The 57,671-nt window shown below is 37.2% G+C and carries 44 protein-coding genes (1 of these 44 running past the window's edge); 22 read left to right on the top strand and 22 right to left on the bottom strand.

Annotated features, from left to right (window positions below):
• The 7 genes from D0T84_RS04985 to D0T84_RS04955 all read left to right on the top strand — a co-directional run.
• Positions 1-2,213 carry the 3' portion of a beta-galactosidase gene (locus D0T84_RS04985; protein ID WP_163306615.1) on the top strand. The gene continues 352 nt to the left of window position 1, outside the view, so only the last 2,213 of its 2,565 coding nucleotides appear in the window; the start codon falls outside the window, past its left edge; it ends in the stop codon at positions 2,211-2,213.
• 47 nt (positions 2,214-2,260) lie between these two features.
• Complete coding sequence (locus D0T84_RS04980; RefSeq protein ID WP_163306613.1) at positions 2,261-5,212, top strand: TonB-dependent receptor; 2,952 nt, start codon at positions 2,261-2,263, stop codon at positions 5,210-5,212.
• A 22-nt stretch (positions 5,213-5,234) separates the two neighbouring features.
• On the top strand, positions 5,235-6,818 hold the full coding sequence (locus tag D0T84_RS04975) for a RagB/SusD family nutrient uptake outer membrane protein (RefSeq protein WP_163306642.1): 1,584 nt from the start codon (positions 5,235-5,237) through the stop codon (positions 6,816-6,818).
• Positions 6,819-6,839: 21 nt separating this feature from the next.
• Entirely contained in the window at positions 6,840-8,564 is a 1,725-nt protein-coding gene (locus D0T84_RS04970) for a DUF5114 domain-containing protein (protein ID WP_163306611.1), read from the top strand.
• A 10-nt stretch (positions 8,565-8,574) separates the two neighbouring features.
• Complete coding sequence (locus D0T84_RS04965; protein ID WP_163306609.1) at positions 8,575-9,615, top strand: glycosyl hydrolase 53 family protein; 1,041 nt, start codon at positions 8,575-8,577, stop codon at positions 9,613-9,615.
• A 117-nt stretch (positions 9,616-9,732) separates the two neighbouring features.
• A complete protein-coding gene (locus tag D0T84_RS04960; protein ID WP_163306607.1) occupies positions 9,733-12,180 on the top strand; it encodes a DUF4982 domain-containing protein in 2,448 nt (815 codons plus the stop codon).
• A gap of 12 nt (positions 12,181-12,192) precedes the next feature.
• Positions 12,193-14,523 carry a beta-galactosidase gene (locus D0T84_RS04955; protein ID WP_163306605.1) on the top strand — a complete coding sequence of 777 codons (2,331 nt, stop codon included), beginning with the start codon at positions 12,193-12,195 and terminating at the stop codon, positions 14,521-14,523.
• Positions 14,524-14,715: 192 nt separating this feature from the next.
• Here D0T84_RS04955 and D0T84_RS04950 read toward each other — a convergent pair whose 3' ends face one another.
• Complete coding sequence (locus D0T84_RS04950) at positions 14,716-15,573, bottom strand: AraC family transcriptional regulator (RefSeq protein ID WP_163306603.1); 858 nt, start codon at positions 15,571-15,573, stop codon at positions 14,716-14,718.
• A 151-nt stretch (positions 15,574-15,724) separates the two neighbouring features.
• On the opposite strand from D0T84_RS04950, the gene D0T84_RS04945 reads away from it, so the two are divergent.
• The 6 genes from D0T84_RS04945 to D0T84_RS04920 all read left to right on the top strand — a co-directional run bounded on the left by D0T84_RS04945 (position 15,725) and on the right by D0T84_RS04920 (position 22,315).
• Entirely contained in the window at positions 15,725-17,056 is a 1,332-nt protein-coding gene (locus D0T84_RS04945) for a TolC family protein (protein ID WP_163306601.1), read from the top strand.
• A 5-nt stretch (positions 17,057-17,061) separates the two neighbouring features.
• Positions 17,062-18,123, top strand: coding sequence for an HlyD family secretion protein (locus tag D0T84_RS04940; protein ID WP_163306599.1), 1,062 nt, complete (start codon positions 17,062-17,064; stop codon positions 18,121-18,123).
• A gap of 6 nt (positions 18,124-18,129) precedes the next feature.
• Positions 18,130-19,770, top strand: coding sequence for a hypothetical protein (locus D0T84_RS04935; protein ID WP_163306597.1), 1,641 nt, complete (start codon positions 18,130-18,132; stop codon positions 19,768-19,770).
• A gap of 60 nt (positions 19,771-19,830) precedes the next feature.
• Entirely contained in the window at positions 19,831-20,703 is an 873-nt protein-coding gene (locus D0T84_RS04930) for an AraC family transcriptional regulator (RefSeq protein WP_163306595.1), read from the top strand.
• A 126-nt stretch (positions 20,704-20,829) separates the two neighbouring features.
• Positions 20,830-21,858: an alpha/beta hydrolase gene (locus D0T84_RS04925; RefSeq protein ID WP_255495210.1), complete on the top strand. Its 1,029-nt coding sequence runs from the start codon at positions 20,830-20,832 to the stop codon at positions 21,856-21,858.
• Between the two features lie 22 nt (positions 21,859-21,880).
• Positions 21,881-22,315: a flavodoxin gene (locus D0T84_RS04920; protein WP_163306591.1), complete on the top strand. Its 435-nt coding sequence runs from the start codon at positions 21,881-21,883 to the stop codon at positions 22,313-22,315.
• Between the two features lie 66 nt (positions 22,316-22,381).
• Here the strand turns inward: D0T84_RS04920 and D0T84_RS04915 are convergent, their stop codons facing one another.
• The 10 genes from D0T84_RS04915 to D0T84_RS04865 all read right to left on the bottom strand — a co-directional run bounded on the left by D0T84_RS04915 (position 22,382) and on the right by D0T84_RS04865 (position 33,439).
• Entirely contained in the window at positions 22,382-22,537 is a 156-nt protein-coding gene (locus D0T84_RS04915; RefSeq protein WP_163306565.1) for a hypothetical protein, read from the bottom strand.
• 347 nt (positions 22,538-22,884) lie between these two features.
• Positions 22,885-23,829 (bottom strand): YafY family protein, encoded by a 945-nt coding sequence (locus D0T84_RS04910; protein WP_163265344.1) that lies wholly within the window; start codon positions 23,827-23,829, stop codon positions 22,885-22,887.
• A 1-nt stretch (position 23,830) separates the two neighbouring features.
• Positions 23,831-25,531, bottom strand: coding sequence for an ATP-binding protein (locus tag D0T84_RS04905; RefSeq protein ID WP_163265346.1), 1,701 nt, complete (start codon positions 25,529-25,531; stop codon positions 23,831-23,833).
• Between the two features lie 447 nt (positions 25,532-25,978).
• Entirely contained in the window at positions 25,979-26,194 is a 216-nt protein-coding gene (locus D0T84_RS04895) for a hypothetical protein (protein WP_163306589.1), read from the bottom strand.
• Positions 26,195-26,204: 10 nt separating this feature from the next.
• The gene (locus D0T84_RS04890; RefSeq protein WP_163265352.1) at positions 26,205-26,810 is read right to left on the bottom strand and encodes a metallophosphatase domain-containing protein; all 606 of its coding nucleotides are present in this window, start codon (positions 26,808-26,810) and stop codon (positions 26,205-26,207) included.
• 8 nt (positions 26,811-26,818) lie between these two features.
• Positions 26,819-29,170, bottom strand: coding sequence for a DUF262 domain-containing protein (locus D0T84_RS04885; RefSeq protein ID WP_163306587.1), 2,352 nt, complete (start codon positions 29,168-29,170; stop codon positions 26,819-26,821).
• Positions 29,171-29,173: 3 nt separating this feature from the next.
• Positions 29,174-30,934 carry a DUF262 domain-containing protein gene (locus D0T84_RS04880; RefSeq protein ID WP_163265356.1) on the bottom strand — a complete coding sequence of 587 codons (1,761 nt, stop codon included), beginning with the start codon at positions 30,932-30,934 and terminating at the stop codon, positions 29,174-29,176.
• Positions 30,935-30,940: 6 nt separating this feature from the next.
• Positions 30,941-31,435, bottom strand: coding sequence for a 3'-5' exonuclease (locus tag D0T84_RS04875; RefSeq protein WP_163265358.1), 495 nt, complete (start codon positions 31,433-31,435; stop codon positions 30,941-30,943).
• 359 nt (positions 31,436-31,794) lie between these two features.
• Entirely contained in the window at positions 31,795-33,099 is a 1,305-nt protein-coding gene (locus tag D0T84_RS04870) for a relaxase/mobilization nuclease domain-containing protein (RefSeq protein WP_163265362.1), read from the bottom strand.
• Entirely contained in the window at positions 33,089-33,439 is a 351-nt protein-coding gene (locus tag D0T84_RS04865; protein ID WP_163265364.1) for a MobC family plasmid mobilization relaxosome protein, read from the bottom strand. The genes D0T84_RS04870 and D0T84_RS04865 overlap by 11 nt, the downstream gene beginning before the upstream one ends.
• A gap of 81 nt (positions 33,440-33,520) precedes the next feature.
• Here D0T84_RS04865 and D0T84_RS04860 point away from each other — a divergent pair, with 81 nt between their 5' ends.
• From D0T84_RS04860 to D0T84_RS04835, 6 genes are all read left to right on the top strand, one after another.
• Positions 33,521-33,742: a hypothetical protein gene (locus tag D0T84_RS04860; protein WP_163306585.1), complete on the top strand. Its 222-nt coding sequence runs from the start codon at positions 33,521-33,523 to the stop codon at positions 33,740-33,742.
• Positions 33,743-34,427: 685 nt separating this feature from the next.
• Positions 34,428-35,204 carry a ParA family protein gene (locus D0T84_RS04855; RefSeq protein WP_163265368.1) on the top strand — a complete coding sequence of 259 codons (777 nt, stop codon included), beginning with the start codon at positions 34,428-34,430 and terminating at the stop codon, positions 35,202-35,204.
• Positions 35,204-35,623: a DUF3408 domain-containing protein gene (locus tag D0T84_RS04850; protein ID WP_163265370.1), complete on the top strand. Its 420-nt coding sequence runs from the start codon at positions 35,204-35,206 to the stop codon at positions 35,621-35,623. The genes D0T84_RS04855 and D0T84_RS04850 overlap by 1 nt, the downstream gene beginning before the upstream one ends.
• A complete protein-coding gene (locus tag D0T84_RS04845) occupies positions 35,623-36,213 on the top strand; it encodes a hypothetical protein (protein ID WP_163265372.1) in 591 nt (196 codons plus the stop codon). The genes D0T84_RS04850 and D0T84_RS04845 overlap by 1 nt, the downstream gene beginning before the upstream one ends.
• Positions 36,214-36,427: 214 nt before the next feature.
• A complete protein-coding gene (locus tag D0T84_RS04840; RefSeq protein WP_163265374.1) occupies positions 36,428-36,739 on the top strand; it encodes a helix-turn-helix domain-containing protein in 312 nt (103 codons plus the stop codon).
• Entirely contained in the window at positions 36,736-37,032 is a 297-nt protein-coding gene (locus tag D0T84_RS04835) for a helix-turn-helix domain-containing protein (RefSeq protein ID WP_163265376.1), read from the top strand. The genes D0T84_RS04840 and D0T84_RS04835 overlap by 4 nt, the downstream gene beginning before the upstream one ends.
• A gap of 268 nt (positions 37,033-37,300) precedes the next feature.
• Here D0T84_RS04835 and D0T84_RS04830 read toward each other — a convergent pair whose 3' ends face one another.
• From D0T84_RS04830 to D0T84_RS04795, 8 genes are all read right to left on the bottom strand, one after another.
• A complete protein-coding gene (locus tag D0T84_RS04830; RefSeq protein WP_163265378.1) occupies positions 37,301-38,107 on the bottom strand; it encodes a KilA-N domain-containing protein in 807 nt (268 codons plus the stop codon).
• Between the two features lie 53 nt (positions 38,108-38,160).
• Positions 38,161-38,529 (bottom strand): protein-tyrosine kinase, encoded by a 369-nt coding sequence (locus tag D0T84_RS04825; protein WP_185152970.1) that lies wholly within the window; start codon positions 38,527-38,529, stop codon positions 38,161-38,163.
• Between the two features lie 21 nt (positions 38,530-38,550).
• Complete coding sequence (locus D0T84_RS04820; protein WP_163265380.1) at positions 38,551-39,846, bottom strand: site-specific integrase; 1,296 nt, start codon at positions 39,844-39,846, stop codon at positions 38,551-38,553.
• A gap of 18 nt (positions 39,847-39,864) precedes the next feature.
• Complete coding sequence (locus tag D0T84_RS04815; protein ID WP_163265382.1) at positions 39,865-41,097, bottom strand: site-specific integrase; 1,233 nt, start codon at positions 41,095-41,097, stop codon at positions 39,865-39,867.
• An 864-nt stretch (positions 41,098-41,961) separates the two neighbouring features.
• Complete coding sequence (locus D0T84_RS04810) at positions 41,962-45,651, bottom strand: hypothetical protein (RefSeq protein ID WP_163306583.1); 3,690 nt, start codon at positions 45,649-45,651, stop codon at positions 41,962-41,964.
• Complete coding sequence (locus tag D0T84_RS04805) at positions 45,632-46,039, bottom strand: hypothetical protein (RefSeq protein ID WP_163306581.1); 408 nt, start codon at positions 46,037-46,039, stop codon at positions 45,632-45,634. The genes D0T84_RS04810 and D0T84_RS04805 overlap by 20 nt, the downstream gene beginning before the upstream one ends.
• Positions 46,023-47,336, bottom strand: coding sequence for a hypothetical protein (locus D0T84_RS04800; protein WP_163306579.1), 1,314 nt, complete (start codon positions 47,334-47,336; stop codon positions 46,023-46,025). The genes D0T84_RS04805 and D0T84_RS04800 overlap by 17 nt, the downstream gene beginning before the upstream one ends.
• Before the next feature lie 403 nt (positions 47,337-47,739).
• Complete coding sequence (locus tag D0T84_RS04795; protein ID WP_163306577.1) at positions 47,740-48,132, bottom strand: Mov34/MPN/PAD-1 family protein; 393 nt, start codon at positions 48,130-48,132, stop codon at positions 47,740-47,742.
• A gap of 209 nt (positions 48,133-48,341) precedes the next feature.
• Between D0T84_RS04795 and D0T84_RS04790 the strand changes: the two genes are divergently transcribed.
• From D0T84_RS04790 to D0T84_RS04780, 3 genes are all read left to right on the top strand, one after another.
• Positions 48,342-51,827, top strand: coding sequence for an ATP-binding protein (locus tag D0T84_RS04790; protein WP_163306575.1), 3,486 nt, complete (start codon positions 48,342-48,344; stop codon positions 51,825-51,827).
• Positions 51,824-52,663 carry a glycerophosphodiester phosphodiesterase gene (locus D0T84_RS04785; RefSeq protein ID WP_163306573.1) on the top strand — a complete coding sequence of 280 codons (840 nt, stop codon included), beginning with the start codon at positions 51,824-51,826 and terminating at the stop codon, positions 52,661-52,663. Before D0T84_RS04790 ends, D0T84_RS04785 begins: the two co-directional genes overlap by 4 nt.
• A 615-nt stretch (positions 52,664-53,278) precedes the next feature.
• Entirely contained in the window at positions 53,279-53,947 is a 669-nt protein-coding gene (locus tag D0T84_RS04780) for a transposase (RefSeq protein ID WP_221413116.1), read from the top strand.
• A gap of 358 nt (positions 53,948-54,305) precedes the next feature.
• Here D0T84_RS04780 and D0T84_RS04775 read toward each other — a convergent pair whose 3' ends face one another.
• The 3 genes from D0T84_RS04775 to istA are packed head-to-tail and all read right to left on the bottom strand — an operon-like array spanning position 54,306 to position 57,409.
• A complete protein-coding gene (locus D0T84_RS04775) occupies positions 54,306-55,100 on the bottom strand; it encodes a RelA/SpoT family protein (protein ID WP_163306571.1) in 795 nt (264 codons plus the stop codon).
• 30 nt (positions 55,101-55,130) lie between these two features.
• Positions 55,131-55,850, bottom strand: coding sequence for an IS21-like element helper ATPase IstB (istB, locus tag D0T84_RS04770; protein WP_163306569.1), 720 nt, complete (start codon positions 55,848-55,850; stop codon positions 55,131-55,133).
• Positions 55,826-57,409, bottom strand: coding sequence for an IS21 family transposase (gene istA / locus D0T84_RS04765; RefSeq protein ID WP_221413115.1), 1,584 nt, complete (start codon positions 57,407-57,409; stop codon positions 55,826-55,828). Before istA ends, istB begins: the two co-directional genes overlap by 25 nt.
• Positions 57,410-57,671: the final 262 nt, after the last annotated feature.

The raw sequence follows: 57,671 nt of genomic DNA, 5'->3' as shown, positions 1-57,671 counted from the left end.
TTATGAAGCTCAAAGAGCGCAATATAAGGATACTGATAACCACCATGACAAACTTTGGGAATGGCTATCCCGAGAAAAATCAGAATACGGGAGCATTTTCGTACCTGTATGATAAATGTAAAGTACATAGCGATGAGAATGCAATCGTAGCACAGGAAAATTATATTTCGCAATTTGTGAAACATATTAATCCTTATACCAAACAGCCTTATAAAGAAGACCCGTATATCATCGGTTTTGAGATTAATAATGAACCATGCCATGCCGATACACCTCAGCAAACAGAAGCTTATATTAACCGGATGCTTTCTGCGCTAAAAAAAGCAGGGAATGACAAGCCGGTATTCTACAACGTGAGCCACAACATGGAGCATATACAGGCATATTACAACACGTCTATACAAGGCACAACATATCAGTGGTATCCTATCGGGTTGGTTGCCGGACATACACGCAAAGGAAACTTTTTGCCTTATGTAGACAATTATAATATCTCATTTTCCAATGTGAAAGGTTTCGACAAAAAGGCAAAGGCTGTATATGAATTCGATCCAGCCGATATCACATATTCCTATATGTATCCGGCTATGGCACGTACTTTTCGCTCAAATGGTTTTCAGTGGATTACACAATTTGCTTATGACCCGATAGATATAGCCTGGGCAAATACCGAATACCAGACACACTTTCTCAATCTGGCTTATACACCGAATAAGGCCATCAGTATGAAAATAGCCGCGGAAGTAGCCTACTCCGTTCCGATGAACAAGCAATATCCTGCATATCCGAATGATACTATATTCGATAATTTCCGGGTAAGTTATATTCAGGATTTGAGTGAACTCAATACCCCTGAGAAATTTTATTATTCGAATAATACATCAACCATTCCTGTGAATGCCGAAAAACTACAATCTGTTGCCGGTTGTGGCAGTTCGCCTATTGTCTCATACGAGGGTACAGGCGCTTATTTTATCGACAGGTTAGAATCCGGATTATGGCGGCTCGAAGTAATGCCGGATGCTGTGCAAATAAACGATCCGTTTGCAAAACCCTCATTAAATAAAGAAGTAGTAACTATCGCTTGGAATGAATGGAATATGAAGATTAGCCTTCCCGGTTTAGGTGAAGATTTTATAATTAGAACTATCAATGGAGGAAACAGTCATAATGGGTTATCAAAAGGTATTGGCTTTTCTATAAAACCGGGAGTCTATCTTCTTTGTAATAAAGATTATCAACCGCTCAAAGATTGGAATGCATCTACCAAATGGGGAAATATAACCTTAGGTGAATATGTTGCTCCTGAAGCTCATGCCAAAACATTCTCGGTGGTTCATAATCCTATGAAAATAGCTGAAGATAAGCAACCTCTGCAAATCGAAGCACAGATTGTCGGATCTTCTTTTCCCGACTCTGTAATTATTTATACGGATAAAATATCTTTTTGGTCACAAAGCAATCCATATATAAAAATGGAGAGAGTGCATGGCTACACCTACAAAGCCGGCATTCCTGCCGATATGATAAAGGATAATAACCTGAAATACAACATTATTGTATGCAAGAATGATAAAAACTTTACATATCCAGCAGGGACAGAGGGAAATCCGCTGGATTGGGATTTTTACCAAAATAAATATTATGAAACTAGAATAGTTAATCCCGAAGCTCCTGTTGAACTGGTGAAAATTACTGACGGATATAGCAATATTGAAACCTATGGCATACCCGAAAGCTCTTATATAATAGGGAAACTAACAGGGAATGATTTGACAGAAACTAACAGGATAAAATATACTTTTTCTATTAATGATACAGATTCCCGCTTTTATTGGCGCAAATATATAAAAGATGAAGTTATCGCACGAAAAACGGCTCTACAGAACTCCGAAGCTCTATATTTAAATATCAGCAATGCTAAGGGTATAGACAAACTTAAAATCGGATTTGTGACTTCCGACGGTTTCACCTACACATCTGTTCTGAACCTTGATGCTGGAACCGATTTATATAAAATATCATTAGAAAGTCTTCAGCAAGACAAAACCGTATTGCTCCCCGCACCGTACCCTACATTTCTGGGACGTTACTTTATGCTGGATACTAAGATTTCATTAAATATAGAAAAGATAGAATCTATAATACTCTTCACTATTGATAGTATGGATGAGAAATCATCGGTGGAATTTGGAAATATGTGGCTGGAATAATATTGACATTATATAAAAACAAATACCTTAATTAAATAATTTGAAACATGGAAAAATACAAGAAAATTGTTCGATTCCCATTGTTACTCTTATTGTTTTTGATAGTACCGTTATTAGTAAGCGGACAAACCAAAAATGTAACAGGGGTAGTAACGGATGAAACCAACGAACCGATAATTGGCGCAGTAGTTAAAGTTCCCGATACAACCATAGGTATAACCACCGATTATGATGGGAGGTATACAATAGAAGTGCCGACAGATAAGACTGAGCTTGAATTTTCTTTTCTAGGCTACGAATCTCAACTTATTGCCATCTCCGGTAATGTTATAAATGTGAAATTGTTGCCAAAATCGATGGAACTTACCGATGTAGTTGTTATCGGTTACGGAACTCAACGCAAAAGCGACCTTACAGGTTCGATAAGTAGTGTAAGCAGCAAGGATTTTAACGAGGGGCTTATCAGCTCTCCCGAACAGTTAATCAATGGTAAGGTATCGGGGGTGCAGATTATGTCTAACAGTGGCTCACCTACGGGAGGAAGTACCATCCGCATTCGTGGAGGGGCATCGTTGAATGCCAGTAACGACCCGCTTATTGTATTGGATGGTGTGCCATTAGAAAGTGGCGGTATCAGTGGTAATACTGGTAATTTCTTAAGTCTTATCAACCCTTCGGATATAGAAAGCATGACTATTCTTAAAGATGCTTCATCTACAGCAATTTACGGCTCCCGTGCTTCGAATGGTGTAATAATAATTACTACCAAAAAAGGAACAGGAAGCGGTATAAAAATAACATTCAACACAACCAACTCTGTACAGACACGCACAAAAATGGTTGATATGCTAGACCGAAACGAATTTATAGATGTAATAAACTCGAAAGGTACAAATGCGCAGAAGGCGCTATTGGGAACCGCATCTACAGATTGGAATGATCAGGTATTCCACACCGCTTTTGGTACTGATAACAATCTGAGCGTAGCTGGCCGTGTAGCAGAAAACTGGCCTATTCGTGTAGCTGTTGGCTATTATAATCAGAATGGTTTGGTTCGGACCGATAATGCCGAACGTTTTACTGGTAGTTTATCCCTGACTCCATCATTCTTCAACGAGCATCTGAAAATTAATATTAGTGCAAAAGGTTCACTCAACAATAATCGGTTTGCCAACACAAGTGCCATATGGGCAGCCTCAACGTTTAATCCTACCTTGCCGGTTTATTCAGACAGTAACGAATATGGTGGCTACTGGGAAGCTATCGACAGTAACGGAAAACCCGCAAATGGTGCAGTCATAAATCCACGGGGACTGATAGACCAAAACAAATCGACCAGTAAAGTACAACGTTTTATCGGAAATGCCGATGTAGATTACAAAATGCACTTTTTACCCGAATTGAGATATCATCTGACTTTAGGTTATGATTATGCAGAAGGTAAAGGTTCTGTATATGTACCCGCAGAAGCAGCAGAATATTACAATACAGCGGGTAAAGATTATGACTATGGTCCACAGAAGAATACAAACCGCCTGCTGACAACATACCTAAATTATAATAAAGATTTCAGTAATATAAAGAGTGTTGTGGATGCTACAGTCGGTTACGACCATCAGTTCTGGAAAAGCACAAGCCCTGCTTATGTCGAAACCAATACCAAGGGCGAAATTCAATCGTCTATAGCTGCCACCGATCAGCGGCATGCTTTAATCTCATACTACGCACGCCTGAACTATACATTCGATTCGCGTTATATGCTGACGGCAACTGTCAGAGGAGACGGAACTTCGCGTTTCCATAAAGACAATCGCTGGGGAACATTCCCTTCTGTTGCTCTTGCCTGGAGAATAAACGAAGAGTCTTTTTTGAAAGAGAGCCGCGCCATAAGCAACCTTAAGCTACGGGCAAGTTATGGGGTAACCGGACAACAGGATGGTATCGGTAATTATAACTATATGCCGGTTTATACTTTGAGCCAGAACGGAGCACAGGTGCAATTCGGTGACCAGTGGTATTATTCGTATCGTCCCGAAGCATATGTAGAAGACCTGAAATGGGAAACTACCACATCGTGGAACTTTGGACTCGATTTTGGATTTCTGAAAGACAGAATCAGTGGTTCTGTCGATTTCTATACTCGCCAGACCAAAGATTTGTTAGCAACTGTTCCGTCACCAGCCGGCTCTAACTTTAATAAGAATATTCTTACCAATGTAGGAAATGTAGATAGTCACGGTATCGAGTTTTCGTTAAATGCAACACCTATAGATACCAAAGATTTCACATGGAATTTGAGCTATAATATGACATGGCAAAAGATGAAAGTAAAAAATCTCTCATTGATAGATGGTGGGGCAGCAACCAACACACTGGTAGGGCCGACTATCGATAGTTATCAGTTTCAGGTGTTGTCGGAAGGCTATGCACCATATATGTTCTATGTGTATCATCAGCTTTATGATGAAAAGACAGGAATGCCTGTGGAAGGAGCGTATGCAGATATGAATAATGATGGCGAAATCAATTCTTCCGACCTATATCGCTACCACTCTCCGGCACCCGATTTTATTTTTGGGCTTAGTACTTCGCTTCGCTACAAGCAATGGAGTCTCGGAATGAGTTTCCGTGCCAATCTGGGCAACTACGTATACAATGGCATGGCTATGAATACAGGTGCATGGAGTACTGTGAGTTATAATGATTCTCAGATTAACAACCTCAACCGGAGTTATCTTAAAACAGGATTTCAGAACCGGCAGTATTTATCCGATCATTATGTAGAAAACGCTTCATTCATCAAGATGGACAATCTCTCTCTTGGATATAATTTCGGACGCATCAACAATTGGTTTGGACTTAATGTGAGTGCTATGGTGCAGAATGTATTTTGTATAACTAAATACAGCGGAGTAGACCCGGAAGTACCCAATGGGATGGACATGTCATTCTATCCGCGTCCACGTATTTTCTCCATTAGCTTAGGATTAGACTTTTAATTTTCTTAAAATAGTAATCATGATGAAAAAAACACTATATATAATATTATTTGCAGGTCTTATCGTAATGAATTCCTGCCTGGATGATCTCGACCAAGCTCCTCATGTAGAGGATACTGCTGAAGATGTATATACTACAGCAGCTAATTATAAAGCCGTACTGGCTAAACTCTATGCAGCCTTTTATACTGCCGGACAGGAAAAAGGCGGGAATAATTCTGATCTGGACAGTAATAGCGGACAAGACTATATGCGCTGCTACTTCAACCTACAGGAATGCGGAACAGATGAGGTAGCTTCTACATGGCTCGAAGGAGACAAAGTCTCCGATCTTACTTATTTATCGTGGGATGCAAACGATCCGTGGGTATCAGATATGTATTACCGCATATTTTATAATATCTCATTATGCAACGAATTTCTTCGTAATGCCGGAGATGAACAAATATCAGGATTTACTGAAAGCGAACAGGCAGATATTCGTCATTACCGCGCCGAAGCCCGTTTTCTGCGAGCATTAGCCTATTATCATGCAATGGATTTGTTCCGCAATGTTCCATTTGTAACCGAAAACGATCCAGTGGGTACATTTATTCCGCCACGCTATGAAGCAAAACAAGTATTTGAATTTATAGAAACCGAATTGAAAGAGATAGATAATGATTTGCTGTCTAAAAACGAATGTGAATACGGACGAGCTCCTAAAGCTGCCGCTTATGCTTTATTAGCTAAACTTTATCTGAATGCCGAGGTATATATAAATACAGAGCGTTATACAGATTGTATTACAAATTGCAAAAAAGTTATCGCCGAAGGCTATATCCTAGAGCCTGAGTATCAGAAATTATTTAATGCAGATAATCATAAACGTACCAATGAAATAATCTTTGCCTATGCTGTTGATGCCGAAAAAGCTGTCACATGGGGTGCTACTACTTATATTATTTGCGGTGCTGTCGGCAATAGTTCCGATTACCAGAAACCGGGTGATTATGGTGTAACCAGTGGATGGGGATCATTCCGCGTGCGTGGTAATATACCTAAGCTTTTCAAGGCCGGAGATAAACGAGCTTTATTTTTCTCGGAAGGTCAGACCTTGGAAGTAGAAACGGTGGACAATCAAAGCAACGGTTATTTTGTAACCAAATGGACTAACCTGACCGATACGGGAGAACAAGCTTCTAATACTGCTGATGGAGGCGTTAATACCGATTTCCCAGTCTTCCGCTTAGCAGATATTTACCTGATGCTGGCAGAGTCGGTAACGCGTGGAGGCTCAGGAAGTTCTGCAACCGAAGCCTTGGGGTATGTAAACAAACTGCGTGAACGTGCTTTTGGAGATGCATACGATACAAGCGGCAAAGTGAGTGAAAGCGAAATATTGTTACCTGATTTCTTCCTTAACGAACGGGCTATGGAATTGTATTGGGAGTGCACTCGCCGCACCGACCTCATACGCTTCGGAAGTTTTACGACTTCAGCATACAGGTGGGAATGGAAAGGTGGAGTGAAAGAAGGTAAAGCTGTAGATGATAAATATAATATCTACCCTATTCCTGCAACTGACCTTACAGCAAACCCTAATCTATATAATGAAAATTACTAATTGATGTACAATTATTTACATATGAAAGCAATAAAAAATATATATAAAACTTTCTCATGCTTGTTCATGTTGCTGATGCTAATGACAGCCTGTGAAAATGATGGCGACACCATATATCTTTCCAGCACCGAAAGCAGTGATTTTGTTGTCACCGAGAGTAATGTGAAACTATCAAAGGACAACTCTACAGCTATTGTTCTTTCTCTGGCTTGGACTAAAAACTCATTTTTAGCCGTAAGTGATCCATCAATGTCTACCACGGCTACTGTTTCTTATTACATACAAATTTCAACAACGAATGATTTCAGTTCGAATGTTGTTGAAACTCTTGATAATAATTTCTCAAAGGCGTATACAGGATCGGAACTTAATACAATAGCAAAGATTCTGGGAATAGAACCCGATAATGAAACTCCTGTTTATTTCCGCATTAAGTCCGTTACAGGGGTAAATATGGATGGTCCCTACAGCGATGTGGAAACTGTAAATATAACCCCTTACCTGATAGACATGTCCGCCGGATATGTACTCGATGCAGATAAAGTGGAAACAGGTGCAACCCTGCATTCTCCGGAAGTAAATGGTATATACACCGGTTTTATGGGAGCTTCGGGATGGTCTAACTTCTATCTACTCGAAGGAGATGGTACTATCTGGGGCAATGATGGGGTGAGCGGCACAGCTTTCCTGATGTCGTCCGAAAATGATAATGACAAACGTTGGAATTTCTGGTTCCCTGGTGTTACTGGATGCTATTATACTGTAGTGAATACAAATACGAAACAATGGTCGGCTTTACTGCTTCCTTCTTTAACTGTAAGTGGTGATATAAATGCCGATATGACTTTCGACCGTCCAAATGTAAAATGGACTGCTACTTTTAATGTAACCGCAGCTTCAACATTGAAAGTGAATTTGAATACTGTTGGTAAACAATACGATTATTCTACAAGTACTAATGATGATGCAGCAAAAGATAGTCAGGTTGCCTTTACTCAGGAGGGACAAAATATAGTACTTGCCTCACAGGCCGGAGATATAACAGTGACAGTGCCCGAAGCGGGGACTTATACACTGGTAGTAGACCTGAAACAGCCGGGGGCATGGACATGTACAGCCGTAAGCGGAGCGGAAGAGCCCGAACCTGTGATAGAATACCTGTATCTACCGGGAATAGACGATGGCATAAGCGGAAGTTGGACTTTCGATAATTATATGAAACTCTATGATGAAAATGAACTGAATTATGCAGGTGTATTTAATGTCAACTCGCTATGGGGATATAGTATCAATATAGAAAAAGATAATTGGGACGATAAATATACAATGGTAGAGGGAGGAACTGCATATGCAGGCTCATTAGAACTTAAGGGACAGAATAATATTGCCCCTCCTACAGCGGGATTATATTTGGTAGAAGCGTCTTTGGTTCAGTTTACCTACAACCTGACAGCCATAGAAAATCAAATCTATGTGGCAGGACTACATGATGTGTGGGATTTCAATACACCATTGCCTGCAACAGCTACACCGGGAGTGTATGAAGGACAGATTACAATAAACAGTGCTTCGCCATGGGGATTTGCCATCCATCTGGTAAGTGGAGACTGGGATCATAAATTCGGCGGTTCGGAAGGCAAACTGTACTACAGGGGAAGCAATATTACGGATGATGCTTCGCTAGCTCCGGGAACTTACCTGATGACGGTAGACCTAATCAACGAAACATATAGTATCACTCAATAACAGAATGACCATGAAACTGAAAAACATTATATTATCAATAGCCATAGCCTTATTTGCATTCACATCATGTAGCGATGATGACAAGCCAGTATTTCCCGATCAGCCTGCAAATGAATATGATATGATAGGTTTTGCAAAAGGGGCAGATGTAAGCTGGCTCACCGAAATGGAAAAAGCAGGAAAGAAATTCTATAATTCTAATGGTGAAGAAATGGAATGTATGGCTCTGTTACGCGATCTTGGTTTTAACTCTGTGCGTTTACGGGTATGGGTTGATCCTGCTGATGGTTGGTGTAACACAAGTGATATGCTTGTTAAAGCATGGAGAGCAAAAAATCTGGGTATGCGCATTATGGTTGACTTCCACTACAGCGATAGCTGGGCCGATCCGGCACAACAAACCAAACCTGCGGCATGGGCAGACTTTAGTTTTGAAGACTTGAAAAAAGCGTTGGCTGATCATACGACTGAAACACTTACCGCATTGAAGGAGATGGATATAACTCCGGAATGGGTACAAATTGGTAACGAAACCATGAACGGCATGCTTTGGGAAGATGGTGGCTTACTCGAAAATGTGAAGAATTATGCAGAATTGAATAATGCTGGGTACGATGCTACTAAGGCCATTTTTCCTGATGCTAAAGTTATTATTCACTTCGACCGTGGACACAGGAATGATATGTACCGCCCACGTTTCGATGCACTGAAAAACAACAATGCCAAATGGGATGTGATAGGCATGTCGCTTTACCCTACTAAGGATAATTGGGAGATGCTTGTTGATGATTGCTACTACAATATGCTGGATATGGTAGAGCGTTACGGTTCGGACGTGATGATATGCGAAATAGGAATGGACTGGGATCAGGCCGAAGCCTCTAAATCGATGCTTACTGCATTGATAGAGAAAACCAAAGCTGTGCCGAATGAAAAAGGTTTGGGCGTCTTCTACTGGGAACCTCAATCATATGGCAGCTGGAATGGTTATACCAAAGGAGCTTTCGACGAATCGGGAAAACCTACAGTGGCATTAGATGCTTTTAAATGAATTATATCTATATTTGCTTATCTACTAACATTGTCATTGAAGTTGTCTCCACTTTTTACTCTGTGTTGAAAAAGTCAAGATGGCTTCAATGACAGGTTTAAATAATGAATATACCTAATGAAATATCTAATTTTAACAATAGCCTTATTATACTCCGGTATAAGCTATTCGCAATCGGTAAGAGATGAATTTCTGATAGAAAAGAACTGGAAATTCAGCAAAGGGGATTTTACGGATGCTATGCAGACTGATTTTAACGATTCAGGCTGGCAATTGGTAACCATTCCGCACGATTGGGCGATAGAAGGGCCTTTCGACAGGAAATATGATTTGCAGGAAGTTGCTGTTACCCAGAATGGGGAGACAGTAGCAACTGTTAAAACCGGGCGCACAGGAGGCCTTCCTTACATAGGTACAGGCTGGTATAGGAATACATTTGATGTAAGTAACTTTACGAAGGCAAATAACCGGGTGAATCTTTTGTTCGATGGAGCAATGAGTGAAGCCCAGATATACGTGAATGGAAAGAAAGCTATTTTCTGGCCTTTCGGTTACAACTCATTTCATTGCGACGTTACAGATTTACTTAATATTGATGGTAAAAGCAATACAATAGCTGTACGCCTTGAAAATAAGCCCGAATCTTCACGCTGGTATTCTGGTGCAGGTCTCTACAGAAATGTACACGTAATTGTAACCAAAGCTGTTCATGTTCCGGTTTGGGGAACATATATTACTACCCCTTTTGTTTCCGAAGAATATGCCTCGGTTAATCTGAAGACCGAAGTAGAAAACAGTAATGGCCAGGATGTGAGGATAGTAACCGAGATTCGTGATGCTAACAATAAAGTCGTATCTTCAAAGGACAATATGCAGAAGATTAATCACGGGAAACCTTTCGAACAAAACTTTATCGTGGATAAGCCTCAATTATGGTCGCCTGAGAATCCCTACCTATACAATGCTGTTTCAAAAATATACATTAAAGACCAGTTGGTAGATGAATATACTACCCGTTTTGGCATCAGGGATATAAAGCTGATTGCAGATAAAGGATTCTTTCTGAACGGGGAGCGCCGGAAATTCCAAGGAGTGTGCAACCACCATGATTTAGGTCCTCTGGGTGCTGCCATCAATGTAGCAGCTTTACGCCGTCAACTTACGATGCTTAAAGATATGGGATGCGATGCTATCCGTACGGCGCACAATATGCCTGCACCCGAACTGGTAGAACTATGCGACGAAATGGGCTTTATGATGATGATTGAGCCCTTCGATGAGTGGGATATTGCTAAATGTAAGAACGGCTATCATCGTTTCTTTAACGAATGGGCAGAGAAGGATATGGTAAATATGCTTCGCAACTACCGCAACAATGCCAGTGTAGTAATGTGGAGCATCGGCAACGAAGTACCCACCCAGTGTAGTGATGAGGGATATAAGGTTGCCTCATTCTTACAGGACATTTGCCACAGAGAAGATCCTACCCGCCCTGTGACATGTGGTATGGATCAGGTTAGCTGTGTGCTAAATAATGGCTTTGCTGCAATGATTGATGTGCCGGGCTTAAATTATCGCGCACACCGTTATCAGGAAACATATGAGAAATTACCTCAAAATCTTGTATTGGGCTCCGAAACTTCATCTACGGTCAGTTCACGTGGTGTGTATAAATTCCCTGTAGAGAAGAAAGCCGATGCTGTATATGATGACCATCAATCGTCGTCGTATGACCTCGAATATTGTTCATGGTCTAATATACCTGACGAAGATTTTGCTTTGGCAGACGATCATAACTGGACAATGGGGCAATTCGTGTGGACGGGATTTGATTATTTGGGAGAACCATCCCCTTACGACACCGATGCATGGCCAAATCATAGTTCTATGTTTGGAATCATCGATTTGGCAAGTATTCCAAAAGACCGTTATTACTTGTACAGAAGTATTTGGAATAAAAATGAAAACACATTGCATATCCTTCCTCACTGGAACTGGAAAGGCCGTGAAGGACAAAAGACGCCTGTCTTTGTTTATACCAATTATCCCTCGGCAGAGCTTTTTATCAATGGAAAAAGCTATGGTAAGCAAATTAAGAATAATTCGACATTGCTCAACCGCTATCGCTTAATGTGGATGGATGCAATATATGAGCCGGGTGAAGTAAAGGTTGTAGCATACAACGAACAGGGAGAAGCAGTAATGGAAAAAACAGTTCGTACAGCTGGTAACCCTCATCATATAGAATTAGTGCCGGATCGTACACAGTTGTCGGCTGATGGAAAGGATTTGGCATATATTAATGTACGTGTTGTAGATAAGGATGGAAATCTTTGCCCCGATGATCAACGTATGATTACTTTCTCGGTAAAAGGAAATGGTAAATACAGAGCTTCGGCAAATGGAGACCCTACAAGCCTCGATTTATTTCATCTATCTCAAATGCCAGCTTTTAATGGGCAACTGACATCGATAGTACAAGCGGGAGAGAATGGTGGTAAAATTGTTTTTGAGGCAAAGGCTAAAGGGCTAAAGACAGCAATAATTGAAATAGATGTGAAATAAGAAGATTGTGATATGAAGAGACTAACATGCCTTATTTGCATTATATCTATATTACTTTTTGGCTGTACCCGGAAAGGAACATTTGAAGTAGGTGATAAAACCTTCTTGTTGAATGGAGAGTCTTTTGTTGTAAAAGCTGCCGAACTACATTACCCACGTATCCCAAAAGAATATTGGGAGCATCGGATACAAGCCGCAAAAGCATTGGGTATGAATACCATTTGCTTGTATGTATTCTGGAATTACCACGAACCCGAAGAAGGAAAATTTGATTTCTCGGGACAGAAAGATATAGCCGCCTTTTGCAAACTGGCGCAAAAACATGATATGTATGTGATTGTCCGCCCGGGCCCGTATGTTTGCGCCGAATGGGAAATGGGCGGTCTGCCTTGGTGGCTACTGAAAAAGAAAGATATAAAACTTCGTGAACAAGACCCGTATTATATGGAACGCACCAAGCTGTTTATGAGCGAAGTAGGTAAGCAGCTTTCGGGCTTACAGATAACCAAAGGCGGCAACATCATCATGGTGCAGGTGGAAAATGAATATGGTTCGTTTGGTACAGACAAGCCTTATATTGCAGAAATTCGCGATATAGTAAAAGGCGCGGGATTTACGGAAGTGCCTTTATTCCAATGCGACTGGAACTCCAACTTTGAAAATAATGCACTTGAAGATTTAGTGTGGACAATCAATTTCGGAACAGGAGCCAATATAGACGACCAGTTTCGCCGGTTACAGGAACTTCGCCCGAATACTCCCCTTATGTGTAGCGAGTTCTGGTCGGGGTGGTTCGACCATTGGGGAGCAAAACACGAAACGCGCAGCGCCGAAGCATTGGTACATGGTATGAAAGAAATGCTCGACCGCAATATCTCTTTCAGCCTGTATATGACACACGGAGGAACCAGCTTTGGGCATTGGGGTGGTGCCAACTTCCCTAACTTTTCTCCCACCTGTACATCTTACGATTATGATGCGCCGATAGGTGAATCAGGAAATATTACGCCCAAATATTATGAAGTACGTAATCTTCTGAAGAATTATCTGCCGGAAGGGCAAATCTTGCCGGAAATCCCGGATTCAATACCGACAATAGCAATATCAGCATTTGAACTGACCGAAATAGCTCCATTGTTTGACAATTTGCCTGATGCCAAAACAAGTGAAACAATCCAATCAATGGAGTTTTTCGATCAAGGCTGGGGAAGTATCCTTTACCGTACCAAACTGGAAGCATCTAACGAAGAACAAACCCTGATTATTACCGAAGCCCACGACTGGACACCGGTATTTCTGGATGGGAAAAGAATAACAACTCTTAGCCGTCTGAAAGGTGAAAGTACAGTAAAACTTCCTCCTGTAAAAGAAGGGGCACAGCTCGATATCCTTGTAGAAGCTATGGGGCGTATGAACTTTGGAAAAGGGATATACGACTGGAAAGGGATTACTGAAAAAGTGGAGATACAAACAAGGAACGAGACAAAAGAATTGAAGTACTGGCAGGTATATAATATTCCTGTAGATTATGAATTTGTCAAGAATAAACAATACAAGCGAGAACCAAATATTGCGAAGTCTCCTGCATATTACAGGGGTACGTTTACGCTAGACAAGGTTGGAGATACGTTTTTCAATATGACTAATTGGTCTAAAGGTCTGGTTTGGGTAAATGGCTATCCGATCGGACGTTTCTGGGAGATAGGCCCACAACAAACTCTGTATATGCCAGGTTGTTGGCTTAAGAAAGGAGAAAACGAGATTATCATATTTGATATGGCTTCTCCCGAAAAACCGGAAACAGAAGGATTGAGGAAGCCAATACTCGACGTATTAAGAGGAAACGGAGCATATGCACATCGTAAACTGGGTGAAAACCTTAATCTGACAGGAGAAACACCTGTTTACACAGGGACATTTAAACAGGGAAATGGCTGGCAACATATCAAATTCGGAAAAGCAATCGATGCCCGTTTCTTCTGTATCGAAGCATTGAACTCGCACGGAGGAGATGATTACGCATCGATGGCTGAACTGGAACTGTTAGGAGAAGATGGTAAACCAATATCGCGTCAGCACTGGAAAGTGGTTTATGCCGATAGCGAAGAGTTGGATGACGCTAATAATATAGCAACCAATGTATTCGACTTACAGGAATCTACTTTCTGGCATACCAATTATTCAACAACTAAGGCTATGCATCCGCATCAGTTGGTAATTGATTTGGGCGAAGACAGGAAAATCACAGGCTTTTCATACCTTCCACGGGCAGAAGCAAATAAACCGGGTATGATTAAAGATTTTAGAGTATATGTTAAGATGTCGCCGTTTAAAATTAAATGATATATCTGTTTATATTGCTTTCCAAGTATCTTAAGCCTTAAGGTAATTAACTAGTCATTGCTTTTTTGAGCAAACAAACCGAATGTCATCTTAACATTATCCTCCATAGCAATAAGATAAGGTGTAAGTTGGGACAATCCTCCTGATACAAATGAAATGCCGGCGACGAACAACTATACAAGGAAAATCCCATCATTTCATTTGTCTTCTATATTCTTTAGGGGTTAAACCTGTACGGCTCTTAAAATACTTACATAGAAAAGAAAGGCTAGGAAAGTTTAATTCATTAGAAATTTCCAAAATAGAAAGGGATGAAGATTTAAGCATTAATTTTATTTCGGTAATGGTATAATTATCTATCCACTCTTTTGCTGTACGCTTATGGACATCCAATTCCTTTAAAATCATAGACAAATATTTGGGCGTAATAAACAATTTGTCGGCATAAAAAGCCACTTCCCTACTCGTCTTGAAATTTTTCATCACAAGTTCGCAAAACTGTTCCATAATCAGGTTTTTCCGGCTTCTGGCCAAATGTGACAGTTGCTCATTCCGTTTAATTTTATTGTAAATATCAAGAAAGAAGTTCCTTAGCAGATTTGCAATAATCTCCCTTCTACATAAGTTTGACGTATCGTTATAACGATATTCTAATATCCTGAAAAATTCATTATAAAATAAATCGAACTCATCCTCTGGCATTTGGAAGTAAAAATTTTCTTTTATAAATCCGACAAAAGAAGGCGGGAAACGAAAAAGTATTTCGCTCATAAATTCAGAAGATAACCTTATGAATAGAAAAGAAAAATCATTGCTGATATTATAAAGAGTAACAATCTCATTAGGGAATAAAATGAAGAGCTTATTCTTTATCACAGATTGATAGTTCATATTTAAAACCAACTCAGCCCGGCCTTCCCGACAAATACAAACATAACCGTGCCTGAGTCTTAACGGAGAATCTAACTTATCAGCTTCGAGGAAAAACGGTTTTATAGAAAATTCATCATCACTCAAAACTGCACTTTCAATTATATCATCCAATCCCATATTTTCATTGTTCTGATTTTAACCATAAAACTACCTATAATTTTCAATATTTCTACAATTATTGGAAATAATGGCAACTTTTGGCGAAAAATGGAGCTCAAATTGGCGTGAAAAATTAAAGACCTTTGCAGCAGGAAAATTTATAAATAATATGATTTTAATAAGAAGTTCTATCAAAAAGATTGTTTTGGCGTTATTCCTGTTACTGCCAATTACCAACCTGTCGGCCCAAGAGAAAATGAACAGGGTACTAACCCTCGATGAGATATTTCATCTGGTTACGGAAAACAGTAAACAACTTAAACTTTCGCAAAAAGGAATAGATATTGCGAAGAAGGCTACTGATGTAGCTAAAACATCGCGGTTACCATCTATCGATGCATCTTTATCCTTTTCTTATCTGGGCGATGGCACGATAATGGATCGTGAGTTAACTAATATAACCCGTGCGCCAATGCCCCATTTTGGAAATAATTTTGCGTTGGAAGCCTCACAAGTTGTATTTTCAGGAGGAGCCATATCTAATTCTATAGCAAAGGCAGAATTACAAGAGCAAGTAGCTCAACTTAGTTATGAAAAAGACCTGATGGATATCCGTTTTTTACTTACCGGCTATTATCTGGATTTGTATAAACTGATGAATCAGAGAGAAGTTTATGTGAAAAATATAGAACAGACCAATCTGCTAATCAAACAAATAAAGGCAAAATACAAAGAAGGGATGGCATTAAATAATGATATTACCCGCCATGAACTGACTTTGCAAAACTACGAACTTGCCTTAATCGAAATAGATAATAACTGTGATATACTCAACCATCATCTGATTGTCACATTAGGTTTGCCACATAATACAGTTATAATGCCGGATAGTACGATACTGAGTATAGACCTGAACAATACAACACCTGTAGACTTGCTGCAAATAGCAAGAAACAATTTACCGGAACTAAAATCTGCTGAGAAAGACATACAAATAGCCGAAAAAAATGTAAAACTGGCTAAAGCCGACTATTTACCATCAGTGGCCATTGTTGCTGCCAATCATTTCGACGGACCTATAACCATAGAAGTACCGACAATCAATAAAAACTTTAATTATTGGTATGTAGGCATTGGGGTTAAATATAATTTGTCGTCTTTGTTTAAATCTAAAAAGAACGTAAGTTTAGCCAAAGCCCAACAGCGAATGGCCTCCAATAACAGAGATGTACTTCTCGAACAAACGGAAATCGTGATACATAACGATGCCACCCGATATAAAGAATCGTTCGAAAAACTAAATACTTTCGAGAAGAGCCTGCAATTGGCAGATGAAAACTATCGTATCATCAACAACCGCTATATGAACGACCTTGTATTGATTACCGAAATGTTGGATGCCAGCAATACAAAACTGAATGCCGAATTACAGGTGGTGAATGCGAAGATAAACATTATATACAACTACTATAAATTACAACGTACAATCGGAAAATTATAATAAAAATGGAAAATAAGGAAAATAGAAAAAAAGGAAAGAGTTTACGCTTTAGAATATTCAATTATGTTTTACTCATATTCATCATATTAGGTGTGGGCTGGGTTATATCTCAATTTTTGATAGTCGGAAACTCCGGATACACGAATAATGCACAAGTCAGACGCCATGTTGTTCCTGTTAATTCACGGGTACAAGGATATATCAGGGAAATAAGGTTTGAGGAATACCAATATGTAAATAAGGGAGATACACTGCTTATTATAGATGATAGCGAATATGTTTACCGCCTGGCACAAGCTGAGGCTAATTACGCAAACTCCCTTGCCGGAAAAAGCATTACCGGAAGTACTATAAGCACGACAATGAATAACTTATCGGTTTCGGATGCGAGCATAGAAGAGGTTAAAGTAAGGCTCGAGCATGCAGCCACAAACCTTAGAAGATATGAAAACCTATTGAAAGAAGAATCTGTTACGAAAGACCAATATGATAATATAAAAACGGAATATGAGGCTACAAAAGCCAAATATGATATGCTTGTCCGTCAAAAGAAATCAACAGCATTGATCGGGGAAGAACAAACTAAACGGCTTTCACAGAACGAAGCGAATATAAAAGAAGCAAAAGCGGCACTGGATATGGCTGAACTAAATTTGTCATACACTATAATTGTAGCTCCGTGCAGTGGTATTGCTGGGCGGAAAGACCTACAGGTAGGGCAGCTTATACAGCCCGGACAGTCTGTTGTAAGTATAGTAGACGATTCAGAAGTATGGGTAATAGCTAATTACAAAGAAAAACAAACGAAGAACATAGAAATAGGAGACGAAGTAGAGATAGATGTCGATGCTATTTCCGGTGTAAAATTCAAAGGAAAAATAGCTGCTATATCGCATGCAACAGGTTCGGCATCGTCCCTTGTCCCAACAGACAATTCGACCGGAAACTTTGTAAAGATAGAACAGCGTATTCCTATCCGGATAGAGTTTGCCAATGAGAATAAGCAGGAAGACATGAAAAAACTGAAAACCGGAATGAGCGCCGAGATATATCTCAAATCTAAATAAGAATATATGATACCACAAGGAAAATACCGCATTATGGCTTTTAAGGACTTTGTTCCCGATTGGCTTCGGTTTACGATACTTTTATTATTGACACTTGTTTTTCAGTTTTCAAATAGCATTTATCTCACCAATCTCAATGAGGTTATAGGAGGTAAGGCGCTAACGTCTGAAGATGTAAAACTTATAAGTGCAGCTTCTTTTATCGGGATGACAATGATATTTCCGATACTATTCCGTATCAAGTTCCGTTTCATGTCACGCACTATATTATTATCGGCGGCAGCTGTTATTATTGTTGGCAATATTATCTCTATGTATTCCAACAATGTGTTTATCCTGTTAGTGATATCTTTTATAGTTGGGGCATTCAAGATGATAGGAACTTTCGAGTGTTTATCCTCTATTCAATTGGTAATAACTCCTAAAAGGGACTTTACCGTTTTCTTTTCGGTAGTTTATCTTATAGTTCTCGGTTCTATTCAGATATCAGGGCTTCTTACTGCCGAAATATCATACTTATTCAATTGGCAATATATGCATATTCTGATAGTGGGATTGCAGCTTATATTTATGATACTGATCTATTTTCTGATGCGTCCTATCAGGTTAATGAAGAAATTTCCTCTCTATCAAATCGATTGGCTTGGCATGGGATTGTGGACACTGGTACTAATCCTTTCGAATTTCATTCTCGAATATGGCAAACGCCTCGATTGGTTAGACTCTCCATATATAAGAATAGCGATTGTGGCAACTCTTATATTCCTCATATGTGCTATACAGCGGATGTTTGGGATACGGCGTCCGTTTATTATGCCGGATATATTTAAGTATAAGAATTTGATGAAGGCTTTACTCTTATTAATCGTTTTGCAAATTTTTCTGAGTACATCCAGCACAATATTGAATGTGTATATAGGAGGAATTCTGCACTACGATATTTTGCACAACACTTCCCTCAATTGGATTGTGTTCTTCGGGGTCCTTTTGGGTGCGGCTTTCTCTTTTTACTGGATGTCTGTATACAGGGGCAATTACAAGACGATTTTCTTTATTGGTTTTTCAGCTTTTGTATTGCACCACTTTATCCTGTATTTTATATTCCAACCGGGTATAGCAAAAGAGGATTTGTTCTTGCCGTACTTATTAAGGGGATTTGGATATGTTACTTTATATATCGGTATTGCCCTTTATGCAGCCGAAGGAATACCATTTCCTCACTTCTTCCCAAGTTTAACGCTTCTCGGTTTTGTAAGGACAGCAGTGGGTGGTACAATGGCTAGCAGCCTTTGTGTAAATGTGCTGCAAGCTCTACAGAAAAGAAATCTGATGATACTCTCCCAGAATATGGATTTAGTTGATCCGGCATCCAATCATGTTCTACAAAATACAATTAATCAATCTATTGCAACGGGAATGACAATAGAACAAGCACAGGTAGCTGCAACACACACGCTGTATGGGCTTACCAATATGCAGGCTATGCTCCTAAGTTGGAAAGAGATATTCGGCGGAATCACTTTGTTCGGAATAATTGTTCTTTTGGGTATTCTATTTACTCCTTATATGAAGCCAACATTTCATCAATTGCCAAAACTGAAGAATATCTGGAAATATATGTGGGGAAAAGCATATAATAAATCCTGACCTAAGAAGAATAGCAAATTAAGGACATTAATATTGGTTTGAAATTCTTATATTTACAGAATGAAAACAGAACGTTCAATCTCTGAGTTCAATAACGAACTTAAATTAAAAGGCTTCAAGGCATTTCAGATCGACGATGACTGTAACGAGACACGTACATACAGCCGCAAAGATTTCTATAAGATTTGCCTTACCACCGGCAAAAGTATTATCAACTATGCTAATAGAAGTTTTGAGCAGGAAGGAACAGTTCTGTTTTTCGGCAATCCGCATATCCCTTATTCATGGGAAACCATATCAACTACTTATAAGGGTTATACCTGCCTTTTCTCGGAAGAATTTCTGAAGCACTCCGACCGTTCAGAGAGTTTGTTCCAATCTCCGTTTTTTAAGATTGACGGAACGCCCGTTTTGGAAATATCAGAAGAACAAAGACTGTTTCTAAATTCTCTCTTCCAAAAGATGATTGAAGAACAGGAGAATGACTATACGTTTAAAGATGAGCTTATCCGCAACTATATCAGCCTGATTATCCATGAAGCATTAAAGCTGCAACCCTCAGAACATTACCATCAAACAAAAAAAGCCACCGCCCGGATTACCTCCGTATTCCTTGAATTGTTGGAAAGACAATTCCCGATTGAGACATTCGGCAGCCCATTGCAACTGCGGGCAGCTCAGGATTATGCCAGATACCTGAATGTACACACCAATTATCTGAACCGTGCGGTAAAGGAAATCACAGGCAAGTCAACCACTACACATATCACCGAACGTATTATCGCAGAAGCAAAAGCCTTGTTGCAACATACTGACTGGAATATCTCGGAGGTTGCTTATGCCCTCGGGTTTGACTATCCCACTTACTTCAACAACTTCTTCAAGAAGCAAACGGGAACAAATCCTAAATCGCTTCGGGAAGCGATGGTTTGAAATTCTTAATTATTGGTTTGAATATCGTTAACAGGGAAGCCTGATTAACTTCGATCTTTGCATTATTTAATGCAAAGATGGATAGTTATGAAGAAAGCAGCAGTAATAGCTTTGTTCGTAAGCGGAATGCTCACGGCATGCGTGAACAACAAAGCGACCGATAATAGTCAAACCAATGATAAGAATATGGAAAAGTTAGAGCTAACAACAGCATGGGATAAAGTATTCCCCAAAAGCGATAAAGTCAATCACAGCAAGGTAACCTTCCGCAACCGTTACGGCATCACGCTTGCCGCCGATATGTATGTGCCAAAGAATGCGAACGGAAAAATGGCGGCTATTGCCGTAAGCGGGCCTTTCGGCGCAGTGAAAGAACAGGTTTCCGGTTTATACGCGCAAACAATGGCAGAACGTGGTTTCCTTACCATCGCTTTCGATCCCTCTTATTCGGGAGAAAGCGGAGGTAAGCCTCGTTATGTGGCTTCGCCCGATATTAATACGGAGGATTTCAGTGCAGCCGTGGACTTTCTTACCACATTAGATAATGTAGATCCGGAGCGTATCGGGATTATCGGAGTCTGTGGCTGGGGTGGTTTGGGCATCAACGCCGCCGCTATGGATACCCGCATCAAGGCTACGGTGTCTTCTACTATGTACGATATGAGCCGTGTCAGTGCCAACGGCTATTTTGATTCAATGGATGCGGATGCCCGCTATAAACTTCGTGAGCAACTCAATGCGCAACGCACAGCCGACGCAAAAAACGGCACGTATGCGTTGGCCGGTGGTGTGATTGACCCGCTACCGGAGGATGCGCCACAGTTTGTGAAAGATTACTACAGCTATTATAAAACAGAACGCGGCTATCACGAACGTTCGCTTAACTCGAACAAAGGTTGGAACACAACATCTTCTCTTTCTTTCATCAATATGCCACAGCTTTCCTACGCCGGAGAAATTCGTAATGCGGTATTGATTGTACACGGAGAGAAAGCCCATTCACGCTATTTTAGCGAAGATGCTTTTAAAATGCTCAAAGGCGACAACAAAGAACTGATGATAATCTCGGGTGCCAGTCATGTGGACTTATACGACCGGATAGATATTATACCATTTGATAAGTTGGAGTCATTCTTTAAAGAGTACTTGAAATGAAATATTTATTTTGCATAATAATATGAAGAAGAATATCTTAGTAGCCTACTTTTCTTGTAGCAGAACAACAAGAAAGGCGGCAAATAAATTGGCGGCGGATATGGATGCCGATATTTACGAAATAACGCCCGAAATATCGTATTCGGCCGCAGACCTGAACTGGAACGACCGAGCGAGCCGTAGTTCGGTGGAGATGCGCAATCCATCATCACGTCCGGCCATAGCGGGAAGGCTTGACAATGTAGAGCAATACGATACGATCTACATCGGATTTCCCGTATGGTGGTATATTGCACCGACCATCATCAATACGTTTATTGAAAGCTATGATCTTTCGGGCAAGACTCTTATACCCTTTGCTACTTCCGGAGGCAGCGGAATTGAGAACTGCGAGGAGAATCTTCACAAAGCATATTCCCATCTCGATTGGAAAACAGGCAAACTCCTGAATGGATAGCTGTTGTCATAAAATATAAAAACATCTGACAAAATTGTTTACCAGATAATACCTAAATTTTGCCCTTTAACGCGGATGCAACCTCCAGTGGAGCAATATATATTGCTTTGCTCTGCTCTGAGGATTTCCGTTTACCGTCACCTTAACCATAATAGGTACCGTTTTGTCTTTTCTGGGCTGATTCTTTTTCAGGTAGAAAAGTGTTCTGAATGTTGACTTCATAATCTTCAATTTTTTTAGTTACAAATTTTTGTTCTTTTGTTTTGAAGAATACCGGACAACTCTTTGACAACTGATGGAAAATGAGAGTTATATTTGAATAATCGTTACTATTTCGGAGCCTCGAAAAATAGTAACGGTTTGGTAACAAAACTATGCTTTTGGATTATTTCATTCTGAATCAGCCGTTTGTCTTGGCTGTAAATCAGAATAGGTAACGGATAAGTAACGAGATAACTTCATCAATTTGCCCCGCTTTGAGCAGGTTGATTAGCTTGGCACAAAATTAAGTAAATTTTCTCTATTGACAAATTCCTTTTGGTATAGATGATGCATATCGCCTCCATGAGTTACTTTTTACTACTTTGATATACATCATATTGAGCCGATATAATCTCTGCAATTTCATCCCGAAACCATTTAGGAGATAAAACTTCAACCTCTGATCCATGAGAGAGCAACTCCTGTCGAAAATCAAAGCTTGGTTTTATATGGTAGCTGAATATGGTATAGTCGGATGTACTTTCAACTTCCTTTTGCGAGTGATGCAATGGCAAAGCCCTGATATAACTATCTTGAATTTTATATACCTTAATCAGAACGTTTTCTGTTTTGTGTCCGTCTCCGGCTACAATTCCAAAGCTGTCCATAAAAAAGGCCTCTCCATCAAAGTTCTTTGGTAACTGGAATTTATTCTCATTGATGTGGATATGTTTGATTCTATCTAAAGCATAAATGAGGATACTTTCTTTATATGGACTGTACCCTATAACATACCAGCGTTGTTTAAATACTTTTATACAATAAGGATGAATCTCAAAAGTATTAGGTGTATCTCGCCAAAAACTCTGATAAGTCACTTCTATGGATAGGCTATCCCTCATTGCTTCAATAATAGATGTCAAATGCATTTGCCCAGATGGTATTTTTTCAAATAAAATGCGTTGTTTGAGTTTGTGACTCTCATTTATCAGGTTATTTACTGCGAATGTATTTAATAGCCAGCTTCGAACGCCTCCACGCTCCATATCATCGGTATTCTCTATGTAATATTTGTATCCATTTCGCTTATCGCACTCAATGTTAATATCAAACATCTGCTCAATAGCCTGTCGATGGTTATGGAACGTGCGCAAAGGAAGATCTTCTCCATCAAGATTTAATAATGATCTTTGCCAATATTCATTAATTTCTTCAAATGTTATCTTCCCTCTTCGATAAATGATGTCAACCAACCAAACATATCGGTTGAATAAATTGGATGTGGTATCCTTAGAACTTTTTTTCTTTTCCATATCAATTAAATCCTATTCTTTTTCGTTCTTCATTCTTATACAAAAACTCGCTTTGACAGTAGCTATGTACCGTCTCCAATGTCGGTGTTACTCCGCTTAAGATGGAGTCCACAGTATATTTGCGAACGATATTTTCTATTTGTCCACCGCTGAAATTATAATTATTTGCTAATTCCAATCTCTCTTGCTCAGATAATGTTGGCAACATGGTTTGCCAAATTTTTTCTTTAGCTTCAATACAAGGCTTCTCAAACTCAATCTTGTACAAGAATCTTCGTTCAAAAGCTTTATCCAAATTCTGAGTCAAATTAGTTGTCGCTATCATTATCCCCTCTAAATTCTCCATTTCTTGTAATAGGATATTCTGTATTGCATTTTCTGTTTGATCAATCGAGCCTTGTCCGGCATCTTTTCGCTTACCAATAACTGCATCAGCTTCGTTAAATAACAAAATGGGGGCAACCTCACACGTTTTCAGAAAGCTTTTATACTTATCGAATATTCCTTTTATACGCTTCTCGCTTTCACCATACCACATACTTTTCGTTTCTGAAATATCCACCATCATAATATCGCGACCTGTAGAACGAGCTATTTGATAGACAGTCTCGGTCTTTCCAGTTCCGGGTGCTCCATAAAACAAGCAAGCAAAACCTTTTCGCATTCCACCTTTTTCCAGTTTCTCTTGAATAGACTGAAAATTATTCTTGTGAAGAAGTGATGTAAGTTGTGTTATCTGCGATTGTTCCCGTTTATTATAGAATAGTTCTTTTGAAGAAATACTACCGTGCAGCATAAGATCCTTTTTATTATTACTCTGAGTGGTCTTAATATCCAATCCAACAAAAAGTTTCTCTTTTGCAGTTGATGATATTCTAAAGTATTCCCTGTCTCCGAAACCATTGTCATTAGAATGTTCCAAAATGTTATTTTCAAGCAGCTCACTATTTCCGTTTTGTAATTCGGATTTCATATCTTTGAATATCCATTTTTCCTCATACAAATCATCAAAGTCATGAAATCCAACACAATCATCATCCAAGTTGATAAATCTATGACAGAATAATAAAAGTAACAAGAACTCATTTCCACATATTCCTATTTTTTCATATTCCTTGATTTGCTGACAGAAAGCTAAGGAAGAATTATCTTCAAAAAGTGAACGCAATTCTACTAATAGTAAGTCACAAGAAATCTCACTTTCCTCTCTTTCACTGAACAAGCGATTGATATGCTTGAACAATCCTTTGGTGGTCAGATTTTGAGTGCTTTCAGGAGTATATGCGATATCTTGTTTTAAAGCATTAACAACATCCATAGGCACACGATAACTTTTTTGATTGCTGCTTCTGTTGCAACGAACCAAACGCCGTTTTTCTAATTCGTCAATATCACTCATTAAATTTATAATCCTAACTAAACGACAGCCAATTAGCTTAGAAAATTCACTGATATATATTCTACTGTCGTCACTTTTCTCTATAAAAATAGCAAAGAGAACCGTTTGATTTATTGTAAGTCCCATTTTCTTAGCCACAAAGTTGATGCTTTTCTTCGCTTTCTGGAAAAACTCTTTATTCAAACCGGAATTCTCAACTAATTCCACTATATTTTCTATATGGTCTAAAGAGGTTTTAAGAACCTTTTTATCAACTTTTTCGTTGACATTCTCGTCTTTCTGTGTAATGTTCAACTGTCTCATATCTATTGTTTTTATGCAAAGATATGCACGGCATGCGCCAAATAATAGCACAGGTGTAAAATGTCTCTAAAAAAACTGCCCATATGAGCAGTTTTCTTTATGCAATGAGAAATTAAAGAGCTGGTGCATGTTTCCCTTTTCCAGCTCCATTTGGATGTCTTGAGCATGTTGATGCAGTTAATGAACTAATAGAAGAATATGAATTACCACAATATTTGCATGTGTATTTACTTTTTTCACTTCCTTCATACAATTTGTGTTTTCCCTTTCCAGCTCCGTTAGGATGTCGTGAACATGTAGATGCAGTCAATGACGATACGCTGGAATATTTATTTCCACAATACTCACAATAAAAATTTGCCATACATTTCAATTTTAGAGATTAATATATTTTTGCAAAAATACTTCTCACCTGTGCCAAAAGAGAGCATTAATTTGAATCAAAAATTAATGGATTGCGTTTTCTTGCCATTCTCTATCTGATGCAAAACTTATTAGGTCTATGCTATCACCGATAAAACCGTGCTCTCTTGCAAAATCTTCATCTACCCATGCAGTCATTTCAAGACCTGCTTCATCACAAATTTTATAATATTCGCTCTCGGATATTTCTTTATCTAAATATCTCGCTCTTATTTCCATCCATTTCTCAGTATGTGTCATTTGCCGCTATTTATATATCAAATACGATAGGGTTATTTAATAGTCGATAATTTTCATCTACTAATGCTGCATTGGCGAAGGTTGTATATTTAGACTCTTCAATACCATAAGCATCGTGGATATGCCCGAAAAGATGATAACGAGGACGAACCTCAAATATCTTTTGAAGTAAATCAGGACAACCATAAGAAATATTATTGGTGTTATCCAAAATACCAAGTGGTGGACGATGCGAAATCAAAACATCAGTATCCGCCGGAATTTGTGCAATCATATTGAGATATTGACCACTCACGTCATCAGAAAAGAAAAATGGAATACCCCAAAATTTCAAGCTGTTTATTGTTATGCCACTATTGTAGAGGTAAAAACAGTTTTCAGGCAAAAATCGCTGAATTTTTTCTTTCCCTTTTCCCTCTAAACAATAGTCGTGATTACCTGCAATGAAAATTTTGTATTGATAATCTAACGCTCCAAACCATTCAACAAAATCCACAACTTCCTTACCAGTGCCAGCATACGAAATGTCACCGGAATGGACAATAATATCGGCAGTCGGTAAATTATTTAACTGCCGGTGGAGGTTGTGAGTGTCAGAGAGGTGGAGGAGGCGCATGATTGCTACTAAATATTATCTGTACTAAAATAATCCTCGATATTTTCTAAAGAAATATTTTCTGTAGCCCACGTTTGTAACTCATTATTATATTTTTGTAATCTATCATCAGTTCCCCAATAATAAGTAACATCACTATGTTTAAAGTATAAATTCCAGCCCCAGAAATACGGGTAGTTCCCTAATTTACCGCATTCTCCGTTTATTAATTCAATTTTATTTTGATCTAATAATCTTGAAAATATCGAATTCCTCGCATTACCAATAACATAAATTTTCCATTTAGCTCTTGTATTGTATGGGTATAAAGCATGCTGATTATTTCTGTAATTTAAGAAACAGCCATCTACAATGCAATTAAGAAGGTCGCTTTTACATAAGTCAGAATGAACAAGAGCTGATTGCTCATTTTGATTTTCATGAAAGATATTGAAGTTCATATAATCAAACGTAGTTGGATCTTCTATAAACAAGGAATTTAATGGTAAAATCCATTTTTTATTCGATAAAATATCTCCCCATGAGGAAGCTTTATTATCGTAAGTAATGCCCCAAAAGCTTTCCCATTTTGTGAAGCTGCAAATTAACAGCCTTAAGAGAATATTATTATTCTTATACTCGTCGGATACTCCATCTACATTAAAATATCTTTTTGACTTAGACCATCTATCGTCAAAAAGTGTCCAATCGTATTTATGCTCATTTGTTCTAAATAAAAAACGAATAGTTCCTTGCCAGAAAGCATAACATTCTGCTTCTTCAATTTTGTTTTCCCATTTGGTATCCTGTAGTATTTGACGTGCCTTTTCTCTTTCTTCCGTTACTTGTTCTCCGTCAAAACGGAGTACTTCACCATCCTTAGCAAAATAGTCAAGAATAGACTTCGTATCGCTCTCGGCATAAACAAAAAAAGCTAACGTATCTAACGCCTTTATCGTATTTCTAAATTCATCTTCATTGTTATAACTCGTGTTATAAGATAAATTGCGAATAATACGCATCCAGTTGTTTAATTCTTTTCTCAACTTTTCCGACTCTTGTAGAGCTTCTGCTCCGTAGTATTTGAAGAACTGCATTTGGGCAAAGAATAATACACGCCCCAAATAAGTAATCTTATTGTCAATAAACATTTCGAAAAGATTGTTTACATCTCGGTTGTCAATTTTCCAAAACGGCATAGTAATAAAATCGCTTCCTTCTTTTACACGCTCATCTTCTATAAATAGCAATTGTTCCATTGTCTCAATTACAAAAGAGTAGAAAGCTTCGTTAAAGAATCCACACTTACTTAGTTGCGGAATAATCGTAATAATATCATGGTCTCTCACATATATACGAACAGATTTAATACCCTCCACAAATTTATCTTTATCTAAAGCTTCGGGGTTTTCGAAATCATCAATCATAAACAAATGAAAGTACATCATTCGTTTCAAAAAACGCAAATAAGACATTTCGACAGCGTTCACTATTTCTTTATTTTTATTACTGTCTGAGCTATCAAGGTATGCTATTGCTTTTTTGTTCCAGAATAAATCCATCCATTTGCTATCAATGTGCGTTCGCCATTCTTCTTGCAATAACTCGCTTACCTCATTCTTCTTCATTTGTTCTTCAAACGTCGATTTAAGTATATCGAAAGAAGATAATTCTTTTCCACGGGCATTCATTTTAACATAAAGTTCATCTGCCAGATTAAACTGTTCAAGAGGGAGTATGTGAAAAACAATCTTACGATTTTCGGTCAAACTATTCCATAAAGAAATCTTGTCGGGTATTGCTTTTAGCTTTTTGTCCATTGCGTCTAGCATTACCAACATTCCTTTTATAGTCGGATCTTTTCGCCACGACCACAAAAACCAAGGTTCGTTTTGTATGCTTTCAGATAAAGTCCATTCTTTTTTTGTTGTTTCGTTCTCTCTTTTTGATACAGACATTGCTGTATTATCCTTTATAATCCGAGGAGAAGTTGCAACCAAGCTTTTGCAAAAGTCTTTCGAGGATATTCTGGTCTCGTAAGTGAAGCGTGGCATGCTAGTGTCATCTTTAAATAGTTGTGGTCTGTCAGCTGGCAAAAGGTACCAATGCAAAAGAAAGAGAGTCGTTAAACGCTGTTGTCCATCGAGCGGTGTAAAAACGTTGTCGTTGTCGGTAGAGCCATAGACAAAATCAAGCACTAAGGGCATGCTCTCTTTTGATATTAATGATTCTATCATTTCTTCGAGAAAAGATTCTCGTATTTCTGCAGTTTTATCATCTTCACGTCCTTGCGCATAGTCTCTTTGTATTTTTGGAACGCAGATTGAATACTTTTCTATCATATCCAAAAAAGATATATTTTTTTGCATTTGTTTTTCCATTGTTTAATTGTTTAACAGGTCATCTATTGTTGCGTGTATTGCTTCCAAATAAGCATTTCCATCATTTTCTTTCCATGCATTTTTCCATTGGGAAGCATTTTCGCTTTCAGTAGTGTAGTATTTTAAAAATACGTTGCGGGTACACGGAGGAATAAATCCTCCACTCTTGTCTTTTTCTATAATCCGTTGACGTTTGGTTTGAAAAGGAGCGTTTCCATAGCTGCGATTGGTGCCAGCATCAAGCAAAGCTAAATTTACAATAGAATCTTTATTTATCGATTGTTCATCCTCCGGTTCTATAATGGCAAAGACTTCTTCATATATTCTGCTAAACTCTCCTTCTGCTTCTTTCCCTTCTTTATTGAGCTTTTCTAAGAGCTGCATGGCTTTGGCAAGCAATTCAGTCCAGCCTTCTTCATGACAAACAACTTGTTTAAGATAAGTCAGCCAAACGATCTTATCTCCTGTCTTTTGCAGTTTATTATCCGTTTGAGAGGCTATGTGCTCTATATCCCAGTTTTCTTTTTTATATAAATCGAATGGGAAACGATACGAGTTTGATTTTGCTCCGGTTTCAATATTAAACAATAATAATATTGATGATATTTTGTCTGAGCTATAGGTCAATTCGTCAAGCTCTGTTTTTGAAATCCTAATTTTTTCTCTAATGATAGCTTTTACCTCCTCTTCCATTTTGTTTTTAGGCAGAACATGTATTTTATTATATATTTCTTTGTGAGAAATGCCAATGCTAAGCAAAAAGCCTATATAGTGGTATAGTTTGTTGTCTTCGAACCAATATAGAAATAGTTGATATACAGTTTTTACTTTCTCCCAAGCTTCAGCGAAATTTTTCACACCCCAATTTCCCCAGCATTCTTCTGTTTCGCCATCATATAAGGCTTGAAATTTACGATACGAGAAGTCGTCATCGCTTTTGAGAGGTTTGTTGGTGAGAAAATCAAAAATCAAATCAATTCTTGTGGCAGGATTGTAATCTTTGTTTGCCAAAAACAGCCAGAATTCGTCATCGTGTAGAGAACTTTCTATCACATTCCACTCTAGTACAACTTCGTTTATATTTGATATTGTGTTTTTTGCATTCAATATAAACAGAGCTTTTATCAGTTCGGCATTTGTTAAGCGAATTTTACCTTTATTCAGATTGTTGAATACTTTAATAGAATTTAGATTGTCGGCATTTTCTACTACATACCAGATAAATTTAACTTGTGGTTCTTTATCTTCCGGCTTATATGGGTCGAATAAGACTTCTTCAAGTTTACTTTTTTTTATTGTGTTTTCATTAAACCATTCATCAATAATCTCTTTGGCATGCTGAGCATAATAGCTGTCAATGTCATTTAGAGGGTGCAAATTGTCAAAATCCACCTCGGGTCTTGTTTCGTAATATAAGTCGTAAAGAGGCTTCTTGCAATCACAACTTTTGCTTTGCAGGTATTTAAGCAATAATAGAAGAGTGGTCAGTCGTTGTTGCCCGTCAATAACTTCCCAACCGTTGATTGTATTTCCATTTAATTCCCATTGCTTTTCTTTCACAACAACAGGTTGCAAACAATAGAACTCTCCGTCTTTGGCTTTTTTAGAAAAGTCAGTAATATCTTTCAAAAGGTCTTCTACCTGCTTTCTATCCCACCGATACCCACGTTGGTAAGAAGGAATGTAAAAATGATGCTTGCCATCTAAAAAATCGGCAACAGCTTTTAATCTGAAATTTGGATTTTCGTTAGTATTTTCTCTCATATTCTCTCATTTTATAATTTGCAATGCTATCTTCGCACACGCTTCAGCATCTGCCAGCGCATGATGATGATTCTCCAAGTCATATCCTACATGTACTGCCACTGTCTGCAGTTGATGATTTTCCAAGTTGGGGAACTCTCTTTTAGCCGTTCGATAGGTGCAATGAAATTCATAATTAGGATATTGGATCTCATATAAATCATGTACAGCTTTCAAACAACCTGCATCAAAAGAGCTATTGTGTGCAACCAATGGGAGACTCTTTAGTTTAGGTTTAATATCCTCCCATACTTCAGGAAACTCCGGTTCATTTAGCGTATCATAATAAGATAGCCCATGAATATCCGTTGCCCATGAACAATAGAAATTAGGTCGTGGGCGGACAAGACTATATATCTTATCTACGACGACACCATTTTTTACAATTACAATTCCCAAGCTACATATACTTGAGCGATTGTAGTTCGCCGTTTCAAAATCTATTGATGCGAAATTTAACATTCGTCTATATTCTAAATTACTATTCTCATAAAGAAAAAGCGTGGTACTGTACGCTTATCTTGTTAGAGGTATCGCCAAACACCTTGTAGCAAATAAACAACAGCCCACGCCTGATATGTTGCACAAAATGTACAATCATCAAACAGGAACGCTATGTTTATCCTTGCTACATTAGTCAATTGGCGATTTCCTAAACAAAGGATGAAACTTGACGCTTCTTCAATATGTATAAGCAACCTGTTGTTGCTGGTTGCAAATATACACATTTATTTTCAGAAGCGAGTAACGTTCAGGCTGTTGCTATTTGCTGCAACAAAAATAATCTATCTGTATGCCAAATCGTTGCGTATGTTGTTTATTTACCTCTTCCTCCCTCTGTTCTTCTGTTGAATAATAGGTTGCTTTGGCTTTTGTTTCTGTTCCTCCTTTTGAGTTTTCGGCAACCTTGGATCATTCCATGACTCTTTATATTCGGCATCAGACTTATTCGTTTTCCAAAGAAATGGATAGGCATAATTTACTCCTCCAAACCATTTTACTTTAGCCTTGGTCATATACCCATTTTCAATCAGAATCTTATCCCGGATACGCATTTCATACTTGCCGTATTTCACAAACTCATCAGGATTGTCATAGGAGAACAACACCTGTTTCTTCTCATCATTTAGGAAAGCATAAGCTGAGAATTGAGTTTTTCCATCCTTAGCTGTCATATTTTCAAGGAATATATGACCACTGCCCAGCAGCGTTTTCTCTTGCTCATCACTCAATACCACACCTTTAATAATAATATTCCGTTTGGCTACTTGTGCTTTTGCCTCGTCTTCTTTCCTCGCATTTTCTTCGTCTTCTTGTTTGACTTTTAACATAGCCTCTTGCCTTACTTTTTGTGCCATCTGTTCCCGTAAAAGTTCTTCCTCTCCTCGTTTTTTCGATTCCTCGATATTTTTTTCTAATACTTTTTTGATGTTTCCAAAGCTGTATTTTCTATCTACCTCAGAGCCTTTGAAAGAGATATTTCCGTATCGGAATGATACTCCTTCAATTTCAGATGTTGTTCTTTTATGTTTATAGTCAAGCTCAATTCCGAACTTTTGAAGCTTATATCGCAGGTCATTAGGTGTTTTGCAATTCGGTAGAACGGTTTTAATCGCATCATGGATATAATATTTTGCCTTATCCGGATTCCTTAATTTCTCTCGCTTAACCCTTTCTTTATCCTTCCCATAAGTCAATCCATATTTGTCTTTTAGTTTCTTGCAAGCTTTGATATTCCGTTTGTAATCGTGGTTGACTGATATTAATTTCAGGTTATTGTCAATTCGGTTATAGACAATATGAATGTGTTCATTGTCGGTGTTGTGATGCCGGACAATGATATATTGGGTGTTTTTAATGCCCATTTCTTCCATGTATTCCTTAGCTAATTGTACCATAAAATCGTTCGTCATTCTATCCTTATCTTCGGGAGCAAATGACAATGGAATGTGTCCGACAGGCTGCTTGATTTCCTTTCTGCCGGAACGTTGCATGGCAAAACTGCGGATAATATCCTGTTTACTTGAAGCTAGCACTCCTTCGGCTTCAAGCAACTTGGCAGTATCGTTCATCACATATGATACACATCCCTTGAATGACTTTCCCTTGATATTCTTAGCGATCATCCAGTATCCTTTTAATTCTGATCATCATTCCCATTATATTAATGCTTTCCGCAATATATCCTGCCTGATTAGCTTTCTTAGCGATCTGGTTCAGGTTATTTGCTATACCTGAAAGTTTTCGCATAAGGTCAAGTTCCTCCAATGTAAAACGGGATTTCACTCTTCCTTTAAGCACCATTTCCCGTGCATATCGTGTAGCTTTCATCCCTATTTTCTCCGCTTTCTCCTTGATTAAACCGAAGTCTTTCTCTGTCAATTTGAGATTGATTGAGCAATTTAACTTCTCTTTCTCCTTGGCCGGACGACCACGTTTGGGCTTCTCTTCTTTCTTATCTTCCATAACATATACATTTGAAGGTTATGGAATCTTTCCGGCTATTCAGATAGCCGGGCAAGCCAAAACGAAAGCGACCACCGGGAGATGAAGCGAAGGCTTGCAAGACAACCTGACCACCATGCGACCATCGGGAGAATAACGGAAAGGTTGTCCAGCGAACCCAAACCTGTCGACCATCGGGAGTGGGTGCAGGAGTTCGCAGCCCCGCAGGGCAAGGTATGCACAGGAGGAACAAGAAAGAGCCGAAGGCGAATTTCGGGTTACCTGTGTGATTACCTTGCTCCTTTGACGACGGCAAAAAAATAAAGAGGCGAGAGGCTCTTTGTTTTTTGCTTCGGCGGCAACTGTTATACACTATCCGGGGCATAAAACGTAGAAGCCCGGATTCTCTAATGCGACTTAAATTGGAGGTCGCCTTAAAATAATTTTCTTCATTCATCGGTCTGTCATTTTAATATTTCAGACCACGAAGAAAATTAATAATATCCGGTTAATGTCAAAGCCGGATTGACATGTATAACTCTGCTATATATTGCTTGTTTGACCGGAAAGCAATCAGTGCGAATTGCCCCGATTTGCCAAATGTAAATTCCGACAAACCATTGAGAGATAAAAAAGCCATACTTGTCCTGCAATTATTCAAATAGTCTTCCTAATAGCATGTACTTGGTGCAAAACGCACCCTTTCAATGCATAAGAAACCGACATTGCATATTGACAAACAGAATGTTATACATTCGCTGCTGAAAGTTTGGAAAGTTTGAAATTGGCAGTTTTTATAGACAGGATAATATACAAATTTCAATCTCTACCGTTTTTCTGATTAGAAGTTTTTCAAGTTGATTTTACATTTTGAAAACTTGAAAAATATCAAACATGAAAACTTGGCGGTTTGGTAATTTGAAAACAAGGAAGCTTGAAAACAACAAAATAATAAAGCTTGAAAAACTTACAAATATCAATATGTGTAATTCTAAAAATTGAAAACAAGATGAAAAAAGAACCGTTATTTATCGCCTTCTCCACTCAAAAGGGAGGTGTCGGTAAAAGTACATTTACAGTACTCGTGGCAAGCTATCTGCATTATCTCAAGGGACTGAATGTTGCTGTAATGGATTGCGACTATCCGCAATGCAGTGTCTACGACATGCGTAAACGTGAAATCCGGCAGTTGGAGACCAACCTGCACTATCAGTCTAAAGCTATTGCCCTGTTTGATTCCCTGGGTAAACAGACCTATCCCATCGTATGCTCCAAACCGGAAGAAGCAATCCTGAAAGCCCGTGAGTTTTTGGCTGGCGAACCTGCCGACTATGATGTGGTGTTTTTCGACCTGCCGGGAACCATCAACAACGATGGGGTAATTTCAACCTTTATGTCGATGGATTATGTTTTCGTGCCAATGGCTCCTTCACGGATGTCTATGGAGAGCACCCTCTCTTTCATTATTCCTGTTAGTGAGTTGCTGGCAGAACACAAGGATTTAAACCTGAAAGCGATCCATCTGTTTTGGAATCGTGTCGATGGACGTATCAAGAAAGACTGGCTTGAACACTATCAGGGAGTTATCAGGCAATTTGGATTACCGTTGATGCAGACAGTTATCCCGCAATCCGTCCGCTACGACAAGGAACAGTCCATCGAGGGTAGCGATGCTGTTTTTCTATCCACAATCTTTCCTGCTGATAGGAATTTACTCAAAGGCAGCAACTTGGATTTACTGGTTAATGAAATTATGGAGATTATTCACTTTAAACCTCAATTATAATGGCAACAGAAAATAAATTCGATAAACTCCGCTCAATGGTACATCAGGGTGTGCCGTTGGAAAAGACTATGGAGAATACAACACCGGAAGAAGTAAAGTCCGCCAGCGTGGATTCGGAAGTTACAGAACCAGTATCCAAAGTTCCTGAACCGCCTGCAAAACCACCAGAGAGAAGAAAGCGCAAACCACAGGCAGATTATCAAAGCTTGTTCTTCAACCGGATAGACTTCACTCACCGGAAGCCGCTGTACATAACTGCCACGACCCACCGCCGGTTGATGCGGATTGTCCACCTGATGGATGAATCAAAAGCGACTATAAGTAGCTATGTGGAGAATATCATTCTGAACCATCTGGATACGTTCAAAGAAGAGATAGATACCATTTACCATACGAATAATATAAACCCGACAGAATAATGAACGAAGTATTTATAAAATCCTATGTATTGGTTAGCCTGTGGTTTTGGGCAGGGATGCTCCTGAGTGGTCCGCTACGCAGGGCTTTTGGCGATATGCACCGTAGACTATTGAAAAGAATCTATGATGCTACTTGGGGACAGGTGGTAAAAGCATACAAGAGAGTAATAGACTCAATGTCAAAAAGATTCAAGGATACTACGCTTTATGTGGAGAATCGTACTTATGAATTGCGTGTCAAGGTTGCCCGCTCGCTGGTAAGTAAAGAACTGCTCGAAGAATTGACAGAGAAAAACTTCGTAGCCGCTATTTCAAGGGCACGGCAAATAGGAAGATGGAAGAGTGGGACTTCTTATGAGGAACTCCAGATGTTGGGAGGTTTAGCATCAGGCAGAACTGTTGACAGAGAGGAAAAGGAGGCTGCCTTAAATGTAGCGTTCGAACTTTGTGATACAGATCTTTTCGAGCAGATAATAACACGGATACCTCGTGCACAGGAACGTATCCTCTTGGCTTTTGAACAGGCAGAAGGGAACGCTCCTTACGATTCTATCAGAAATGAGGAGTTCCGAAAATTTATACGTGAGTAATGGAACGTATAAAACAGGGCAGCCTTCGGATTGATTTTTCGAAGGCTGTTTTCCTTATTTAAAGCAAAATTTTTCCATTTCTGAAATGAGTTTGTCTTCGAAACCCCGGACAACCCCGGACAAATGCTGCCACAGTCTGATTCTTTGCTATTTAACCGATTTTTTGTATATATATTTGTGCTTCGATTGAAATTAATACTTAAAAAATAAAGATATGGAAATAATAAACATTGAAGCACAAACTTTCGAAAAAATGCTCTCCAAGTTTGAAGATTTTGCAAGTCGGATGGAGCATCTATGCCGCTTGCATGGAGACAGGGACATGAAAGAATGGTTGGATAATCAGGACGTATGCCAGCTTTTGAACATCTCGAAGCGGACACTTCAAACGTTACGGGATAACGGAACATTGGCATATACCCAAATCAGCCATAAAACTTATTACAAACCGGAAGACGTGGAAAAAATCGTTCCAGTAGTAGAAGAAAAACGCAAACAAGCTAAATATAAAGGAAAACAGGTATGAGCAATCAATTAATTACATCAGAAAACGAAAGGGTAAAATCATTTTTCCTTTCACTCGAACGGCTATCTACTGCGATAGAGAAGCTGTTTACAGCTCGCAAGCCGACATTAAACGGAGAAAGTTTCTATACGGATGAGGAACTTTCCAAGAAATTAAAGTTGAGCCGGAGGAGTCTACAGGATTACAGGAACGAAGGACGTATTCCCTATATCAAACTGGGCGGCAAGATACTGTATCGGTCATCGGATATTGAAAAGCTATTGGAGGATGGGTGTCAGGATAAGTTCAGGTAGCTGTTTTGCACACACTAATCCTCTTGAATATCTTTTCCTTTTTCGACTGATAAACACCTCTTAATGGAAGGAGAATAAATAAGACAAGGCTATTTTGGTAAATACTCTTTTTCGTCCCGTGAAAAAGGAAGATTTGGCAAAATACCCGAAGGGTTTAGCCTTGTCGTTTTATTTCCTTCTTTTTTCTTTGTGTTCAGATGAAAGAGGGCTATAAAAAACGGCAGGCTTAAAAAATGAAAAGCCTGCCGCCGGTTAGATGAAATATGTGTCATTTCAACAATTTGCGATTTTCAACTTCTTGCAATACCCGCATCTGTTGAATAGCTATCTGGTTGAGCTTTTGCAGTCGTTCCGGTTGCGGCACTTGCTCATTTATCAGAACAGCATTAATATTTTCCATATTAGACAGGCATATCAGTTCGTTAATAGTAGCATAATCGCGGATATTGCCTTTCAAATCAGGATTAGCATCGCGCCATTGCTTTGCGGTAATACCGAAAAGAGCCATGTTTAATACATCCGCTTCGCTGGCATACACGATTGATATTTGTTGAGCGGTAAGTTCCTCCGGTATAAGATTATGCTTTACTGCATCCGTGTGAATATGATAGTTGATTTTCGACAGTTCCCGTTTGGCTGACCAGCCAAGTTGTTGCTGTTCATGCTCTTTAAGGCGTTGGAACTCTTTGATGATATACAATTCAAATTCAACCGAAATCCAGCTTGCAAATTTGAAGGCAATATCTTTATGCGCAAAAGTCCCACCGTATCGTCCAGATTTTGAAATAATGCCTATTGCATTTGTCGATTCAATCCATTTTTGAGGAGAGAGGGTAAAAGCATTTAATCCGGCTTCTTTTCTAAACCTATCGAATTCGATAGGTTTAAAATTCGGGTTATACAAACTTTCCCATATTCCTAGATACTCAATTGTATTTCGATTGCGCATCCAGTTTACAACCACAATAAATGGTTCTTCTGACTTATATTTTGCAATATCCGTCAGAGAGATATAATCGGCATTATTGATACTAACAACTGTAACTTCTGTTTCTTGTACTTTTATTTTAGCCATTATTATTCCTGTTTTTAATTGTGTCAAATTAGCCACAACTTGGTTCTACAAATTTAGTTTAAATTATTGATATCCATCATATGTAACGGAAGTATAAGCCTTGTTGTTTCCTCATTTCTGATGGATTTTTCAACTATATATTTCCGAAATACCTCTGCATTTCTTGATTGAATCCGAAACGAAAGAACGATTATCATTTCCAGATTATACTGTTCTACGCTATTGCCATTCTTATAATGATAAGTCCGGCAAACTTTGCTTTCATCGAATACTCCGGTTTTCAGGATGGCACGAACGTTCGTATTTATTTTGGCTACAAAGCATTGGAACAAATCGGCAAGCTGATGCTGTGTCATCCAGATTTCAGTTGATGCCGGAACGGATACTGTGCCGTTTTCTATGGTTATTATCTCTCTATTCATGATTGTCCGGTTTGAATTTCGTTATTTTGCATTGTTTTTCTTCGTTTTGCCATTACTTTGAACTGGCAATTTGTATTTCCGACCGATGCGGTCGCTAATTTTCTTCATGTCCTCATTAACTTTTTGCCGGGTAAGTTTTGCGTAAATTTGGGTGGTGCGAATACATTTGTGTCCCATCATCTGACTGACCGTTTCCAATGGAACTCCACGGGAGAGCGTAATAAGGGTTCCGAAATTATGACGGCTTTGATGGTAGGTAATCCGCTTTTCAATTCCGCATAATTTGGCGACCTTGTTCAAATTGACCTGAACGCAAGAGGGAGATGGCATCTTGAATATTTTATTTCCGTTGCGCTCGGGCTTGTACTTTTCCATTATCTGCAAAGGGATATCCAACAAGGGTATATTGCACTGGATGCCTGTTTTCTGCCGGTTGATGTCGATCCAGAAACTGTCGTTCCTGCTTTTATGGATATTTTCCTCTGACAGGTTACACATATCCGCGTATGACAAACCCGTGAATGTCGCGAAAATAAACATATCCCGTGTATGGCACAAGCGTTTGGAGACTACCGGAACGTTCATGAACTTCTCCAGTTCCTCCAGAGTCATGTGCCTGCGCTTACGGGGAGGCTGTTCGGGAATATAAGCAGCAAAAGGATTTTTATGTAACGTCCCCTGACTGATTGCCCTGCGGACTATCTTCCTAAGAATGATTGTATAGGTAGATATTGTATGGGCGGTAAATCCCTGTTCGATACGAAGGTAAGAGTCGAACTTTTCTATAAAGGATAACTCCAGTTGCCGTAACGGGATATCTTCCATATTGTAATGGATATGCAGGAAGCGTTTTGTCTGTTTAGTTACAGCTTCATAAGCTTTAATGCTTCCTTTCGAGCGTGTAACGCCTATCTGTTTGGCGTACTCTTCATTATGTTCGTGAAAGAGTTCCAGCAAGTTTTCTTTTTTCCTCCCGATACCACTTACGGCATTTTTAACAAGCTCCGCCGTAATATATCCCTGCTCGTCCAATATCTGTTTATAGTACCGATTGATTCTATCTGTCAGCTGCTCTATATGATAATTTGTTTCGGCGGCATGACGGCTTTTGCCGGTCATGCGGTAGGCTTTTGCATCCCATAGTGATGGGTCAATATCTATTCCGACAGAAAACTGGGCTACTTTTGCATTGATGGAGATTCTGCCCATCAACGGACACATGCCGTTTTTCTTTATCTTCTGCCGGTTGATATAAAACAGAACTGCGAAAGTGCTGTAAGTAGTATTGGAATGACTGCTCTTATTATTTGTATTCATAATATTCTCCTTTCTTTATTATAGTACATTGTTCTCCGTCAAATGAAACTTGCCGGACAGACGTTTATTCAAGTGGCACATATCTTCACCGATTTTCTCATTGCTTACCTGTGCATAGATGCGGGTGGCTCTCCAATCCCGATGACCGAGTAATTCAGCTACTGTTTCCAGCGGAACTCCCTGAGAGAGAGTTACTACGCTGGCATAGCAATGCCTTGCCATGTGAAATGTAACTCGCTTATCTATACCGCATTCCGTAGCTATCCGTTTGAGATAGATATTGGTCTTGCTGCAACTGATCATTGGGAATAATTTACCGTCTTTCGCCAGTCCTTTATATTTCTCAATTAATTGCAAGGGAATTTCCAACAATGGAATATGACAAGGTGTTCCGGTCTTCTTTCTTCTGAGATGTACCCACCGGACACCATCTTCGGCAATAGAAAGATTTTGTTCTGTCAGACTACGCATATCGCTGAAAGCGATGCCGGTAAAAGATGAAAACAAAAACATATCACGAATAAAGTTTAGGTTGGGTCGGGATAGCTTTGCATTCATCAGCTTCTTCAACTCTGCGGATGTCAGGGATTTGGGGACAATGGGCGACGTTATAAATTCATAGTCGATGAATGGGTCATTACGGAGAAGACCGTTGTTGATGGCTATTTTTACGATTCTACGAAGTTGTCCAATAATATTTACAATCGTCTGGGGAGCAAAACGGAGTTCTACACGCAGATAATAGTCATAGTCGGCAACAAACGATGGGGTCAATGCCTGAAAAGACACATCGCCAACATTATACTTCTTCCGCATGAACCTTTTTAGGTGGTTAAGGGAGATGCCATAACGTTTGTAGGTTTCCATGCACCTATTTACGCCGACATTTTTCAGAAAAGACTGATTATGTGCTTCGTAGTATTTCACAAGGGTATCCTGTTCGGATGCTATACCCTGAAACGCATTTTTCACATCTTGGGCAGATACATTTTCCTTTTTCATCAGTAAGTCCCGATAGGCGGAATGGATGGCTACGCAGATTTTGTTCAGGGATGCATTAATGGAGAGGGCGGTTTTGCTTTTTCCGGTAGCCCTGCCGGACTTGGTATCCCAAAGGGATACAAGAACACTCACTTTGGCACTGAACTGCACCATTGATTTACCGATGCGGATACGTCCCAGAACGGGAACTGTTCCGTCTGCTTTCTCCTCATTTCGTTTGAGGTAGAAATTTACTTTTACTTCTGTCATAATTAACTCTTTTACAGGTTACAAAATTAACTGTTATAGAGCTAATCAATGTTACGCAAGAAATTGTGATTCAGTGAATAAAAACCCGGACTCAGGCTTATTTCTTACATAACAGAAGAACAAGACAAGAATCCTTCTTCTTTCATGGGAAAATCCGTTGTTTGAATGGTTGCTGCAATATAAAAACAGGTAACGCATTCGTAACGGAAAGTCTTCCGAAATACACAATATCTTGCTTTTTTACTGCTTGCAGTGGAGAGAAGATTAATGAAGTTAGCACCAATGGGTCAGCTATTTACGCCGTTTTATCCGTTCTTGCTTTTTAGGTGCATAGTTTAGTAACGATTTTCGGTTTTTAGAAGTTATTTTGTTGTCATATATCAGTCTTGGCAGAAGTATATATAAATAAAAAAAAGTCTTCTAAATCATTAATTTAGAAGACTTTTCTGTGTCTTTGGCTTCGAACTGTCCCCGAAGGTTCGGTTCGCCTAGTGATCCGAGCGGGATCATTTTTTTATCTCGTAATAGCTAAATTATCAGCTTATTATATTTTCTTGGAAGACATACCGTAACGAATTCGTAACGATTATAATAATGTCATATTGTTTTGTGTCGGCAGACCGCTGTAAGCCTGATTTCTTGTTTCAAAGATATAGAATATTCCTCTAAATTCATTGTATCAAGTCCGAAATTTATTCTTTAAATACAGTATTTGGGTTTACAAGTAATAAATTATCAATCGTGATTATTACGAGGCAACTTTTCTGAAATGAATTTTTACATTGATACAAATTGCAGTAAGTATACAACCGATAATAATCCCTTGAATTAATTCACTTTTTCAAATTGATTTTTCTCCTGTTTTCATAAAAAGTTCATAATATTATGCGTTTTTAAAATTTCGACTGTTTGGGAAAATAAATCTTTTGCATGCAGTCCTGTTTTATCCCCTGGCAAAATACCATAAAGTTGTATGCCAATAGTATATTGCTCAGTAACAACAATAAATGCTGTAGTCCTGTTTTTAGTTTTGTCTCCCAAAATTTCTGCAGTACCTGTTTTTGCTAAATACCCTTTATCTCTTGTTCCCGTCTTTTTTCCAACATCTTTAGCAGTTCCATTTTTCAAACACACTTTCATAGCATTTCTTAAAATATCAAGTTGTATCTCATTAAGGGAGAGATTCTCGAATGAAATATCTGATTTTTTATAACTTAATTTAATGTTCTTACCTTCTTTTATTCGTATATATCCTTGAACAATATCTTTGAAAATTAATTTCTGTTGTTGTCCAATAGCGTGGCTCATATACACTTTGTCTCTCTTAAAACTGTTATTATAAACAGTAAGTCCAAAATCATTTTTATAAACAGCATCTGCTTCATTATAATAATTATTCTTCTCAAATAAATTCCTAAACAATTTTTCTGCAATTTGATTGCTTGAATAACCAAGCAAGGCATTTAAATCATTCACAGAGTATGGTAAGCCACTTGCCAAATAGTAATAAGCCAAAAATGGTTTTACAACACTACCTGGCATCATATCATATTCTGCAAAGTTTATGTATTCGAGATTATCGCACTTTATTTTTATATTTTCGGTAATTGCTCCTGCATTGTAATTTTGCAAAACATCATTTATTTGATTGTTTTTGTATAAAATATGATACAAATTCTCGTTATACATAAGCGGATATGAGGCAGAAGCACGAATGTAACCACTTTCGTTTTCGGCAATAATTATAGAACCACCAACCATTTTAAACCCTTGCTTAGTATCAATTTGCTCTGCCCATTCTTCTAATACTTTATTCAAAATTTCTTGTAATTCAAAATTAACAGTTTCGGCATTTGGAGGACAACCACCATAATATTTATTATTGACAAAAAGCGTCGGGTTTCCATTTATATATTTGGAATAACCGCGAACAACGCTCTCTTTATCCAAAACTTCCTTAATACTTGTAATGCTATCAATATTGGTATTTGTTTTAATATAGTCAATGTCAATGTAATGCTTTTTCTTTGCATTATCTGACTGATAATAAGCAAAAAGATAATTTCTGAACTTTCTTTGTTCTTCTGCATTATTTTGCATTCTATCAAAACTTTTGTGTGCTAACACAAGCAAAGAATCTTTTCCTAGATTAACCAACGAATCCAAATCATATTCTTGTACTATTTTCCAAGACATTTTATTACCGTTTGTTTGTATACGGTCGTTTATTCTGCAACGCTGATAGAATAAAAGGCAAATACTACCTGCAAAAAATACAATCGGAATGATAAGTGCTTTGAATTTTGCAGGCACATAAGGCGAGATAGAATGATTTACATAATTGTCCTGCATTATTGCTATTTGCCTATTTCCAACAGAACTTACCAAATACACATACAAGTAATTTATTAGAATGATATGAAAAATATACTCAAAATAAACAGGCGAAAGCAAGCCCGGACTTTGCCCTGTGAGTGGAATAGTCCAAAAATTGGTAAGGAAAGTATAAATATATTGTACAAGCATTATGGATAGCAATATATTTAAACCAAAAACTATTTTTTTGTTATAAAAACCTCTTTTTCCTGTTTTTAATCTTATAGGCTTGCTAAAAATAACAAGTAAAGAAATAATTGTATACGAAAGCATTAACAATACGCCAAGATAGAGCGAAAACCACAGCCAACCACCTATTTTGAAACTCCACAAGACAGCATAATCGGAAAAGAACACACTTTTAGTTTCGGGCAAGACTACCGTATTAAAATGGGGATTAAAATCATTTTCTACGGAATTTAGTAGAAAAATCTGTCCCGCTATTGTTTGTCTTGAACTTTCAATGTTAGGCGTGTTGTCAAATTGTTCACTATCAGGAAAAAATAATGAAGATTGAAATCTATATTGTTTTTCAGGGCTAGTTACAAAAAACCAAAAAATCAATCCCAAAACTATTATAGGAACACAAACCCAACTCCATTCTCGTAAGGTTGCTGATTTTATAAAAAGTTTTAATCGTTTGAAATTAATTATTAATATTAAAAACAATGATAATAGTATGAAAATGAGTGTTGCAAAATCTTTTGATAAGACAAGAATTATACCCCCCAAAATAATTAAGGCAGAATAGCAAGCCATATTAAATACAAAATCTTGCTCTGACTTGTCTTTTTCAACTTTATTAGAATGTTCTTCTCCGTCTAATATTTGCTTCTTTTTAACGGAAAAATATTTTTTTATTTTGGAAAATATTTCATGGCTTGGCAATTGTAATTTTGAGAAAGGACTAATGGCAAAAGGTAAAAATATAAAAATAATTGCGGTTATTTTTAGCACAGGAATTTTGCCAAAAACAAGTTCGTCGCTTGTAAAATAAGTAGCAAAAGTTGTTACCATAATTATAGCAAGAGAAAGTTTAGAAAAATTCTCACTATCGCTCTTTATCAATTTAGCAAGCCATTTTATTGCATTTATCCAATTAATATTCAATATAACAGCAAGTAATGTAATCAAATATAAGCGACTTTCCGCCTCTTGTATTTTAAGTAGTAAAATCGGAAAACCTAATAGAATAATGCAGTTAAACAAAACTCTCAAACTTAAAATATTAAATTGTTCTACTTTGATTAAATTCCTTTGTCTTGAATGTTGAGTTTTGTTCGTCAAAACATACATTTGTCTCAACAATAATAAACTAAAGCAAAGTAAGACTGAAAACAACAACGGTAATACGAAGTTTTTTGCGGTATTACTATAATTGGATTTCAGCAAAAAACGACAATTATTTATAGTAATAGAATTGTCTTTGTCGAGTATAAAATTATTGCACTCGCCATTTTCAAAGATTATATTTTTTCTTTCAGGTTGGTTTTGAGAGTTAAAAAATGGAAACGAAAACACATATTTATTACCACTCAAAGTGTCACCATTTATGCAAAAATTCAATTCGACAATCCGCTGTCCTTTGTTGGAAATAGGCACATTTCGATTAGTAAAAAACGCCACGCCTTTGGTTAAAAAATACTCACCACTCTGTTCTTCAATCTTAATGACAAAAGCATCTCGCCCTGAAGCGTTATTAAATCTTATGCCTGCCAATAAATCTGTTTGCATTGGCATTTTTGTGGAATTATGGAAAAAATCCTCATCACTATAATCTCTCTTTTTCTCGTTCAAACGACAAAATGGATAAAAAATAGTTTCTTTGGCGTTGTCTATATGGCTTTTTCGCAAATTGTCGGTAAGTTTCAATTTCCATTCTTCGCCATTGTGATACAAAATGCACAAACTATCAGGCATATTTACTCTGCCCATTGGCACTATAACTGTGGTTTGTGAGGTGGGAACCTTATATTCTTTGACAAAAAGATATTCCTTTGATTTGTCCAACTTCAAAGAATGAAACGACAATGTGTGTGAATATTCGTTGTTATAAACAAAAACTCGCATTGTGCAAAAGGCGTAAGCTAATGCACAGACAAAAAGCAATGCTATTATAATAAACTTCGCATTTCCGACAATTTTTGTATTTGATATTTTATGTAGAAGTTGTATCATATTGATATATATTTTTTCCAAATTTATTTTCTAATTGCTCAAAAGAGCTGTTTAACTTCATTTCAAATTCTTGAATTTCCCACAAATTGTCGCGTATCAATTCTAGTAGTTCGTCATTTTTGTCAAATTGAGCAAAAACTAAAAGTGGGTCTTCAAATTTTGGCATCGTTGGTTTTTCTGTATCTGCTGGCGGTCTTTTTCCGCTACCACCTTTTCCTTTTCTAACTATAGATTCTTCCCTATCCGTATCTTCTTGCTTACAGCGTATTTTGTGTCTGCTAAATTTTTCTGTTTCGTCAAAAACATCAAAATCGTCAGGTGCATTGTCAAAATCACCGTGAATAATAAAAGTTTTTAGCCAAGATAATTTGCTATTCGTGCTCATCATTCTCTAGGTATTTAAGTTTTTGCAACTCGTTTTCTATCTCTGCAGCATAATTTAATTGAAATTGTAAATCTTCGACAGAATAAATTTTTTCGCCATTTTTTATTCTTTGTGCAAATTCTTTAATTTGTGCAAAGGTATTTTCTTCTGTAGTTCTCGAATTTTCAGTAGTGCCATTCAGCGTATCTTCACTTGTTTGCGCATCTTTTTCGAGTTTCGAAGAAGTGTACCATTTTTTGATTCCATCAACAACATGCTGCAATTTATTTTCAGCATATATTTTTTTTACATCTTCTAATTTTACGATAACTGCTTTTACTCGCTTCGCTTTTTCTGTTTCTTTTTGTTTTTCTTCTTCTATGTTTGTTTTTTCTCTTTCGTTTTCTAGAAAGAACTTTTCTAACTCAACATCATAAAATCGTAGATTCCCGCTTGCATCTCTTTCTGTTCTCAGTTTATTCAAAAAAGCATCGTACTTGTTGTCCAGAGTATCTTTAATACCAAATTTCACAGAAATTGGCATTAAATCTATTACCATTAAGAAAATAAAAAACAATATCACACCGACAAGTACAACCTCTTCGTCCATCATCAATTCCCATAAATCTTTAATTTGTTCGATAATGCCATCTGAATTTCTTTCCCCTGCTTTTTGTTCCGCTCTTGTTATATAAGTAGTGTCGTTTATTAAATGCTTATTATTATCGTATATGGTTTTAAAATACTCTGCTTTACTTCTGAAAACTTCGCAATATGTACCTTTTGGGCAATTTGCTTGGTCGAAATCTTTACATTTTCCAACCCTCTGTCCGTGTTCGGTTACATAATCGCCTTTATGTGCAGTTACAGATAAAGTATTGTAGAAATTTATTGAATCTGGTAGCGTTTTCCAATATGTAATGTCACTTTTACGAGTTTCCGTTTCTAATTTGACATCAGTGTCTATATCTCTGGCCGTTTTTGCTTTAATATCGCTTCCAAAAACTATCAAACAAGTTAAAAGCGAAATAATAAAACCCATTGTAACAGATAAAATTACACGCATTCCTGCTGTCCAATTTGATTTTTCGCCTTGTAACAGCAAAAAATCTACCAACAGAATTAACGACACAAAGCCCATCACAAAAGGAACTCGAATCCAACCGCTCGTAACTGTATCAGCTAGATGCCATCCACCATAAGAAGAAGTGATCAAAACTATCAACAAAGACAATCCGGGCAGGAGAAATTTTGCACCAAGTCGTCCTGCTCTAACTATTTTGGGGTCATACCCGCTTATTTTGTATAATAAATTTTTCATGTTCAAAATGATTTAATTTTTTATTATATTTATAATAGTCCGTTAAGTTTTTATATGTAACTGATAATCAAATTATTATAAAACGCGGCTCAATTCGGTTAAACAACTCATAATCAACGCATTGTTATTTTCAAAATATCGAAAATTCAAAAATTTAACGGACTATTGATTTAGTAACTGTTTAAATTTTAGTCAATGAAGTATTTTGAACCTAAAACAACTCTTATCTTGTCAGAAATTTTATCATTTAGCCCGCTAAACTCAAAAATTTTGACTGCGAAATCGCTCGTTTTATCCTTCAAAATCATGTTCTTGAAAAATTTAAACAGTTACTTAAAATCTTGATCACACCTTCTTCAATAAATCTTAGGTGACACTGTATTATTCCTATCATTGATTAATTTCAAATGGTTACACTATCAAGCATTGTCATTTTATTATTATTTTCTATAATAAAAGGATGAATTATCCATATATCATTTTTTTTTTCTGAAATCAAGAATACAACTTCCTTTTGGGAGAATAAACTCTTCATAACCTTAACGTCACTATCAGAGGGTAAAATATTACCATTAGGATGAGTGTGAAAAACACCAATTACATTATCGTCTAACTTTTTCTTTGGAAGAGCAATTGAGCAACAATCATTTAATTGTGATATCATTTTAAATGATACAATTTTATCAATTCGAATAAAGTTATTCTCAATATGTCCTAGTATCTGTGATGCGCTTTCTATAGGATAGCTGAGCGTCCTTAGAAATTTTTTACTTTGTTCACTGAAAAATATTCTCATACATTTTATTATTTGTTGCTACAAAGCTATAATCGCATTCTCATTGTATTGGGATCTATATCAGGGAGAGTTTAGGGGAGAATTTAGGGGAGAATTAATGTTACGAGAAAATGTTGTGATATTACATCCTTTGTTGCAATTAGATAGATGCATGTGAATTGGTTTTTTTATATAATGATATATATGTATCTTTAGTGAAATTTTTTTTGATGGTGAATAACAATATTATAGGATGGACAGAGCTGCAAAAAAGGATAGTTGAATCTTTGCAAGAACTATCAATTACGCAAATTGATTTATCGCTCAAATTAGAGTTTTTTGTTTCTAATGTTAAAGAAAAGTTAGAGGCGATATTGAATATTAAACCGCTGCCAAAAAAAAACGACAAGATAGCATATGTCTCAGCAAGGCAGAAGCTAAATAAGTTGAATGCAAAAGAGAGGCTACTAAAATATATAACATTTTCTGCAAGTTCAGAATATTGGGAAGGAACTATATTAAAAGGTGGGCTTGACACAACTAAACATCGTATTCATTTTGAGGTAATAACAGATTTTATAAACTCAAAAGGTTGTGCTGATGTTTTCTTTGAAAAAATGCTAGAACCAATTAATCTAAGCAATACTTTCCTTGGTCAAACAGAAAGTCTAAAATTTAATAGTTCTGAAAGTTATACTGAAGCGAAAGTTTTAATAGAAAGACCAATTACTGGAATTAGTGATATAGTAAAATATTCAGATTCACTATGTAAAAAATTTCTGGAGAATAATAGTTCTAAATACATAAGTGAAGTATTTGAGGAGAGGACTGCTTTTATAAAATCATACAACAACTTTATTGAATCTGAAAATAATTTTTATTTATTATTAGGTGAAAGTGGTGTAGGGAAAACTAATATTGTATGTAATCTGGTTGAGCTAAATAAGAAAAATGGTAATCTTGTTTTTGCATATGATAGTAATGGTTTAACTAAAGAATCTTTTGAAAAAATAGAAAAATTGTTATCTTTCATTATACAGGAAATAGAAAAAACTCATCAAAAAACGATCTTCTTCTTCGATGCTATTAATGAAGCAACAAACTATAGTGCTTCAAAAATACCTTATCTTGATTTATTGGCAGATATTGATAATAAATTACTGAAGATCAATAATAAAAACATAAAGATCATAGTCTCTTGTCGCACCTTTTCATGGAGGGATAGTGTTCAGCATAATTTGTCAAAATACTCGTTCTTATTAACAGATGAAAATCAGCAGGAAATAAGGTATTTTACAAAAGAAGAGTTGCTAAAAGTATATCCAAAATATAAACAAGAGTTTAATTTACTCACTTCTGTTGAACAAATCAATACTCATGCTTATGCGACAGTATATAATTCAATGTTAGACCCTCTGAAACTAAGATGGATTGCAGAAGCTTATAAAGGAAAGAAACTACCTCAAAGTGAAAACGAACTAGATTATGAAAATTTATGCATCCAGAAGCTTCAAACTATACATGATAAACAAGCTTACGAGCTAATTTTTTTAATTTCAAAATATTTGATTGAGAACAAAATTCACAAGTTACATCGTTCTCATTTATTTAATACTGATGATGAGGGTTTAAAAAATATCAAGTTGCTTTTTTTAGACGAAAAATCTGATTATACTAATGCAGGTAGGATGCTAATTGAAGCTAATTTTCTTAAGAAGGATACTAATTATGCTTATTGTTTTGAATTTGAAAGAATACAGGAGGCAATGTTTGCACACGTGTTTGTGAAGGAAAAAGCCAAAATTTTCGCAAATGAACCTATTCCTGTAAAAGAATATATAGGAGTGTATAAAGAAAAAGAGTATGATGTTGTATATAACAATTTTTTGCGGGATGCATTAATCAAAGATTTCATAGAAAAAGATTTTAATAACTCAACAATAAAGGAATTAGTTTTAACAAATGAAGCTAGAATGCAAAAACTAGCATATTTAACACTGTCAAAGCTCGTACTTAAGCATTATAATCCTGTTTATGAAATTATAGAGCACATTATTGAAGATGATAATGTTTTACGTTTTGCATCAAAAACAACGATGGATTTAATTGCTGATTTATTTATACCTAACGTTTACCTACAGTCGAAAGGAAATGATAAAAAGCCAGTAGCTCTTCTTCAAAAAATTATGACAGGTAGTAATTCGAAAATGTCAAATCAATTGGCGATGAATATTTACATAATAACAAGACAAAACAAGGAAAAGTCGAAAGAAATAATTAATGAGTTGTTTGATTTTGCATTGACGAGTAATCAACTTAACATAGAATATTTAATGCAACTTGGAGTTATATCTTTCATATTATCTATAGATATTGTTACCCAAATGAATGATTTAACCTCAACTAATAGTTTAACGTTTATTAAAAACAATATTTTGTGTAATTGGGAAAAATTGGGAAACAAAATTTTAACTAAAGAGTTAAAAATTATAGCACCTAATTACAAGTATTCTTCAAAAATAATAAATAGCCTTCCTCTTCCCGTTAGAAATAGTATTGTAAAATTTCTTATTAAAAGAGGAATGATGAAGTATGGGAGTGTACAAAATGATTTTGTTAATAATTTTTATGAATTCAAAAAGTTTTGGACAGATATTCCAAAACGGGATAGTCAAGATTGGTCTCATCAAGATTTTAGCTCGTTGACGCAATTTTTAAACCCAGACACCAATAATATACAGCATCAGAAAGATAAGATATTGAAAGGCTATAATTCAAATAATGTATTTTCATATATGTTGCTTGAACGTTTGCTTATAATACAGGGGATTTCTAATTGGAACAATGTATCGGATATAATAGACGAAATTCTGGTATTAAATAATATATCCGATTACAGTAAAATGTCAGTATCGTATGTTCTGTTTCATATTATTGAAAAATCTGACAAATTTAATGAAACAGCTTTTAATATTTTATCCCAAATTACCAAGGAGTGGTGTATATCAACAAAGGGGAAATTCATAATTACAAGAGATAGTAAAAAAGAAAAATACTATAAACAACATATCTTAAACTGGTATATCGTTTCTTATTTTAAATGGCACAATTACCAAGTAATAGATTGGCAAAATATTGAATCAATAAAAAATAACATCCCTGTTTTTATAGAGTTGGTCGTAGATGATGCATTAAAAAATAAAAACAAAGATTTACTATTCTATATTCTTGAAAATATAAGTATAGTAGCAACTGACTTTGGTTATATTGAAATAGCAATACAACTATTTGATTTCATTGTAAGGCATGTAGACACAAGTGAGAAAATCAGCAATTTCAAAGTTGATTCACAAGTGGATAGACGTTATAGCAAAAGTTTACCATCTTTTATGAGTGAAGTCTTATGTACCTTAGGAAATTATTATCCAGCTGAGGTAAAGGGTTATATTGAGATAGAGTTATATCCGAACTTTGATTCTCCATTAGCACAAGGAATAAAGGATGAAATGAAAACGAAAGAAGAGCATGAAGGTTTAGGTGGACTATTAACTCATCGATTTGGTAATTTTTTTGTATGGGGATGCAAAAATTCTCCTGAGGTTCGTAATTTTTTTATTGAAATATTAGAGTCTACTGAAAAAGTGAAAAATGCCAATCAATGGGCATTTAGAGTTTTCGAAAAAGGGGTGAAGGACCTAATTAATATAGAACTATGAAAATAAAAATGAGGACAAAAGTAATATTGCTGACGGCATTAATAGTTTTTATTGCTGTTCTGAGTCAGGTAATAACTAACTGTTTAATTCAAAATAAAATCAGTGATACTATTATTGTGACTGGGCATAGAGGAGCAGCTCATTATGCTCCTGAAAATACAGTTGCAAGTATTGAGAAAGCACTGGAATTAAATGTTAATAGAATAGAAATTGATATTCAACGTACTAAAGATTCGATTATTGTTGTTTCTCATGACATTGACATTGATAGAACGACAAATGGGACAGGAAAAATTATTGATTTAGAATATTCTGAAATTCTACAATATGATATTTTAGATAAAGATGGGAATATTTATAAAATACCTACATTGGAACAAGCTATACAGGCCATAGATGGAAAATCAAAATTACTTATTGAAATCAAAGAAGGGAACGATTATTACCAATCAATAGAAAAACAGGTGGTCGATTTACTACATGCATATAATGCCACAGAATGGTGTATTATTCATTCTTTTAATGATGACATACTATCTGAAATCCGTAAATACGACAAGAATATTGAACTCCATAAATTATTTTTAGGAAGAATACCCTTTACTAATATTATTTTCAGCCCTAAACTTTCAAATCTCAACAAGCCGCTATATGAATCCTTGACAGAATTCAGCAGCATGTACAACTTAACAGATAGATCTCTTATAAAGAAAATTCATGATAAAGGGAAAAGGATAAATGTTTGGACTGTTAATGATTCTGTAGAAATAAAACAGATGATTGAAAAAGGGGTTGATGGTATTATTACAGATGATCCTAAATTAATCCTTAAGTAAACGTCCGTAGAAATGTTCTGTGATAGTTGCTTAAAGAATATAAACTATTTTCATATTTGTATGATTTAGAAAGTTAATACTGCCCAAAGGAGTATAAAACCAATGATTACAGCAAGAGAAACAAGACAGGACAAAATACCCTTAATTGTAAAAAAGGTAACGATGCCAAAATGGGTTGGTATTTTACTATATTTTCAAAATTGTTTTTCTTTTTGAAATCCTCTTCCACCTTAACAATAAGAGGTCTCGAAAAGAAAAACAATTAGTATACTACAGTTTGCTGCCAAAATAAATTGAAACCGTTTTCAATTTTATTTTTTATGTCAAAAAAAATGCTGGATTTGTGGAGGAAATCATGTTGTAAAAAATGGGTTTCAAAAGGGTAAACAACGCTACAAATGCAAAGACTGTAATTGTGTATTTCAATGGAGAAACAAATCTGTTTCCCAATCTAATCGGTTTATCTGGTTTCGTCAGTGGATCGTTGGTAAACAAACACTCTCAGAATTAGAGCAAAGTAGCGGTTACAGTAAAAGTAGTTTAAAACGTTATTTTCATACTTATTTATCTGATTGTCCTACTTGGAAGATAAGACCATCAGAAAAAGTTAATTTATTGATAGATGGCACTTACTTTAACAATAAGGTCTGTTTAGTTCTTTATCGAGACAATAATATCAAGGCTACACAACTTTATCGTTTAACAGACAGGGAGTGGTTTGATGAGATTTGTGAAGATTTAGAAAATCTGTTATCATTAGGAATTAAAATAGAGAGTGTTACTTGTGACGGACTTTCCAATATCATCAAAGCTGTAAGAAAGATATGTCCTGAAGCCATCATCCAACGATGTGTTGTTCATATCCAGCGAGAATGCTTGATTTGGTTATCAAGGAATCCTCAAAGTCAGGCCGGTAAGGATTTACGGTATTTGGTAGGACAGATTCATTTAATCCGCAATAGAACTGTTTGGGGATATTGGGTAGTAGATCTGATCCATTGGTATGAAAAATATCAGAATTTTATCAACCAAAAATCCTATTACGAACCCACAGGAAGATATTGGTATACTCATAAAATGCTTCGGAGAGCTTTTATTCATATTAAAAGAGCTTTACCTGACATGTTCCATTACTTGGATAATCCTGATATACCTAAATCCACGAATGGCTTAGAATCTTTTTTCGGACATCTAAAACAAAATATCGCTATTCACAGAGGATTATCCAAAGAACATTATAAAAACTATATTAAATGGTATTTATTCTTCAAAAGCAACGAATAATAGGTTTTCTTAGCCATTGGAAGATGCCCGAAATGAAAAAGGGAGATGTAAAATCTCCCCATTTCGGTATATCTTGAAGTTTATTGCTTAACAGGTTGCTCCTCAGCAGGGCCTATCTCCTCTTCAACTTCGCTCGTAAGATAAACATTATTTTAATTATTTACATCAACTATTTTTGAGCTCATTACCTAAAAAATGGGACTTGATATTACAGACTCTCAAAATAAGTTTCAACTAATCTGACAATATCTTTCTTTTTCAAACGCACTCTAAGGGCTTTTGGGGAGAGGATTTGAAAGAAATTTATAAAATTGTATTTTAATGCGTTCATATTCCATATATAATTCATTTGTGATAATCAACTTAAATATATTTCAAAATCCTTTGTTATATTTGTAGGTTGTAAATTTTCAATTTCAGAATTTTTTATTACCAAACAATTGAGAAGATAAACAAGATTATCGAAAGAAATAGGAATGTGTAATTTCGAAAATGCGACTTTTTCAATTATTTCTTGCCTATCAATCCTAAAAATATTTTTTGCTAATTCGTTGTTTTTATTGAAGATACTGCATATATTCTCATTTAAGTGTTCTTTTATGAATTTTAGACGAAATTTTGTTCGCAACATTGCTTCCCAATTATGATTTCTATAGTGTTGATATGATAAGTCATCGAATAAAGATTTCAATGTGTTGTCACTTGTTTCAAGAATAGCATAAATTCCGTTTAGCATTCTCCACTCTTCTAAAAAATCATCCCAATCAGATTTACATTTATATCTTAAAACGTGATCTATTTCATGCCATCCTTCTGACAAAGTTGTTCGGAATTGAATCTCAAAAGTGTTATCTATCAATTTATATACATTATCATTATTATAAAAAGAAGACAGTTCATATAATGTTTTAGTATCTGCTCCATTCATCCTACAAACAAGATTTTTATGGACAGGTTTAAAAATCTCCTTGTTTTCTTGAGTAAGGACATCATTCGCTTCATCCACCTTTTCATATTTTCGCTCAAAAATATCCCATAAGAGTTTAACATCTTCAATAAAGTATGTTGTAACTCTAAAACCACAAATATCTTGAATTTTTTTTCCTTCTGCATATTCCGGCGATACCCACCCAGTGATTCCGGTGATACCCACCCACTCACTGTGCAAATTAGTCTGACAAAATTACCGTTTTTTTCTTAAGCTATCTCCTATTAATTCAAATCTGTGTGAGGTGTATACGATTCGATCAATGATCGAGTCGGCCAATGTTTCATCCGAGAATATATCAAACCACTCTGTGACTGGTAGTTGACTGGCGATCACTGTAGCTTTTCTGGCGTGACGGTCTTCGATGATTTCCATAAAATCAAGTTGTTGTTGATTTTCCATTTTAGCCAGTCCAAAGTCATCCATTATAAGTAGTTCGATTTTAGCCAGTTTCTCAAACAGACGTATAATCGTTCCCTCTACCCTTGCCACTTTAAGGCTGCGTGCGAGTTTCTGCATATTGTAATAGGCTACCGTATACCCTTGGCGGCAGGCCTGTGCTCCCAAAGCGGAAGCCAGGAAGCTCTTTCCACATCCGGCAGCACCGGTAATCAATACTGCTTCCCCGTTTTTGATATAGTTTCCCGTGGCCAGCGAGAGCACACGCATTTCTTCCAATCCCCGGCTTTGGTCGAAGCTTAATTCTTCCACCGATGCCCGATAGCGAAAGGCTGCATTCTTTAACAGCCGTTCATAACGGTTAGACTCCCTGCGGTCCTGCTCTGCCTGCAACAATAACATCAAACCGTCTTTGAGCGAAAGGGAATCCGCCCTGCGTGTTTCTTCTAATGTTTTCAGGCACTGTGTCATGCCCGACAATCTCAATTTTGTTAATCCTTGTCTGATCTGTTCCATAATTCTGTTTGTTGTTGATTTATATGATTGTCATAATGTTGTTTACCTCGTATATTTATATGAGAACGTTGTTTGTTTCCATCTTCCTGTTCACCACAGTCTTCCACCTGGCAGTAGGTCTTGTTCTCTATAATTTTCTGTAGTGACTTGTATGAAAGAAGGTTATTCTGCAATGCCCACCGGCAGGCTTTCTCGAAGATAACCGGATCGGTCTTGCGCTGCAGCGACAGAAACCCGTCACAGCGTTTGTAGATAACTTCGGGGATCTCTTCTTTTTCAAAGTTCCGCTTAATAAGCTCTCCCAGAACCCCGGAGCGTTTTTCTGCCAAACGGATATAATATTCAGGGCTTCTATCCCTGTAATGCTGGTGAGTTGAACACAAATGTTCCTTCTCTGTGGTATAGCCAAATCCAACCGTCCTGGAGTGAGTGGCTATTACTTTGCCCTGGCAATAGATCGTAACGAGTGAGCGTGTATAAATAACCGATACTTTCTGTCCGATGTAGATGTAAGGTACCGAGTAATAATGCTTGTCGCGTCCCAAGTAGATACAGTTGTTGGTGGCAACCCGGAGGTCTGTATAGTATTTCAACTCAAATTCCTGTTCCGGCAATGGTCGCAATACCTGTTTCTCTTCAGCCAGAAACTTTTCCTCTCTCGAGTAATCCTTCTGTTGCTGACGTGTCTGATTATGCTCAGAAACCTTCTCTGCGATGGCTTGGTTCAGCGCTTCTATGGAAAAGAATCGCTGGTTACGCAACTGGGCATATACCCGGGTGTAAATGATTCTCACATGGTTTTCAACCAAAGCTTTGTCTTTGGGTTTACGGCTACGGGTTGGTAGTACGGCAAAACCGTAATGGTTGGCAAAGTCATCCAGCACACGGTTTAGTTCCGGTTCATAACGGTCAGCTTTTATAACAGCGGCCTTGAGGTTGTCAGGGATCAGTATCCGGGGACAACCTCCCATATCCTTCAGGCAACAGGACAGAGCATACAAAAAGTCATCCGTCCGCTGGGATGGAACAGCCATTGCAAAGGTATAGTTCGAGTAGGGTAGGCAACCGATGAATACCTGGACCTCTATCACTTCACCTGTTCCCAGATCTACATAAGAGAGCCGGTCGCCTGCAAAATCAACATGTAGTTCATTGCCAGCTATATGCTCCAAAATAGCAGAAGGATGACGAGCCAGTTGCAGCTGATTCAGGTGATAACAGAACTGGCTATAACGGTACCCATCGGGGCACTCACGAATATACTCATTCCACAGTGTTTTACGCGTCACATGTGCCCGGCGCAGTTCACCTTCAAAATAAGAAAGCTTCCCTTTCAAATAATTAAAGCGTGCATCAGTGTAAGCCGGATTACCGGCTGAAAACTTTTCTTCCAATACAGGATCTTCCAGATTCAACAATGAATCTACATCAAACCCATGTTCATTTACTTTGCGGATGTAGTCATTAACTGTACCCTTGTAAAGTCCCAACTCAACAGCGATGCGACGGTTGGAGATCCCTTCCTTGTGCAATCTAAGCACTTGTTTAATCTTACTCATTCTAATTAATGTTCCTGCCATTGCCCCGTTCTTCTATGTATTAATATGCGTTTATCGACATACCATAGAATGTAGGTCTTTTTTGCCAGCAAGTGGGTGGGTATCGTCCGGAATCCGGAACGACCGAAACAATGAACAAGACAGAAGGTTTTTTCGCTTAAAAACAGCTACTTAAAGGATGAAAAGTGGGTGGGTATGCTCCGGAATACGGTCGTTTTGACCATCAATTTTCCCTACTGGGTGGGGATGCTCCGGAATCCGG

This window comes from Dysgonomonas sp. 521 (assembly GCF_010501055.1).
Classification (GTDB): domain Bacteria; phylum Bacteroidota; class Bacteroidia; order Bacteroidales; family Dysgonomonadaceae; genus Dysgonomonas.
Note: the sequence above shows the minus strand (reverse complement) of the source record. Positions and strands in the feature narration are given on the sequence as shown.

Bases quoted from the DNA above. Each gene is read 5' to 3' on its own strand.
- D0T84_RS04980 (WP_163306613.1), top strand. From the start codon at position 2,261: ATGGAAAAATACAAGAAAATTGTTCGATTCCCATTGTTACTCTTATTG.
- D0T84_RS04975 (WP_163306642.1), top strand. From the start codon at position 5,235: ATGAAAAAAACACTATATATAATATTATTTGCAGGTCTTATCGTAATG.
- D0T84_RS04970 (WP_163306611.1), top strand. From the start codon at position 6,840: ATGAAAGCAATAAAAAATATATATAAAACTTTCTCATGCTTGTTCATG.
- D0T84_RS04965 (WP_163306609.1), top strand. From the start codon at position 8,575: ATGAAACTGAAAAACATTATATTATCAATAGCCATAGCCTTATTTGCA.
- D0T84_RS04960 (WP_163306607.1), top strand. From the start codon at position 9,733: ATGAAATATCTAATTTTAACAATAGCCTTATTATACTCCGGTATAAGC.
- D0T84_RS04955 (WP_163306605.1), top strand. From the start codon at position 12,193: ATGAAGAGACTAACATGCCTTATTTGCATTATATCTATATTACTTTTT.
- D0T84_RS04950 (WP_163306603.1), bottom strand. From the start codon at position 15,573: ATGGGATTGGATGATATAATTGAAAGTGCAGTTTTGAGTGATGATGAA.
- D0T84_RS04945 (WP_163306601.1), top strand. From the start codon at position 15,725: ATGATTTTAATAAGAAGTTCTATCAAAAAGATTGTTTTGGCGTTATTC.
- D0T84_RS04940 (WP_163306599.1), top strand. From the start codon at position 17,062: ATGGAAAATAAGGAAAATAGAAAAAAAGGAAAGAGTTTACGCTTTAGA.
- D0T84_RS04935 (WP_163306597.1), top strand. From the start codon at position 18,130: ATGATACCACAAGGAAAATACCGCATTATGGCTTTTAAGGACTTTGTT.
- D0T84_RS04930 (WP_163306595.1), top strand. From the start codon at position 19,831: ATGAAAACAGAACGTTCAATCTCTGAGTTCAATAACGAACTTAAATTA.
- D0T84_RS04925 (WP_255495210.1), top strand. From the start codon at position 20,830: ATGCTCACGGCATGCGTGAACAACAAAGCGACCGATAATAGTCAAACC.
- D0T84_RS04920 (WP_163306591.1), top strand. From the start codon at position 21,881: ATGAAGAAGAATATCTTAGTAGCCTACTTTTCTTGTAGCAGAACAACA.
- D0T84_RS04915 (WP_163306565.1), bottom strand. From the start codon at position 22,537: ATGAAGTCAACATTCAGAACACTTTTCTACCTGAAAAAGAATCAGCCC.
- D0T84_RS04910 (WP_163265344.1), bottom strand. From the start codon at position 23,829: ATGGAAAAGAAAAAAAGTTCTAAGGATACCACATCCAATTTATTCAAC.
- D0T84_RS04905 (WP_163265346.1), bottom strand. From the start codon at position 25,531: ATGAGACAGTTGAACATTACACAGAAAGACGAGAATGTCAACGAAAAA.
- D0T84_RS04895 (WP_163306589.1), bottom strand. From the start codon at position 26,194: ATGACACATACTGAGAAATGGATGGAAATAAGAGCGAGATATTTAGAT.
- D0T84_RS04890 (WP_163265352.1), bottom strand. From the start codon at position 26,810: ATGCGCCTCCTCCACCTCTCTGACACTCACAACCTCCACCGGCAGTTA.
- D0T84_RS04885 (WP_163306587.1), bottom strand. From the start codon at position 29,170: ATGGAAAAACAAATGCAAAAAAATATATCTTTTTTGGATATGATAGAA.
- D0T84_RS04880 (WP_163265356.1), bottom strand. From the start codon at position 30,934: ATGAGAGAAAATACTAACGAAAATCCAAATTTCAGATTAAAAGCTGTT.
- D0T84_RS04875 (WP_163265358.1), bottom strand. From the start codon at position 31,435: ATGTTAAATTTCGCATCAATAGATTTTGAAACGGCGAACTACAATCGC.
- D0T84_RS04870 (WP_163265362.1), bottom strand. From the start codon at position 33,099: ATGATCGCTAAGAATATCAAGGGAAAGTCATTCAAGGGATGTGTATCA.
- D0T84_RS04865 (WP_163265364.1), bottom strand. From the start codon at position 33,439: ATGGAAGATAAGAAAGAAGAGAAGCCCAAACGTGGTCGTCCGGCCAAG.
- D0T84_RS04860 (WP_163306585.1), top strand. From the start codon at position 33,521: ATGAAGCGAAGGCTTGCAAGACAACCTGACCACCATGCGACCATCGGG.
- D0T84_RS04855 (WP_163265368.1), top strand. From the start codon at position 34,428: ATGAAAAAAGAACCGTTATTTATCGCCTTCTCCACTCAAAAGGGAGGT.
- D0T84_RS04850 (WP_163265370.1), top strand. From the start codon at position 35,204: ATGGCAACAGAAAATAAATTCGATAAACTCCGCTCAATGGTACATCAG.
- D0T84_RS04845 (WP_163265372.1), top strand. From the start codon at position 35,623: ATGAACGAAGTATTTATAAAATCCTATGTATTGGTTAGCCTGTGGTTT.
- D0T84_RS04840 (WP_163265374.1), top strand. From the start codon at position 36,428: ATGGAAATAATAAACATTGAAGCACAAACTTTCGAAAAAATGCTCTCC.
- D0T84_RS04835 (WP_163265376.1), top strand. From the start codon at position 36,736: ATGAGCAATCAATTAATTACATCAGAAAACGAAAGGGTAAAATCATTT.
- D0T84_RS04830 (WP_163265378.1), bottom strand. From the start codon at position 38,107: ATGGCTAAAATAAAAGTACAAGAAACAGAAGTTACAGTTGTTAGTATC.
- D0T84_RS04825 (WP_185152970.1), bottom strand. From the start codon at position 38,529: ATGAATAGAGAGATAATAACCATAGAAAACGGCACAGTATCCGTTCCG.
- D0T84_RS04820 (WP_163265380.1), bottom strand. From the start codon at position 39,846: ATGAATACAAATAATAAGAGCAGTCATTCCAATACTACTTACAGCACT.
- D0T84_RS04815 (WP_163265382.1), bottom strand. From the start codon at position 41,097: ATGACAGAAGTAAAAGTAAATTTCTACCTCAAACGAAATGAGGAGAAA.
- D0T84_RS04810 (WP_163306583.1), bottom strand. From the start codon at position 45,651: ATGATACAACTTCTACATAAAATATCAAATACAAAAATTGTCGGAAAT.
- D0T84_RS04805 (WP_163306581.1), bottom strand. From the start codon at position 46,039: ATGATGAGCACGAATAGCAAATTATCTTGGCTAAAAACTTTTATTATT.
- D0T84_RS04800 (WP_163306579.1), bottom strand. From the start codon at position 47,336: ATGAAAAATTTATTATACAAAATAAGCGGGTATGACCCCAAAATAGTT.
- D0T84_RS04795 (WP_163306577.1), bottom strand. From the start codon at position 48,132: ATGAGAATATTTTTCAGTGAACAAAGTAAAAAATTTCTAAGGACGCTC.
- D0T84_RS04790 (WP_163306575.1), top strand. From the start codon at position 48,342: ATGGTGAATAACAATATTATAGGATGGACAGAGCTGCAAAAAAGGATA.
- D0T84_RS04785 (WP_163306573.1), top strand. From the start codon at position 51,824: ATGAAAATAAAAATGAGGACAAAAGTAATATTGCTGACGGCATTAATA.
- istB (WP_163306569.1), bottom strand. From the start codon at position 55,850: ATGGAACAGATCAGACAAGGATTAACAAAATTGAGATTGTCGGGCATG.
- istA (WP_221413115.1), bottom strand. From the start codon at position 57,409: ATGAGTAAGATTAAACAAGTGCTTAGATTGCACAAGGAAGGGATCTCC.